Genomic DNA, 55,056 nt, shown 5'->3' with positions numbered 1-55,056 from the left:
CGCCCGGTTACATTCCGAACCCGGAAGCTAAGCCTTTCAGCGCCGATGGTACTGCAGGGGGGACCCTGTGGGAGAGTAGGACGCCGCCGAACAATCATTGTGGGAAAGCCCCGCACCTTATGGTGCGGGGCTTTTCTGCGTTTCCGGGGCGAAACCGGTGGGGTGCCTGCCCCGGTACGAGTACGGCCCCCGTCTCCTCCGGTCCGAGGAGGCGGGGGCCGTTGTGGTGAGGGGGTCAGTCGTCGGTGCCGGCCGCGGCCTTGGTGAGTTCCAGGTCCAGGGCCTCGCGGCGGATGCGCTGGTCGACGTAGAGGAAGACGGAGACGCCCGCGGCGATCGGGTACGTGAGGGAGCTGGTGATGATGCCGCCGACCGCCATGACGGAGAGGTACGTCCACGTCAGCTCGAAGCCGCCGTCGAGGGCGAAGGCGACCGCCGTGAACGGGATCGTCAGGATCATCGTGAAGATCATGATGAGGAGCTGGGCCAGCAGCGTGATGCCGAAGACCCGCCACCAGGAGCCGTCCACGAGCTTCGCCGAGCGCTTCAGCGCCGGGACGATGCCCTGACGCTCCAGCATCAGGGCCGGGGACGCCAGGCCGAAGCGGATCAGCAGCCAGACGATGGCCACGAAGGCCGCCGCACCGCCGAGGAAGGCGAGCGTCGCGCCGCCCGCCCCGCCGAGCAGCAGACCGGGGAGCATCGCCGCGAAGGCGAGCGCTCCGGCACCCAGCGGCAGGGCCAGGGACAGGAGCAGGAGCTGCGGCAGGCGCGGGCTCGCCTCCCGCCAGGCCTCGGAGACGGTCACCGGCCGGCCGAGGACGGCCCGGCTGACCACGATGGTGAGCAGCGCGCTGGTGAAGACCGAGGCGGCCACGGAGACCAGCATCGTCGGGGCCAGCTCGGTGAAGGAGGCCCGGAGGTACTCGGAAGCCGCCTCCAGCTGCTCCGTCGGCGTCGCGTCCGCGTGCAGGGCCGGAACCTCCGCGGAGAGGTATCGCTGCACGAACACCAGGGCGACCTGGGTGACGACGGCCACGGGGACCGTGACGGCCAGCACCGTACGCCAGTAGCGGCGGAGGGTCGTGACCGCGGCGTCGAGGATCTCGCCGACGCCCAGCGGACGCAGGGGGATGACGCCCGGCTTAGGGGCCGCGGGGCCGCCGTAGCCGCGCTGCGGGGGCGGGTTCCCCCAGGCCCGGCCGGGAGACGGCGGCGGGGTCGGGCCGCCCGGAGGCGGCGACCAGCGGCCCGCGGGCGGCTGGTCCTTCGACCACTGGGGGCCGGAGGCGTCCGGCTCCGGCGCGGAGGGCTGCCCGGGGATCGCGGGGCCGTCCTGGCCGTCGGAAGGGGCGGATCCGGGCGTGTTCCGGCCCGGAGTGTCGTTCACGGTCGTCCACCTCGAAGGATTGGGTCGCGGTGCCGGTCGGCGAACCGGCCTGGTCACGGCGGCCGTCCACGGTCGGGCGGCGGGCCGGCTGCCATCGTGTCACGGGGAACCCCACGGCGGACCGGGCAGGAAGCACCGTCCCGAACATGGGCGTTCGCGGCCCGGCGGGGTACGGTTCTGGGCGACCACGGGGGCACGGGGGGTGACAGTCGTTACTGGCGGCGGGGCGCCCGGACACGGGGAGTCAGAGACTTCGTCCGGGACGTTGTCGCAGGTCAGTGAGGTATCTCACCAGCCGCCTTGAGACTGATACGGAAATGGGATGATGTCGATATGAAGGGACGCGTTCTCGTCGTCGACGACGACACCGCACTGGCCGAGATGCTCGGGATCGTGCTCAAGGGTGAAGGGTTCGAGCCGTCGTTCGTCGCGGACGGCGACAAGGCCCTCGCCGCTTTTCGCGAGGCCAAGCCGGACCTGGTGCTGCTCGACCTCATGCTGCCCGGACGGGACGGCATCGAGGTGTGCCGGCTCATCAGGGCCGAGTCCGGCGTGCCCATCGTGATGCTGACGGCCAAGAGCGACACCGTCGACGTCGTCGTGGGCCTGGAATCCGGGGCCGACGACTACATCGTCAAGCCGTTCAAGCCCAAGGAGCTCGTCGCCCGCATCCGGGCACGGCTGCGGCGCTCCGAGGAGCCCGCGCCGGAGCAGCTCACCATCGGTGACCTCGTCATCGACGTGGCCGGGCACTCCGTGAAGCGGGACGGCCAGTCCATCGCGCTCACGCCGCTCGAGTTCGACCTGCTGGTCGCGCTCGCCCGCAAGCCGTGGCAGGTGTTCACCCGCGAGGTGCTCCTGGAACAGGTCTGGGGCTACCGGCACGCGGCCGACACCCGGCTGGTGAACGTCCATGTCCAGCGGCTGCGCTCCAAGGTCGAGAAGGACCCGGAGCGGCCGGAGATCGTGGTGACCGTCCGTGGCGTCGGTTACAAGGCGGGACCGAGCTGATATGAGCAAGGGCAGTACTGCTCCGGAGTCCCCGGCCCCTGGGGGCCGTACCGGGCGGGCTGCCGGACCGGGACGGGGGGGCTCGCGTTCCGGCCGCCTCAGGCGCGGTGGACGGCTTCTCCAGGACGGGACGCCGGGCGGCAGGGTCTTCAGGATCGTCGCCCGGCTGGTGCGCCGTCCGCTGCTGCCGGCGGTACGGCTCTGGCGGCGGAACATCCAGCTGCGGGTCGTCGCCGGCACCCTCCTGATGTCCCTCGGTGTCGTGCTGCTGCTCGGCCTCGTCGTCATCGGGCAGGTCCGCAACGGCCTGCTGGAGACCAAGGAGAAGGCCGCCCAGATCCAGGCCGCCGGCGGGTTCTCCGCCGCGCAGGACCGGGCCGCGACCACCCCGTCGACGCCCGAGCCGGACGGCGTACGCGCCGGATCCTCTGTGAACTGGCGCTCCACGCTCGTCGAGCAGCTCGCCAGCGGCGGGCAGAACGCGTTCAACGTGGTGGCGCTCTCGCTGGACTCCAGCGACTCCGCGAGCCGCGGCGCCCGCGCCTCCGGCGAGGTCGACCCCGCGCGGTCCGTCCCCGTCGACCTGCGGCACCAGGTTGCGCAGGGCAACTCGCCGTTCCAGAAGTTCGGGCGCATCCACTACACCAGCGACAAGGCGTCCGAGCCCGGCCTGGTGATCGGCAAGCGGCTCAACGACGCCGAGGGCAAGCAGTACGAGCTCTACTACCTCTTCCCGCTCACCCAGGAGGAGGACTCCCTCGACCTGGTCAAGGGCACCCTGGCGACCGCCGGACTCTTCGTCGTCGTCCTGCTCGGCGCCATCGCCTGGTTCGTGGTGCGGCAGGTCGTCACCCCCGTACGCATGGCCGCCGGGATCGCCGAGCGGCTCTCCGCCGGACGGCTCCAGGAACGGATGAAGGTCACCGGCGAGGACGACATCGCGCGCCTCGGCGAGGCCTTCAACAAGATGGCCTCCAACCTCCAGCTCAAGATCCAGCAGCTGGAGGAGCTGTCGCGGATGCAGCGGCGCTTCGTCTCCGACGTCTCGCACGAGCTGCGGACCCCGCTGACCACCGTACGGATGGCGGCCGACGTCATCCACGAGGCCCGCGTCGACTTCGACCCCGTCACCGCCCGCTCCGCCGAACTCCTCGGCGACCAGCTCGACCGCTTCGAGTCGCTGCTCTCCGACCTCCTGGAGATCAGCCGCTTCGACGCGGGCGCCGCCGCCCTGGAGGCCGAGCCGATCGACCTGCGGCAGGTGGTGCGCCGGGTCATCGGCGGCGCCGAGCCGCTCGCCGAGCGCAAGGGCACCCGGATCGTCGTCGTCGGCGACGAGCAGCCCGTCGTCGCCGAGGCCGACGCCCGCCGCGTCGAGCGGGTGCTGCGCAACCTGGTCGTCAACGCCGTCGAGCACGGCGAGGGCCGCGACGTCGTCGTCAAGCTGGCCGCGGCCGGCGGGGCCGTCGCCGTCGCCGTACGCGACTACGGCGTCGGACTGAAGCCGGGCGAGGCCACCCGGGTCTTCAACCGCTTCTGGCGGGCCGACCCGGCACGCGCGCGTACCACCGGCGGAACGGGCCTCGGCCTGTCCATCGCGGTCGAGGACGCGCGGCTGCACGGCGGCTGGCTCCAGGCGTGGGGCGAGGCCGGCGGCGGTTCACAGTTCCGGCTCACGCTGCCGCGCACGGCCGACGAGCCGCTGCGGGGATCGCCGATACCGCTGGAGCCGGAGGACTCCCGGCGCAACCGGGAACAGGCCGCAGCGGGCCGGGCGCAGGAGTCGGGGCGTACCGCCTCCGTCCCCGCCCAGCCCGCCGGGGAACGGGCCCCGCTGCCCGGCGTGCCGCCGAGGATCCCGGCGCCGCCGCGCGCGGCCGTCGACCCGGCGGCGCTGCCCGGCAACGGTGCCCGGGTCGTGGCGCGGACGGCGGCCGAGACCGAGCAGGGCGCGGGCACGAGTACGGGCAGGGCGGGGAACGCGGAGCGGGAGGACGGCACACGTGAGCGCTGACGCGCACAAGCGGCTGCGGGCGGGGCGGGGACGGGCCGGACGGGCGCTGGTGCTCGCCGCCTGCGGCGGAGTCCTGGCCACGGGCTGCGCCACCATCCCCGACAGCGGCGAGGTCCAGGAGGTACGCGGAGCCAACCCCGGCGACTCGCAGGTGCGGGTCTACGCGGTCGCCCCCCGGGAGAACGCGGACCCGGACGAGATCGTCGACGGCTTCCTGGAGGCCATGACGAGTGACGACCCCGGGTTCGCCACCGCCCGCAAGTACCTGACGGAGAAGGCCGCCAAGAGCTGGAAGCCGGAGCAGAGCATCACCGTGCTCGCCACCGCGCCCGACCGCCAGAGCGCCTCCCGCAACGCCGACCCCGAGAACCAGGGGCGCGCGTACCCGATCTCCGGCCGGAAGATCGCGACCGTGGACGCCCGGCACGCGTACCAGCCGAACAGTCCCGTGGAGTACGCGCAGGCGATCCACGTCGTGCAGGAGACCGTGCCCGGCGGCAAGGACAAGGAGTGGCGGATCGACGGCCTGCCGCCCGGCCTGGTCCTCGGCGAGGCCGACTTCCTGCGGAACTACCGCTCGGTCAACAAGTACTACTTCGCCTCCGGCGAGGACTGGCTGGTCGCCGACCCCGTCTACATCCGGCAGCGCCAGGACCCCGTCACCCGGATGGACCCGGTGACGCAGACGGTGAAGGCGCTCCTCGAAGGCCCCACGCACTGGCTGCGGCCCGCCGTCGACTCGCCGTTCCCGTCCGGGACGGAGCTGGCCGCGGGCGTCACGACGCTGACGACGGACGACCAGTTCACGCTCAAGGTGCCGCTCAACGCGAAGGCCGACCGGTTCGGCGGCGAGGTGTGCCGGCGGATGGCGGCCCAGATGCTCGTCACGCTGGGCGACCTGACCTCCGTACGGGTCGACCAGGTGGAGCTCCAGGCCGACGGCGGCGGCGCCGTGTGCCGGCTCGGGAAGGGCCAGGCCGAGGAGTTCGAGGCGGTCAGGGCCACGGGGCAGGACGAGACGCCGTACTTCGTCGACGACGACGGCCGGCTGATGGCGCTCGCCCCCGGCGGGAAGGACGGGGTCCCGCCGGCCGCCGTGCCCGGCCCGCTGGGCAAGGGCGCCGTGCCGCTGGGCTCGGCCGCCGTGGCCCGTGGCGAGACGCGGGCGGCCGGGGTGTCCGAGGACGGCACCGCGCTGTACGTCTCCTCGATCACCACCGAGCAGGAGCAGCTGCCGCCCGTCTTCAAGAGCGCGGCCGTGGGCCCGGCGGCGGCGCACGGCGGGCTCTCCCAGCCCAGCTGGGACGGCCGCCGGGGCGACCTGTGGGTCGCCGACCGGGCCAAGGGCCACCAGCGGCTGGTGGTCGTGCCCGACGGCACCGGCAAGTGGTTCGAGGTCCGCACGCCGTGGCTGACCGAGGACACCCGCGTCGAGTCGCTGCGCGTCTCGGCGGACGGGGTGCGGATCGCGCTCCTGATCACCCGTGACGGGCGCACCACCCTCCAGATCGGCCGGATCGAGCGCCAGGACGGCTCGGACGAGCAGGTCGTGTCCGTGGTCGACCTCCAGCCGGCCGCGCCGCGCATGGAGTCGGTCTCGTCCGTCTCCTGGGCGGGCCCGAGCCGGCTCGTCGTCGTCGGCCGGGAGGCCGGCGGCGTCCAGCAGATCCGTTTCCTCCAGACCGACGGCTCCACCTCCGCCAGCTCCGTGCTTCCCGGCCTCAACGGCGTCAGCGCGGTCGCCGCGCCCCACCGGGAGACCGAGCCGCTCGTCGCCGCCTCCGGCAACGACGGCATCGTGCGGCTGCTGCCCGGCGCGAACTGGCAGCCGGTGGTGAAGTCGGGGAGCGTGCCGGTCTTTCCCGGGTAGCCCGGCCCGTAGCGGGGGCCCTCCCGTGGAGGGGCTGTGTGCGGGGCCGCGTGAGGGCTGTTGCGAGGGGGCTGTATCGAGGGGCTGTGCCGAAGGGCTGTCGCCCGTCGGCACAGCCCCTCCGTCGTCGTCCACAGGGGTTTTCCACAGGGGTGGCCCCCCTCGCCCCTTCCCGCCACAGTGGAGCCATGCGGGGCTGGTGGCGCGAGATCTCCGGACTGGTGCTGCCGGGCACCTGTGAAGGCTGCGGGGCCGCTCGGACGGCCCTGTGCGCGGCGTGCGCGGGAGAGCTGGCGGGGGTCGGGGCGGGGGAGGGGGGAGGGGGTGGGAGGGTGCGCCCCCTGCCGGAGCCCGAGGGGCTGCCCCTGGTGCACGCCGCCGTGCCGTACGAGGGCGCGGTGCGGGCGCTTCTGATCGCGCACAAGGAGCGGGGGGCGCTGGGGCTCGCGGGGCCGCTGGGCGGGGCGCTCGCGCGGGCCGTGGAGGGGGCTGTGGGGGCCGTGGGCGGCGTCGGGGGCCGTCCGCTGCTCCTGGTGCCGGTGCCGTCCTCGCGGGGCTCGGTGCGGGCGCGGGGCCACGATCCGACGCGGCGGGTGGCGCTGGCGGCCGCGGCGCGGCTGCGGCGGGCCGGGCGGCCGGCGCGGGTGGTGCCGGTGCTGCGGCAGCGGCGGGCGGTGGCGGACCAGGCGGGGCTCGGGGCGCGCGGGCGCCGGGCGAACCTGGCGGGGGCGCTGGAGGTGGTGCCGGGCGGCGCGCGGCTGCTTGCGGCCGGGCGGGTGGTCCTGGTGGACGACGTGATGACCACCGGGGCGACGCTGGCGGAGGCGGCGCGTGCGCTCGGGGCGGGTGTCCGGGGTGGCGGCGCGGGCCCCGGAGTCGTACATCCCCCGTTCACCTCAACGGCGGCGGAAAGATCCGGAAGGGATTTCGCGCAGCATGAATTCGAACAGCGGGTGGCGGCTGTGATCGCATCATCTCCCGCTTCGTTCGAAATAAACCGGAACTCGCCAAGAACTTGGATCGTTGCAGGTGGTGAGAGGTGAAAGCCTCCGAATGGAGGTAAGTCGCGGCAGCGGGTGCCGACACCCGTCCGAAGGGGCTATGTTCGGTTGTGAGGGCGGGCGAAAGCCCGGTCCCCTCAACGTCTACATGGTTGCGCACAGGACAGGAGTTAAAGGCGAATTAACCTCCCGTCGACGGGGTGGCGATCTTGTCGGCTGGGGAGGAGGAGGTCGAAGTCGCCAAGTCCGAGCTCCGGTGAAACCGTCGGAGCTGGTGCAAAGGGAGATGCCCGCAGGCCTAGGAGCCGGGCGGGCGATCCGGGAACGGAGTTCTGCGTGGACATCGTCGTCAAGGGCCGCAAGACCGAGGTGCCCGAGCGGTTCCGCAAGCACGTGGCCGAGAAGCTGAAGCTGGAGAAGATCCAGAAGCTCGACGGCAAGGTGATCAGCCTCGACGTCGAGGTGTCCAAGGAGCCCAACCCGCGGCAGGCAGACCGGTCCGACCGCGTGGAGATCACCCTCCACTCCCGAGGCCCGGTCATCCGGGCGGAAGCGTCGGCCGGCGACCCGTACGCGGCCCTCGACCTGGCCAGCGACAAGCTGGAGGCCAGGCTCCGCAAGCAGCACGACAAGCGCTACACCCGCAGGGGCAACGGACGGTTGTCCGCGGCCGAGGTCGGTGACGTCGTACCCGGTGCGGCGCAGCTGAACGGGCAGGGAGAGCTCGTGGCCGACGAGGCCGCCGGTGAGGTGCCCACCACGATGATGGGTTCGATCGAGGTCCAGGGCGAAGGTCCGCTCGTGGTCCGCGAGAAGACGCACCGGGCCGCCGCGATGGGACTCGACCAGGCCCTGTACGAGATGGAGCTGGTCGGGCACGACTTCTATCTCTTCGTCGACGCCGAGACCAAGCAGCCGAGCGTCGTCTACCGGCGCCACGCCTACGACTACGGCGTCATCCACCTGGAGAACGACCCGCTCGCCGAGAACAGCGGCGGAGCGGGCGGTGCACTCGGCGGCTGACCCGTCGAACGGCTGATCGGCCGACTGTTTCGGTGCCCCTGGAGCGCCCCTCGCGCCCCCAGGGGCACCCCTGTGCGCCCCTGAGGACACCCCGGGACCGCCCGGGCATGAAATCATGTCGTGCACGCCAACCGGTGCTTCCTGGGCATGGGTTGGAGGACCGGAAACGAATTCAGGCCACGGCCTTCAGGGGGAGGAACGATGGCAGACAGCTTCGGCCCGGTGCTCGGCGGGCACGAGCGCGGTGCGCTCGCCCATGAGGGTGTGCCGGAAGGATCGGATTCGGCCGCCGACGTCTATCGCGGGGAGCCGATCCGGGTCCTCGTCGTGGACGATCACGCACTGTTCCGGCGGGGCCTGGAGATCGTCCTCGCGCAGGAGGAGGACATCCAGGTCGTCGGCGAGGCGGGTGACGGGGCGGAGGCGGTCGACAAGGCGGCGGACCTGCTGCCGGACATCGTCCTGATGGACGTGCGGATGCCCCGGCGCGGCGGCATCGAGGCGTGCACCTCCATCAAGGAGGTCGCCCCCAGCGCGAAGATCATCATGTTGACGATCAGCGACGAGGAGGCGGACCTGTACGACGCGATCAAGGCGGGCGCGACGGGTTACCTGCTCAAGGAGATCTCCACCGACGAGGTCGCGACCGCGATCCGTGCCGTCGCCGACGGGCAGTCCCAGATCAGCCCGTCGATGGCCTCGAAGCTCCTCACCGAGTTCAAGTCGATGATCCAGCGCACCGACGAGCGCCGGCTGGTTCCGGCGCCCCGGCTCACCGACCGTGAGCTGGAGGTCCTGAAGCTGGTCGCGACCGGGATGAACAACCGGGACATCGCCAAGGAGCTGTTCATCTCCGAGAACACGGTGAAGAACCACGTGCGGAACATCCTGGAGAAGCTCCAGCTCCACTCCCGCATGGAGGCCGTGGTGTACGCGATGCGGGAGAAGATCCTGGAGATCCGGTGAGGTGACGCCCGGGTGTCCGGGGCCTAGGCGTTCAGGGCCTTGACCAGGGGCGGGGTCAGCTCCGGCGGGTCCAGGCGCTCGACGCGTACCGTGTCGCAGCCGACCCAGCCGGCGGCCTCGCGGAGGGCCTGGGCGACCGGTTCCACGGCCTTGGGGCCCTCCAGGGACACCTGCTTGGCGACGAGGGTGCGGCCCTCGCGGGCGGGGTCCACGCGGCCGACGAGGCGGCCGCCGGCGAGGACCGGCATCGCGAAGTAGCCGTGCACCCGCTTCGGCTTCGGCACGTAGGCCTCCAGGCGGTGGGTGAAGCCGAAGATCCGCTCGGTGCGCGCCCGCTCCCAGATCAGGGAGTCGAAGGGGGAGAGGAGCGTCGTGCGGTGCCGGCCGCGCGGCGGGGCGGCGAGGGCCGCCGGGTCCGCCCAGGCCGGCTTCCCCCAGCCCTCCACCTCGACCGGCACCAGACCGGAGTCCGCGACCACGGCGTCGAACTGCTCGGCCTTCAGCCGGTGGTAGTCGGCGATGTCCGCGCGCGTGCCGACGCCCAGGGCCTCGCCCGCCTGCCGCACGAGCCGCCGTACGCACTCGGTGTCGTCGAGGTCGTCGTGGCGCAGCGGTTCGGGGATCGCCCGCTCCGCGAGGTCGTACACGCGCTTCCAGCCGCGCCGCTCGGTGACGACGACGTCGCCGTACATCAGCGCCCGCTCGACGGCGATCTTGGTGTCGGACCAGTCCCACCACTCGCCCTTGTTCTTGGCGCCGCCGAGCTCGGTCGCGGTCTGCGGGCCCTCGGACCGCAGCTGGTCGACGACCTTGGCGTAGGCGCCCTCGGGCAGCTCGTGGTACCACTGCGGCCGGGCGCGGTAGGCGCGGCGGCGGAAGGCGAAGAGCGGCCACTCCTCGACGGGCAGGACGCAGGCGGCGTGCGACCAGTACTCGAAGGCGTGGCCGTCGGACCAGTACGCCTCCTCGACCGTGGTCCGGCCGACGGCGCCGAGGCGGGCGTACGGGATGAGCTCGTGGGAGCGGGCGAGGACCGAGATGGTGTCCAGCTGGACCTGGCCGAGGTGACGGAGTACGCCGCGGACGCCGGCCTTGCGGTCGGGGGCGCCGAGGAAGCCCTGGGCGCGCAGGACGATCCTGCGCGCCTCGGTGGCGGAGAGGGCGGCGGTGGGCTTCGGAGCGGGCTTCGGAGAGGTCGGCGGGGCGGTCTTCGGCACGGTCTTCGGCGCGGTCGTCATGGGGAAACCCTAGGCCCCGGGACCGACAGTGCCGGAGGCCTTCGGGGTGGTCGGGCGGGGGGCCACGGCGGGCGGTGCCTCGCGGGGCGGCAGGTACGGGAGGGGGCTGGGCAGGCCGAAGTCGGAGGGGAGCAGGGCGCCGGTCCAGGCGTCCCTGAGGGTGCCGTTGTGGAGGAGGCCGGCGCGCTGGACGCCCTCCGGGGCGAAGCCGACGCGCTCGGCGACCGCGCGGGAGGCGGTGTTGCCGACCTCGGCGCGCCAGAGGAGGCGGACGCAGCCGAGGCCGGTGAAGGCCCAGTGGGCGACGGTCCGCACGACCTCGGTCATGTAGCCGTGGCCGCGGTGGCCGGGGGCGAGCCAGAAGCCGACCTCCCAGACGCCGTTGCCGCGGTTGTGGAGGCCGACGGAGGCGAAGAGCGGGCCGCCCTCCAGCGGCTCGACGGCGAAGGCGTAGTCGGAGTCGTCGCGCCAGCCGTCGGGGACGAGCCGGGTGAGGAAGAAGGTGGCGGCGTCTCGGGGGTACGGGTCCGGGACGGTCGTCCAGCGGCGGATGGCGGGGTCCTGGCAGTGGGTGTACACGATGTCCTCGTCCTCGGGGACGAAGCAGCGCAGCCGGAGACGGTCGCTGGTGAGCGTGATGGGATCCATGCCCGGATTGTGAGGACCGGGCGGGGCGGAAGCGAACACTTTTCGGAAGGCGCGGCACCTTCCGACCACCTTGTGCGTTCTCTTTGCGGGCGGACGTGCGGCGGCGGCCCTGCGGGCCTCCCTCCGCGAGGGTGGTCTCGCTTACGATGGCCGTTGCGGTGGGGACCACCTGCCGTGCCCGCGCTCGTGTCCGTACAAGACCCAGTGCCAGGCCCGACCGGCAAGGAGACCAGCCTCAGTGTCCGTCTTCAACAAGCTCATGCGTGCAGGCGAAGGCAAGATCCTGCGCAAACTGCACCGCATCGCGGACCAGGTCAACTCCATCGAAGAGGACTTCGTCAACCTCTCCGACGCCGACCTGCGGGCCCTCACGGAGGAGTACAAGCAGCGGTACGCCGACGGCGAGAGCCTCGACGACCTGCTTCCGGAGGCGTTCGCCACCGTGCGTGAGGCGGCCAAGCGCGTGCTCGGCCAGCGTCACTACGACGTCCAGATCATGGGCGGTGCCGCGCTGCACCTCGGCTACGTCGCCGAGATGAAGACCGGTGAGGGCAAGACCCTCGTCGGCACGCTCCCGGCGTACCTCAACGCGCTCTCCGGCAAGGGCGTGCACCTGATCACGGTCAACGACTACCTGGCCGAGCGCGACTCCGAGATGATGGGCCGGGTCCACAAGTTCCTGGGTCTCCAGGTCGGCTGCATCCTCGCCAACATGACCCCGGCGCAGCGCCGCGAGCAGTACGCCTGCGACATCACGTACGGCACGAACAACGAGTTCGGCTTCGACTACCTGCGCGACAACATGGCGTGGTCGAAGGACGAGCTCGTGCAGCGCGGCCACAACTACGCGTGCGTCGACGAGGTCGACTCGATCCTGGTCGACGAGGCCCGTACGCCGCTGATCATCTCCGGCCCCGCCGACCAGGCCACCAAGTGGTACGGCGACTTCGCGAAGCTCGTCACCCGGCTCACCAAGGGCGAGCCCGGCAACCCGCTGAAGGGCATCGAGGAGACCGGCGACTACGAGGTCGACGAGAAGAAGCGCACGGTCGCCATCCACGAGGCCGGTGTCGCCAAGGTCGAGGACTGGCTCGGCATCGACAACCTCTACGAGTCGGTGAACACCCCGCTCGTCGGCTACCTGAACAACGCCATCAAGGCGAAGGAACTGTTCAAGAAGGACAAGGACTACGTCGTCATCGACGGCGAGGTCATGATCGTCGACGAGCACACCGGCCGTATCCTCGCCGGCCGCCGCTACAACGAGGGCATGCACCAGGCCATCGAGGCCAAGGAGGGCGTGCAGATCAAGGACGAGAACCAGACGCTCGCCACGATCACCCTCCAGAACTTCTTCCGCCTCTACGACAAGCTCTCCGGCATGACCGGTACGGCCATGACCGAGGCGGCCGAGTTCCACCAGATCTACAAGCTCGGCGTCGTCCCGATCCCGACGAACCGGCCGATGCAGCGCAAGGACCAGTCCGACCTGATCTACCGGACCGAGGTCGCCAAGTTCGCCGCCGTCGTCGACGACATCGTCGAGAAGCACGAGAAGGGCCAGCCGGTCCTCGTCGGCACCACCTCGGTCGAGAAGTCCGAGTACCTCTCGCAGCAGCTGTCCAAGCGCGGTGTGCCGCACGAGGTGCTGAACGCCAAGCACCACGAGCGCGAGGCCAGCATCGTCGCCCAGGCCGGCCGCCGGGGCGCGGTCACCGTCGCCACGAACATGGCCGGCCGTGGTACCGACATCAAGCTGGGCGGCAACCCGGACGACCTGGCCGAGGCGGAGCTGCGGCAGGCGGGTCTGGACCCGGTCGAGCACGTCGAGGAGTGGGCCGCGGCCCTGCCGGGCGCCCTGGAGCGCGCCGAGAAGGCCGTGAAGGCGGAGTTCGAGGAGGTCAAGGAGCTCGGCGGGCTCTACGTCTTGGGCACCGAGCGCCACGAGTCGCGGCGTATCGACAACCAGCTGCGCGGTCGTTCCGGCCGTCAGGGCGACCCGGGCGAGTCCCGCTTCTACCTGTCGCTGGGCGACGACCTGATGCGGCTGTTCAAGGCGCAGATGGTCGAGCGCGTGATGGCGATGGCCAACGTGCCGGACGACGTGCCGATCGAGAACAAGATGGTCACCCGGGCGATCGCCTCCGCGCAGTCGCAGGTCGAGACGCAGAACTTCGAGACGCGCAAGAACGTCCTGAAGTACGACGAGGTGCTGAACCGCCAGCGCGAGGTCATCTACGGCGAGCGCCGGCGCGTCCTGGAGGGCGAGGACCTGCACGAGCAGATCCGCCACTTCATGGACGACACCATCGACGACTACATCCGCCAGGAGACCGCCGAGGGCTTCGCGGAGGAGTGGGACCTGGACCGGCTGTGGGGCGCGTTCAAGCAGCTCTACCCGGTGAAGGTGACGGTCGAGGAGCTGGAGGACGCGGCGGGCGACCGCGCGGGCATCACCGCGGAGTTCATCGCCGAGTCCATCAAGGACGACATCCACGCCCAGTACGAGGCGCGCGAGACGCAGCTCGGCTCGGAGATCATGCGCGAGCTGGAGCGCCGGGTCGTGCTGTCGGTCCTGGACCGCAAGTGGCGCGAGCACCTCTACGAGATGGACTACCTCCAGGAGGGCATCGGCCTGCGGGCGATGGCGCAGAAGGACCCGCTGGTCGAGTACCAGCGCGAGGGCTTCGACATGTTCACCGCCATGATGGAGGGCATCAAGGAGGAGTCCGTCGGCTACCTGTTCAACCTGGAGGTCCAGGTCGAGCAGCAGGTCGAGGAGGTTCCGGTGCAGGCGGGCGCGCCGTCCCTGGACAAGGGCGAGGCCCCCGCCGCGGCAGCGGCTCGTGGCACCGGGGCGGGTGGCCGTCCGGAGATCCGCGCCAAGGGCCTGGACGCCCCGCAGCGGCCGGACCGGCTGCACTTCTCGGCGCCGTCGGTGGACGGTGACGGGGGTGTCGTCGAGGGCGACTTCGCGTCGGACGGCGAGGACGCCGGTGACGGGCTGACGCGGGCGGAGCGCCGCAAGGCGCAGAAGAGCGCGGGCGGGCGTCGCCGCAAGAAGTGACCCGCCGAGTGTGAGTGAAGGGCCCTGCCGGATCCGTCCGGCGGGGCCCTTCGTCATGGCTGGGCGCCGCCGACGAGCCGGCCGAGGCCGTCGAGTTCGACGGCGGCGCACCGCCAGCGGTGGTCGTCGCCGCGTTCCAGACGGAAGGCGAGGGCGCGGACGCGGTGGCCGGCGGCGAGGGAGGCGAAGACCTCCAGGACGGCGTCCCCGGAGTGCGGCTGCGCGGCGCACCGCCGCAGCACGGGCCGGGCCCCGAGCCCGCGCGCCACGGTCCTCGGCGCGAGCCGCACCAGCTGCTCGTACGCCTCCCCGACGGTCAGCCCCAGCATCGAGTGCACGGGCCGCTCCCCGCTGAGCACGGCGACGAGGCGCTCGGCGAACGCCGTGTGCACGGGGAGGGCGCGGCGGTCGGCCCCGATGGCCCGGCGGGGCCGCCCGCCGGGGCCGCCCTGCCCGGGCACGGTGGGGCGCGAGGGGCCGCCGGGGCCGCCGGCGCGGTGGGGGGCGGTGCGCGGGGCGGCGGTCCGGCGGGCGTCGGCCGGGGCCGTGGCGTGGCCGTGGAGGCCGGCCGGGAGCCCACGGGGCTCGGGGACGGCGGTGCGCTGGTGCGGGGCGCGCGCGGGGGCTGCGGGGGCTGCGGGGGTCCGCCTGGAGGGTTCGGCGGGGGTGGTCGGGCGCGGGGTGTCCGCGGGGGTGTCCGCGGGGGTGGTGGTCGTGGTGTGGCGCATGGGATCCCTTCGGAGGGTGACCGGGTGGTACCGGTCGGTAACTTTCCGTGGGGATCTTGTACGGGGTGGGCGGCGGGGGCCGCAAGGGGCGTGCGGGCCGGGACGGACACGCAGGGTGATTCGCCTATCAGGGTGATGCCGGCCTCCGGGTGGACATCCCGGGGTGGTGGGGGCGGACGTATCCTGAGGGCGTTTCCGACTACGAAAGCGGCCAGCCATGCGCGTGTACGTTCCTCTGACCCTTCCCGGTCTCGCACAGGCGCACAAGGCGGGCGAGGTGGGGCCCGGGCCGCTGACCGCCTACGCGGTGACCCCGGCGCTGCGCGAGTGGTACGTCTCGGACGACATCGAGGAGCTGGAGTACGCGGCGCTCAGCCGCGCCGCCGCCGCCTCGCTGCGGCTCGTCGCGGGCGACCCCGAGGCGCCGCGCCGCCGGGTGGTCGTGGCCGTCGACGTCGCCGACAAGGACGCCGTCGTGGACCCGGACCGGGGGCTCGACGCCGGCGCGATCGGCGAGGTGCGGATCGCCGGGCCCGTGGTCCTCGCGAAGGCCGCCGCCGTGCACGCCGACGCCGACGACGCCGAGGCGGACGTGACCGCCGCGGCCGCCGCGCTCGGCGCCGCCGACCAGGGCGACGACGACGCCCAGTTCGTCGTGGACGGGGCCGAGGACCACGAGCTCCTCTGGTTCGGGATCCAGGAGATCCCCTCCCTCCTCGGCTGAGGCCACGGGCTGTACCGTCGCCCCATGGGGAAGCACCACTCGGGGAAGCATCTGGTCTGGGACTGGAACGGCACCCTGCTCGACGACATCGCCGCCGTCATCGGCGCCACCAACGCGGCCTTCGCGGAGCTCGGCCTCGAACCGATCACGCTGGAGCGGTACCGCGAGCTGTACACCGTCCCGGTGCCGAGGTTCTACGAGCGGCTGATGGGCCGGCTGCCCACCGACGCCGAGTGGACCCTGATGGACGGCACCTTCCACCGCCACTACTGGGAGCGCGCGGAGGGCTGCGGGCTGACCTCGGGCGCCGCCGAGCTGCTCGCGGCCCGGCAGGCCGCCGGCGCCACCCAGTCGCTGCTCTCGCTCGCCCCGCACGCCGACCTGCTGCCGCTGGTGCGGCGGTACGGGATCGCGGAGCGGTTCGTCCGGGTCGACGGGCGCCCCGACAGCTCCACGGACGGGAAGTCCGGGCACATGGTGCGCCACCTCCAGGCGCTGGCCGTCCCCGCCGAGCGGATCGTCGTCATCGGTGACGCCGCGGACGACGCGGTGGCCGCGGCGCACGTGGGGGCGCGGGCGGTGCTCTACACCGGCGGGTCGCACAGCCGGGCGTCGCTGGAGCGGGTCGGCGTGCCGGTGGTCGACTCCCTGGAGGAGGCGGTCGCCGTCGCGGAGGAGCTGGCCTGAGCCGTGTGCGGGGCGGCCCGTGCCGTGTGCGGGGCGGCCCGTGCCGGGCCGCCCCGCCGGGCCTCAGCCCTTCGCGCGCAGCACCTTCAGGAACTCGCGCATCCACGTCGGGTGGTCCGGCCAGGCCCGCGAGGAGACGAGCAGGCCGTCGACGACCGCCGCCGAGTCCTGGAAGTCGGCGCCCGCCGCCTGCATGTCCAGCTCCAGGGCCGGGTACGCGGTGACCCTGCGGCCCTCCAGGCCGCCGACCGCCGCCGTGAGCAGCGGGCCGTGGCAGATCTGCGCCACCGGCTTGTCCGCGTCGAAGAAGGACTTCAGGATCTTGCGGAGCTCCGGGTCGTTGCGCAGGTACTCCGGGGCGCGGCCGCCCGGGATCACCACGGCCACGTAGTCGCCCGGGTCGACCTCCGAGAAGGCGAGGTCGGCGGGCCAGGTGTAGCCGGGCTTCTCGGTGTACGTGTCGTAGCCGGGTTCGAAGTCGTGGACCACGAACCGGAGCTGCTTGCGCGCCGGAGCCGCGATGTCGACCTCGTACCCTTCTTCGAGCAGACGCTGGTACGGGTACAACACCTCCAGCGACTCCGCCGCGTCACCCGTCACGATCAAGATCTTGGCCATGGCTCTCCCGGTCTCAGGGACGGTCGGTCCTCGTCGTGCACGCGTCCACGCTGCACCGTTCCGCGCGATCCGCCAAGAGTGCATGTGTCGCTGTCCAGAACGTCAAACTTCCACCCCCGCTTTTGTACACATACGGCTCATGACGGGGCCCGGGGCTTGAGCGATAGGCTTTTCCCGTGATCAGCGCGATACGCCGCGGGGGCAGTGCGGCCCCCGGCTGCCGCCCGGTCCGCTCACGCGGCCGGGCCGCCCGTGCGTTCGCCGATCCCCTCCGTCCGGAATCGCCGCTCACCGTGGCCGGTTTCCATCCGGGCATCTCCCATCCGGGCGTAACGTCGACTTCGATCGGAATCACCGCGTCGAGGCGTTCTGCCCTACCCACCGACGTCACGCAATGGCGCGCGACAGGAGTCAGAGGACATGCAGACCAAGCTGGACGAAGCAAAGGCCGAGCTGCTCGAGAGGGCCGCCCGCGTAGCTGAGCACAGCCCGGTCGGGGGGCGACTTCCGACGGGCCCGGAGGGCGAGCGCCCGGACCGGGACACCATGCTCGACTATCTCCAGCGCTACTACCTGCACACCGCCCCCGAGGACCTCTCCGACCGCGATCCGGACGACGTCTTCGGTGCCGCGCTCTCCCACTACAAGCTGGCGGAGAACCGGCCCCAGGGCACCGCGAACGTCCGCGTGCACACCCCGACGGTCGAGGAGAACGGCTGGACCAGCAGCCACTCCGTCGTCGAGGTCGTCACCGACGACATGCCCTTCCTCGTCGACTCCGTCACCAACGAGCTGTCCCGCCAGGGCCGCGGCATCCACGTCGTGATCCACCCGCAGGTCCTCGTCCGCCGTGACATCACCGGCAAGCTCATCGAGGTCCTGTCGGCCCAGATCCACGGCGAGCTGCCGCACGACGCGCTCGCCGAGTCCTGGATCCACGTCGAGATCGACCGCGAGACCGACAAGGCCGACCTCAAGCAGATCACCACCGACCTGCTCCGGGTCCTCTCCGACGTCCGCGAGACCGTCGAGGACTGGGAGAAGATGCGCGACGCCGCGCTGCGCATCGCCGACGGCCTCGCCGACGAGCCCACCGCCTCCGACCTGCGGCCCACCGAGGTCGAGGAGGCCCAGGAGCTGCTGCGCTGGCTCTCCGACGACCACTTCACCTTCCTCGGCTACCGCGAGTACGAGCTCGTCGACGGCGACGCGCTCGCCGCCGTCCCCGGCACCGGCCTCGGCATCCTGCGCTCCGACCCGCACCACACCGACGGCGAGTCCGGCCACCACGCCCACCCGGTCTCCCCGTCCTTCAGCCGGCTGCCCGCCGACGCCCGCGCCAAGGCCCGCGAGCACAAGCTGCTCATCCTGACGAAGGCCAACAGCCGCGCGACCGTGCACCGCCCCTCGTACCTCGACTACGTCGGCGTGAAGAAGTTCGACGCCGACGGCAACGTCATCGGCGAGCGCCGCTTCCTCGGCCTCTTCTCGTCCGCCGCGTACACCGAGTCCGTGCGCCGCGTGCCCGTCGTCAAGCGCAAGGTCCAGGAGGTGCTGGCCGGCGCCGGTTTCTCCCCGAACAGCCACGACGGCCGCGACCTGCTCCAGATCCTGGAGACCTACCCGCGCGACGAGCTGTTCCAGACCCCGGTCGACCAGCTCCAGTCCATCGTCACCAGCGTCCTGTACCTCCAGGAGCGGCGCCGGCTGCGGCTCTACCTGCGCCAGGACGAGTACGGCCGCTACTACTCGGCCCTCGTCTACCTGCCGCGCGACCGCTACACCACCCGCGTCCGGCTGCGGATCATCGACATCCTCAAGGAGGAGCTGAACGGCACCTCCGTCGACTTCACCGCCTGGAACACGGAGTCGATCCTCTCCCGCCTCCACTTCGTCATCCGGGTCGAGCCCGGTACGGTCCTCACCGCCCTCACCGACGCCGACGTGGACCGCATCGAGGCCCGGCTCGTCGAGGCCGCCCGCTCCTGGTCCGACGGCTTCGGCGAGGCCCTGAACGCCGAGTTCGGCGAGGAGCGCGCCGCCGAGCTGCTGCGCCGCTACGGCAACGCCTTCTCCGAGGGCTACAAGGCCGACCACTCGCCGCGCGCCGCCGTCGCCGACCTGGTCCGCCTGGAGGCTCTCAAGGCCAGCGGCAAGGACTTCGCGCTCTCCCTGTACGAGCCCGTCGCCGCCGGCCCCGGCGAGCGCCGCTTCAAGATCTACAAGACCGGCGACCAGGTCTCCCTCTCCGCGGTCCTGCCGGTCCTCAACCGCCTCGGCGTCGAGGTCACCGACGAGCGTCCGTACGAGCTCCGCTGCGCCGACCGCACCCACGCCTGGATCTACGACTTCGGCCTGCGGATGCCCGCGCCCACCGGCAACGGCGGCGACTACGTCGGCGACGACGCCCGCGAGCGCTTCCAGGAGGCCTTCGCCGCCACCTGGACCGGCGAGGCCGAGAACGACAACTTCAACTCCCTCGTCCTCTCCGCCGGGCTCACCTGGCGCGAGGCGATGGTGCTGCGCGCCTACGCCAAGTACCTCCGGCAGGCGAGCTCGCCGTTCAGCCAGGACTACATGGAGGACACCCTCCGCAACAACGTCCACACCACCCGGCTGCTCGTCTCCCTCTTCGAGGCCCGGATGGCCCCGGAGCGCCAGCGCGCCGGCACCGAGCTCATCGACGGCATCCTGGAGGAGCTCGACGGCGCCCTCGACCAGGTCGCGAGCCTGGACGAGGACCGGATCCTGCGGTCCTTCCTCACCGTCATCAAGGCGACGCTGCGGACCAACTTCTTCCAGAAGTCCTCGGACGGCCGGCCCCACTCCTACGTGTCGATGAAGTTCGACCCGCAGGCCATCCCCGACCTGCCGGCGCCGCGCCCCGCCTTCGAGATCTGGGTCTACTCGCCGCGCGTCGAGGGCGTCCACCTGCGCTTCGGCAAGGTCGCCCGAGGCGGTCTGCGCTGGTCCGACCGCCGCGAGGACTTCCGCACCGAGATCCTCGGCCTGGTCAAGGCGCAGATGGTGAAGAACACCGTCATCGTGCCCGTCGGCGCCAAGGGCGGCTTCGTCGCCAAGCAGCTCCCGGACCCGTCCGTGGACCGCGACGCCTGGCTGGCCGAGGGCATCGCCTCGTACAAGACCTTCATCTCGGCGCTGCTCGACATCACCGACAACCTGGTCGCCGGCGAGGTCGTGCCCCCGCTCGACGTCGTCCGCCACGACGAGGACGACACCTACCTCGTCGTCGCCGCCGACAAGGGCACCGCCACCTTCTCCGACATCGCCAACGGCGTCGCGGAGGAGTACGGCTTCTGGCTCGGCGACGCCTTCGCCTCCGGCGGTTCCGCCGGCTACGACCACAAGGGCATGGGCATCACCGCCCGCGGCGCCTGGGAGTCCGTCAAGCGGCACTTCCGCGAGCTGGGCCACGACACCCAGACCGAGGACTTCACCGTCGTCGGCGTCGGCGACATGTCCGGCGACGTCTTCGGCAACGGCATGCTGCTCTCCGAGCACATCCGCCTGGTCGCCGCCTTCGACCACCGCCACATCTTCGTCGACCCGAACCCGGACGCGGCCACCTCGTACGCCGAGCGCCGCCGCCTCTTCGAGCTGCCCCGCTCCTCCTGGGCCGACTACGACGCCTCGCTGCTCTCCGCGGGCGGCGGCATCCACCCCCGTACCGCGAAGTCCATCCCGGTCAACGCCCACATGCGGGCCGCGCTCGGCATCGAGGACGGCGTCACCAAGCTCACCCCGGCCGAGCTGATGAAGGCGATCCTCCAGTCGCCCGTCGACCTGCTGTGGAACGGCGGCATCGGCACGTACGTGAAGTCGGGCGCCGAGTCCAACGCCGACGTCGGCGACAAGGCCAACGACGCCATCCGCGTCGACGGCCAGGACGTCCGCGCCAAGGTCGTCGGCGAGGGCGGCAACCTCGGCGCCACCCAGCTCGGCCGCATCGAGTTCGCCCGCGTCGGCGGCCCCGAGCGCACCGGCGGCAAGATCAACACCGACGCCATCGACAACAGCGCCGGCGTCGACACCTCCGACCACGAGGTCAACATCAAGATCCTGCTCAACGGGCTCGTCGCCGAGGGCGACATGACCGTCAAGCAGCGCAACAAGATCCTCGCCGAGATGACCGACGAGGTCGGCCGGCTCGTCCTGCGCAACAACTACGCGCAGAACACCGCCCTGGCCAACGCCGTCGCCCAGTCGCCGTCCCTGCTCCACGCCCACCAGCGCTTCATGCGCCGCCTGGGCCGCGACGGGGCGCTCGACCGCTCGCTGGAGTTCCTGCCCAACGACCGGCAGATCCGCGAGCTCCTCAACACCGAGAAGGGCCTCAGCCAGCCCGAGCTCGCCGTCCTCCTCGCCTACACCAAGATCACGGTGGCGGACGAGCTGATCGGCACCGGGCTGCCCGACGACCCGTACCTGGCCGGCCTGCTCCACGCCTACTTCCCGACGCTGCTGCGCGAGAAGTTCGGCGAGGCCGTCGACAACCACGCGCTGCGCCGCGAGATCATCACCACCGTCCTGGTCAACGACACCGTCAACACCGGCGGCTCGACCTTCCTGCACCGCCTCCGCGAGGAGACCGGCGCGTCCCTGGAGGAGATCGTCCGCGCCCAGACCGCGGCCCGGGCCATCTTCCGGCTCGGCGAGGTCTGGGACGCCGTCGAGGCCCTCGACAACACGGTCCCGGCCGAGATCCAGACCCGGATGCGGCTGCACTCCCGCCGGCTCGTCGAGCGCGGCACCCGCTGGCTGCTCAACAACCGGCCGCAGCCGCTCGCGATCGGCGAGACCATCGCGTTCTTCGCCGACCGCGTCGAGCGTGTCTGGCAGCAGCTGCCGCAGCTGCTGCGCGGCTCGGACGCCGAGTGGTACCAGTCGATCCTCGACGAGCTGACCGGCTTCGGCGTCCCGGAGGAGCTGGCCGTGCGCGTCGCGGGCTTCTCGTCCGCCTTCCCGACGCTCGACATCGTCGCCGTCGCCGACCGCATGGAGAAGGACCCGCTGGCCGTCGCCGAGGTCTACTACGACCTGGCCGACCGCCTGCGGATCACCGACCTGATGGACCGGATCATCGAGCTGCCGCGGGCCGACCGCTGGCAGTCCATGGCCCGCGCCTCCATCCGCGAGGACCTCTTCGCCGCCCACGCGGCGCTCACCTCCGACGTCCTGGCCGCCGGGAACGGCACCTCGACGCCCGAGGAGCGCTTCAAGGCGTGGGAGGAGAACAACGCGCCGATCCTGGGCCGGGCCCGGACGACCCTGGAGGAGATCCAGGGCTCGGACACCTTCGACCTGGCGAACCTCTCGGTGGCCATGCGCACCATGCGGACGCTGCTGCGGGCGCACAGCTGACGCCCGCCGGCGCCCGCTGACGCCTGAGGTGGGAAGGCCCCGTCGGACATCCGTCCGGCGGGGCCTTCCGCTATTCCCGTACGGGGGTGACCGTGGCCCGCCACAGGCGGTGGGCGGCGACGGCGGCGGCCGCGAGGAGCAGGCCGTTGCGGAGGACCATCACGGACAGGCCCAGTGGCGTGCCGCTGACGACCTCGGCGTACAGGACGGGGTACGCGAGGGAGCTGAGGGCCGCCGCGGGGAGCAGCAGCAGCGCCACCGGGCGCATCACGGTCCGCCGGGACGTCAGGCAGACGGCGGCGAGGCCGAGCAGCCAGACCAGGTACTGGGGGCTGATCACGCGGCTCGTGACGGTGAGGAGCAGGACGGCGGCGAGGGCCGCGTCGAGCGGGGTCGCCTCGTTCCAGCGGGTGGCGCGCAGCCGCCACAGGACGAGCCAGAGGACGGCGGCGACGGTCAGCAGGAGGAAGAGGTGGCCGAGGGTGGAGACGTACGGGCCGACGTACTCGTAGGCGCCGTAGCGGACCTCCGCCGTCCCCGGCCAGAGCCCCGTCGCGCGGCCGAGGGCGAGCGCGGTGCCGCCCAGGGACTCCACCTGGATGCCCCGGGCGCCCTGACCGCGCAGGAAGCCCAGCGACTCGGAGAAGAAGAGCGCGAGGACCGCGAGGAGGGTGGCGGCGGTGACGGCGGCGGCCGTCCAGGCCTCACGGGTGGTACGCCCCCGGGGCGTGCCGATCAGCGCGAGCGCCGGCCACACCTTGACCAGCGCCCCAAGCCCGGCGAGCGCGCCGCCGAGCCGGTGCCCGCCCGGGGAGCGGCCCTTGAGCAGGAGGAGGGAGAGGACGGCGAGGGCGGTGGCCTGGACGTCGTACCGGGCCAGCGGCAGGTGGAGGAGGAGCGGCAGGCCGCACACCCAGTACCAGGCGCCGTGGGTGAGCCGTGAGCGGTCGGCGACGGCCAGGCCGAGGGTGACGGCGGCGTCGGCGAGCAGGGTCAGGACGACGAACGCCTGCGTGTAGCCGAGCCAGGGCGTCAGCAGGCCCGGCGCCATGACCACGAGGCCGGCGCCGGGCGGGTACTGCCAGGTCGGGTCGCCGGGCGGGAAGGTGCCGTCGGCGAAGAAGCCGTACCAGTGGCGGTAGAGGAGCCGTACCTCGTTGCCGACCCCGCCGACGCCGAGGCTGTCGCTCACGAGCAGCGCCAGCATGCCGACGCGCGTGACCAGCCAGACGACGGCGAGCGCGAGGGCGGGGCCGCGGCCGACGGTGACGAAGGTGGCGGAGGTGAAGGAGTCCGACTCGAAGGGGGAGCGGGTGAGGGAGGGGGGCGCGGGGGCGGAGCCGGGGGTGAGGGCGGAGGTGGGGGCTCGGGGGTGATCGTGGTGATCGGGCGTCGTCACGCTCCGACGATAGGTCTGGTATGCGTCATATGCCTTGTTCGTTCGGCTTGGTGGCGCCCGTCCTGGTGAACTCCTCGTACGCCGCCACCACCTCCTCCGCCGGCCCGTCCATCCGCAGCGTTCCCGCCTCCAGCCAGAGGGCGCGGTCGCAGGTCTCGCGGATGGTGGCGTGGGAGTGGGCGACGAGGAAGACCGTGCCGGCGGCGGCCCGCAGTTCCTCGATCCGGCGCCGGCTGCGGCTCCGGAAGCGGGCGTCGCCGGTGGCGAGGGCCTCGTCGATGAGGAGCACGTCGGGGCTCCGGGCGGCCGCGGAGATCGCGAAGCGGAGGCGGGCGGCCATGCCGGAGGAGTAGGTGCGCAGGGGGCGGGGGAGCGGGTCGTCGTGCCGGGGGTCGCGGAGCCCGGAGAAGTCGACGATCTCGTCGTAGCGGGCCTCGGCCTCCCGTCGGCCCATGCCCAGGGCGAGGCTGCCGAGGATGACGTTCCGCTCGCCGGAGAGGTCGTTCACGAGGGCCGCGTCGACGCCGAGGAGGGCGGGGCGGCCCTGGGTGTGGATCGTGCCGCTCTCGACCGGCTGGAGGCCGGCGATCGCCTTCAGGAGGGTGGACTTCCCCGATCCGTTCGAACCGATCAGGCCAATCGCCTCGCCGCGCCGGGCGACGAGGTCGACGCCCTTGACGGCGTGCACCCGGCGGCGGCCGGTCGGGCCGGCCGGCACGGTGTACGCGACGTGGACGCGGTCGACGACGACGGTGGGGGGTGCCTGCGGTGGGGTGTGTGGGGCGCCTGGGCCTGGGGTGCCTGGGGTGCCTGGGGTGTCAGCCACGGCCGTACGTCTCCTCCGCCTTCCAGAACCAGACGAAGCCGCCGGCGAAGGCGAGCACCGCCCAGCCGGTGGCCAGCGCCCAGACGTGCGGGGGCAGGTGCGCCGAGGTGAAGCTCTCGACGAGGGCGTAGCGGACGAGGTCGATGTAGACGGCCGCCGGATTGCACTGGAGGGCGAGGACCACTCCGTCGGGGAAGCGGCCGCTCTCCGCGAGGGAGGTGATCGACCACATCACGCCGGAGCCGTACATCCAGGTGCGCAGCACGAAGGGCAGCAGCTGGCTGATGTCCGGGGTGCGGGCGGCGAGGCGGGCGAGCGCGAGGGAGGCGCCGGTGGAGAAGAGCGCCTGGAGCGCGACGGCGGGCACCGCGAGCAGCCAGTTCCAGGTCGGGAACTCGCCGAAGCAGAGCAGGATCACGACGAGCGCGGCGAGGGAGAGGAGCAGTTGCTGGAGCTGGAGGAGGGCGAGGGAGAGCGGCAGGCTCGCGCGCGGGAAGTGCAGGGCGCGGACCAGGCCGAGATTGCCGCTGATGGCGCGGGAGCCGGCGGTGAGGGTGTTGGCGGTGAAGGTCCAGACGAAGACGCCGGTGAGGAGGAAGGGGACGTAGTCCGGGATGCCGTGCTGGACGTTCATCAGGACGCCGAAGATCAGGTAGTAGACGGCGGCGTTGAGCAGCGGGGTCATCAGCTGCCAGAGCTGGCCGAGCCTGGCCTGGCTGTACTGGGCGGTCAGCCGGGCGGTGGCGAAGGCGGCGATGAAGTCGCGGCGTGACCAGAGCTGCCGGACGTAGTCGGGGAGGGGCGGGCGGGCGCCGCTGACGGAGAGGCCGTGGCGGCGGGCGAGGGCCCGGAGGTCTTCGGCGGGCGGGTGTTCCTTCAGGGTCGGGGTGGTCGGCGGCGGCAGTGTCTGGGTCACGCGGGGCGCCTTTCGCCGGGGAGGGGTGGAGGCTGACGTCGGGACGGGTTCGTATCGTCGCTACGGGGAGGTTAGGCCGCTCGCGCGTCGGAACGCAACCGTATCGTCGTGACGTCACCGTTGGTTAGGATGCCGTTCATGAGCACCCCCACGCCCCGCAGGGCGCCCGCCGGAGCCGCCGTGCTCCGCGAGGACGTCACCGAGGCCATCCGGACCGCCGTCTTCGAGGAACTCGCCGCCGTCGGCTTCGCCCGGATGTCCATCGAGGGCATCGCGCGGCGCGCGGGCGTCGGGAAGACCGCGGTCTACCGGCGCTGGAAGTCGAAGCTGGAACTCGTCCTCGACCTGGTCGGGGCGGTCGCCGCGCAGGGGCTGCCGGCGCCCGCGACCGGCTCTCTGGAGGGAGACGTACGCGCCCTCCTCACCGTCGCGGCGCACGCGCTGCGCCACCCGATCGCCTCGCAGGTCGTGCCCGAGCTGCTCGTCGAGGCGGCGCGGCAGCCGGAGATCGCCGCGGCGGTGCGGGGGGCGCTGCTCGACGGACAGGAGGGGGTCGTCGCGCAGATCGTCCGCGAGGCCGTCGCCCGCGGCGAGCTCCCCGAGGGCACCGACCCCGCCCGTGCGCTCGACCTCATCGTCGGCCCGCTGTACTGGCGGCTCGTCGTCGTCCGCACGGACCTCCCGAAGGGGTACGTCGACGACCTCACCCACGCGGCCCTGGCGGGGCTGCGGACGCTGGGGGGCGGGACGGGGCGGTGACGGGGCGGTCGGGCTCTTGACGGGCGGGGGCTGAGGGGCGGGGGCGGGGCGGGGCGGTTCGGCTGCGGGTGTTGTGGGTGCGGCTGGCGGCGGGCTGCGGCTGCGGGCCGGTGGGGCGGGCGGGGTGCGCTGCGCGGGGCCTTCACCCACCCCGCCCTTCCCGAAACCGGGGGCGAGCCCCCCGGGCCGGGCGGTCAGGCGTGGGTCAGTGGGGGCATGGGGGTGGCTTCCACCGAGCGGGCCGCGCGGTCCAGGGCGCTGGCCAGGAGGGCGAGGTCCGTGGGGCCGTTGCCGAGCTCGCGGACCGGGCGGCGGGTGGGCGGGTCGCCCATGCGCTCCCACTCCAGGGGGACGACCGTCGGGCGGAGCGTCGCCGTGCGCGGGATCCTGCCCGTGACGCGGCCCGCCTGGAACGGCGTCACGCGGCCGTCGGGGTGGCCGAGCCGGCCCCGGCCCGGTGCCGGGACGTCGGGGCCCGGCGTGCTCGGCGGGGCGTCCAGGACGACGCGGAGGCGGGCGCCGTGCGCCAGGTCCGTGTCGGCGGTCCGGTCCGGCCGGGCGGAGGTCGCGATCAGGTGCACGCCGAGCCGTTCGCCGTGCCGCGCGACCGCTTCGAGGGCCCGGACGACGGATCCGGCGGCCGGTCGCCCGGGTGCGCCGAGGGCGGGGGCGACGAGGGCGTCGTAATCGTCCACGAGCACGACGAGCCGGGGCAGCGGTATCCGGGGCGCGCCGGGGCGCGCCGCGGCCAGGTGGGCCTCCTCGCTCGCGGGGCGGGGCACGCGCGCGCCGGCCGGACCGGGCCGGCCCTCGTCCGTCCGCAGTGTCCGTCCGCTGGCCCGTTCGCCGAGGTCCGCCGCCCCCGACGACCGTCCGCCGAGTCGTCCGCTCGTCGGGGAGGAGAGGTCGCCCGCGCCCGGGTACGCCGCGCGGGGGGCACGGCTCAGGCGGTCGCCGGGGGTGTCGGGGAGGTCTTCCGCGGTGCGGGGGTACTGGTAGGGGGTGCGGGCACCGGGTGCGGTGTCGCCCACCGAGCCGGCGCCGGTGCGCAGGGTGCGGCCGCTGGGGCGGTCCGTGAGGTCGGCGGCGCCCCGGGCGGGGAGCTGCTCGGCGGCGCTCGGGGAGCGCTGGCCGATGAGGGTGCGGGTGCTGCGGAGGTCGGCGATGTCGCCGTCGCCGAGCAGTTCCGCGCGGCGCTTCAGCTCCGCGCCCAGCGCCTGGGCGAACTCCCGCATGCGGACCGGGTCCGAGGCCACCAGGTGCTCGGTGACGTGCGGCAGCTCCGTACAGGCCGTGAGGCCCTCGCCGCGTTCGCCGCCCGCGCCGTCCACCAGCAGGAGGCCGAGCCGGTCCGGGCGGCCGCCGGCCGCGAGGGAGGCGGCGACGGCGCGGAGGAGTTCCGTGCGGCCGCTGCCCACGGGGCCCTCGATGAGCAGGTGCGGGCCCTCCGCCGTGAGGTCGACGGCGAGCGGGCCGCGCGGGCCCGCGCCCAGGATCGCCGTGCCCTCGCCGGCCGACGCCCAGCGGGCCATGAGGGACGCCGGGGTGGCCCGGGCCAGGCCCAGTTCGTCCAGGAGGCGGGAGGAGAGCGGCAGGGCGGCCGTCCGGCCCGGGGCGGTCGCCGCCGCGTCCGTACGCAGGGGGGCCAGCGCGCGGCCGAACCGCTCCGCCCAGGCGACGGAGACCGCGTCCACGACACCGACCGTGCCGTGGCCCGCGACCCGCCCGCCGGAGGTCCGCAGCAGCCGCAGCGCCGTCGCCACGTCACCGCTGAGCAGCGCCGCCGCCCCGCACTCGCGGAAGGCGAGGGAGGCCGCGCACGCCGTCTCGTACGTCGCGGCGAGCGGCGACGCGGGGGAGGCCGAGGGCGCCTCGGCCAGGCAGACGAGGTGGATGCCGGCCGCCGCGCCCGCGCTCGCGAGCCGGGCCACCGTCTCGCGCAGCGCCGCCGTGCCCGGGTCGCCGTCGACGACCACGACCGTCGCCGGACCCGTGTGCGCCGCCGCGGCCTCCGCGACCGCCGCCCGGTCCGCGCTGGCCCAGCCCGGTCCGAGCGGGCCGTCGTCGAGCCGGCGGGTCAGCTCGGCCGTACGGGCCTGCGCCTGCTCGCGGTCGTACGCGAGGAGCAGCCGGCAGTCCTGGCCGTGCGCCGGCCGCGTGTGCGGGAGCCAGCCGAGCCAGCCCCAGGCGCGCCGCCGCTCCTCCAGGGGGCGGTTGCGGTCCGCGCTGACGAGGACGATCTCCAGGTCGCCGGGGGAGTGCAGCGCGGCCAGCTGGGCCACCACGGCGCGGGCCAGGCCGGCGAGCCGGTCCGCCGGGCCCGCCAGGCCCAGGGAGCCGGCCTCGCGCAGGTCCACGGTGACGGGCACCCCGGACAGCTCCGCGCGGTCGGCGGTGCCGAGCCGGACGGTCAGGGCCTCGGGGTGGTCCGGTGTCCGCTCCCACAGCCGGGGGCCGGGGCCGAGCGCCGTGAGCAGCACGGCCGCCGGATCGGGCCAGGTGTCGGGCGCGGCGGTCTCGCCGGGGGCCTCGGAAGGCCAGGGGGACTCGGCGGCCGCCGGGGACGGCCCGGCGCCGGTCGCCGGGTCGGCCTCGCGGCCGCCGGCGAACCGGCGCGCCCACGCGCCGAGCCCGCGCCGGCCGGTCCTGCGGGTGGCCGGTCCCGCCGGGTCGGTGTCGTCGGGGAAGGCCATGCGCACGTGCACGTGCGCGTGCGTCGCGCCGCCGTCGCCGCCCTCGGGCTCCCGCGCCCGCGTGGGACCGGCGTCCGGCCGGCCGCCGCCGGGGGCGGGGGCGGCCGGCGGCGTGCCGGGCGTCCCGGGGATGCGGCCCGCCCACGGGTGCGTGCCGTCGCCGCCGGTGCCGTCCTCGGCGGGCGCGGGCGCGGGCGCGGGTGCCAGGGGCACGCGCAGGTGGCCCTCGCCGTCGGGGGAGGTGGGGAGGGGGCCGGGGTCCGCCGCGGCGTCGTGCGGGGCGGTGAGGCGGAGGGTGGACTCGCCGAGGCGGAGCAGGGCGCCGGGGCGCAGCCGGACGGGGCGGTCGCCGACGGGGGCGCCGTCGAGGGTCGTGCCGTTGGTGGAGCCGAGGTCGGCGACGGTGATCCGGCCGTCGCCCGCGACGGTCACCGTGCAGTGCGCGCGGGACACGTCCGGGTCGTCCAGCGGCACGTCCGCCTCGACGGAGCGGCCGATCCTGATCGGCCCGCCGTGCAGCAGGTGCACCCCGCCCGCGTCGGGGCCCGCGACCACGTGCAGCCGGGCGGCGGGGCCGGCGGTGGCGAGGTCGGTCCGGTCGTCCGGGTCGGGGGCCTGGAGGGCGAGGACCGCGCCGTCCACCAGGGGCGGCTCGCCCAGCACGCAGCGGCGGGCGTCCAGGCGCTCCGCGCCCGCGTACAGCACCGGCGTGCCGGTGCCGCCGGCCGTGTCGGGGCCGGTGACGGCGGCGGCGAGGTTCGAGGCCACGGCGGACAGCGCCGTGCCCGCGGGGGCCGTGACGAGCACGTCGCAGGCGCGCCCGGCGCCGTGGCCGGCGTGCGGCGCGAGGACGGTCAGCCGGATCTGCATCGCCGTCAGCGGTCCCTTCTGCGCGACATGCCCGGCAGGGGACCGCCCCGTTCACCCCCCACCCGGCACGGACGCGTCGCCCGGTACAGGTCGGCACGGCGCGGGGGCTCCCGACCCCACCGATGCGACGTGCTGGAGGCATCCTCGCACCTGCCGCCGACAACCTGCCGCCGGGTCACCCCGAAGTGATCTTGAACGGTCGTCCCCGGTCGTCCGGTGTGACGCGAAAACGCCAGGTCGACCGGGGGCGTGGGGCCGGTGTGGCAACCATCCGGGCCGGGGGAGCGTCTTCTTCCGGACAAGTTCGGACGCCACCCGGGCGGGTGTCCGCGCCGGGATCCGGGTGGGATTCGGGCGCGGGGCGCGGGCGGGGAAGGAAAGCCTTCGGCCATTCGGCGGGTCGGCCCCCGGGCCCTCCGCGACCGTCCGGCGGTTCGAACGCGTCAGCGGAAATCCGCCTGTGGACGACCGGCCGACGACCCGTTCGGCGGCACTAGAGTGGGTCGGACACCCGGACGGGTCACAAGAAGAGAAGCAAGAGGCCTCCGGGGCCCGGCTCGGTCGCACCGAGCGGGACCGGCCACCCAGGACCACGATCAGCCACGATCAGCAGGGAGCGCGTGACGTGCGGCCTATCGGCAGCAAGTACCTGCTCGAGGAGCCGCTCGGCCGCGGCGCCACGGGCACCGTCTGGCGAGCCCGCCAGCGGGAGACGGCGGGCGCCGAGGCGGCCGTGGCCGGCCAGCCCGGTGAGACCGTCGCGATCAAGGTCCTCAAGGAGGAGCTGGCCAACGACGCGGACATCGTGATGCGCTTCCTGCGCGAGCGGTCCGTCCTCCTCCGGCTCACGCACCCGAACATCGTGCGCACCCGCGACCTGGTCGTCGAGGGCGACGTCCTGGCCCTGGTCATGGACCTCGTCGAGGGCCCCGACCTCCACCGCTACCTGCGGGAGAGCGGCCCGCTGACCCCGGTCGCCGCCGCCCTGCTCACCGCGCAGATCGCCGACGCGCTCGCCGCCAGCCACGCCGACGGCGTCGTCCACCGCGACCTCAAGCCGGCCAACGTGCTGCTCGCCGAGCGGGACGGCGCGATGCACCCGATGCTGACCGACTTCGGCATCGCCCGCCTCGCCGACTCCCCGGGCCTGACCCGCACCCACGAGTTCGTCGGCACGCCCGCGTACGTGGCGCCGGAGTCCGCCGAGGGCCGCCCGCAGACCTCCGCCGTCGACATCTACGGCGCGGGCATCCTGCTGTACGAGCTGGTCACCGGCCGTCCGCCGTTCGCCGGCGGCACCGCCCTCGAAGTCCTCCACATGCACCTCAGCGAGGAGCCCCGCCGCCCCTCCACGGTGCCCGCGCCCCTGTGGACGGTCATCGAGCGCTGCCTCAGCAAGAACCCCGACCAGCGGCCCAGCGCCGTCAACCTGGCGCGCGGCCTGCGCACGGTCGCCGCCGGCATCGGCGTGCACTCCTCGCCCGCCCAGATCGAGGCCGCCGAGGGCGTCGGCGCCCTCCTCGCCCCGGACCCCGACCCGGCGCAGGTCCCCGGCACGCCCGGCGCCGCGGACCCCACGCAGGTGCTGCCCGCCGGCTCCGGCGCGCCCGCGGCCTTCGACCCGGCCGCCGCCACGAGCGTCCTGCCCACGAGCGGACCGGCCGGTGCCGCCGACCCGACCGCGGTGCTGCCCGCGGGCGGCCCCGCCGGCGCGGCGGACCCGACCGCCGTCATGCCCGCCATGCCGCCGAACCCGCCGGCGGAGGACCCGCACCCCTGGCAGACGCAGCTCCGCGCGGCCCGCGACCGCAACGAGCAGACCCAGGTGCAGTACCTGGACCCCAGCGAGGACCCGCTGCGCCGCCGCCCCGCGCGCCGCCCGCAGCAGCCGCCGCAGCCCCCGCCGTACCAGCAGGGCCCGCCGCCGCAGCAGTACCAGCAGCAGCCCCAGGGCTACCCGCAGCAGGGCTACCAGCAGCCCCAGCAGCCGCCGCCGTACCAGCAGCAGCGCCCGGCGCCCCAGCGCCCCGCCCCGCAGCCGTACGCGCCGCCGCAGCCCCCGCCCCAGCAGTACGCACCGCCCCAGCAGCCGCAGCAGCCCCAGCGGCCGCAGCCCCAGCCGCCCGCCCCGCGCGAGCCGCGCCCGCCGCGCCAGCGGAGCGCCAACCCGGTGCGGATCCCCGGCCTCGGCTGCCTCAAGGGCTGCCTGATCATGGTGGTCCTCTTCGTGGTGGCCGGCTGGCTCGTCTGGGAGCTCACCCCGCTCCAGGACTGGATCGCCCAGGGCAAGGGCTACTGGGAGGCCATCGGCGACGGCATCTCCACCGTCACCGACTGGATCTCCACCATCGGGGAGACCACCGGCTCCTCCGGCGGATCGGGCGGCACCGGCCAGTAGGGCCGGCGCCGCGGTGAGCGGGGCGGTACGACCGCCGGAAACGCGGTCGTACTGCCGATTTATCGACTTCCGAGGGGTGATTTCCCTCCGGGAGTGACGTCCGGCGGCCAGGGACGCGTAACTTTGACGCGAACCGCAGCCGCTGAGGGAGCAGTCTTGGCACGGAACATCGGCAGTCGCTACACCACCCACCAGATCCTCGGGCGGGGCAGCGCCGGAACGGTGTGGCTCGGCGAGGGCCCGGAAGGGCCCGTCGCCGTCAAACTGCTGCGCGAGGACCTGGCCTCCGACCAGGAGCTCGTCGGCCGCTTCGTGCAGGAGCGCACCGCCCTGCTCGGGCTCGACCACCCGCGCGTGGTCAAGGTCCGCGACCTCGTCGTCGACGGCAACGACCTCGCCCTCGTCATGGACCTGGTCCGCGGCACCGACCTGCGCACGCGCCTCGACCGGGAGCGCCGCCTCGCCCCCGAGGCCGCCGTCGCGATCATCAAGGACGTCGCCGAGGGCCTCGCCGCCGCCCACGCGGCCGGCGTCGTCCACCGGGACGTCAAGCCGGAGAACATCCTCCTCGACATGGAGGGCCCGCTCGGCCCCGGCGGCGCCCACCCCGCCCTCCTCACCGACTTCGGCGTCGCCAAGCTCATCGACACCCCCGGCCGCACCAAGGCGACCCGGATCATCGGCACCCCCGACTACCTCGCCCCCGAGATCGTCGAGGGCCTGCCGCCCCGCGCCGCCGTCGACATCTACGCCCTCGCCACCGTCCTGTACGAGCTCCTCGCCGGCTTCACGCCCTTCGGCGGCGGCCACCCCGGAGCCGTCCTGCGCCGGCACGTCACCGAGACCGTCGTCCCGCTCCCCGGCATCCCCGAGGAGCTGTGGCAGCTGCTCGTCCAGTGCCTCGCCAAGGCCCCCGCCTCCCGGCTGCGCGCCTCCGAGCTGGCCGCCCGCCTCGCCGACGTCCTGCCGCTCCTCAAGGGCATCCCGCCGCTGGACGTGGACGAGCCCGACGCCGAGCCCGCGCCCCCGGAGCCGTACGAGGACCCCGCGTACGCCACCTCCGCCGGCACGCCCGCCGACACCGGCCGCCGCCGGGCCGCCGTCCCGCTGGTGCCCGGTGCCTCCGCCGACTCCCACCGCGACACCCACACCTCCATGCGGGTGCCGGGCCCCGACGAGCTGTCCGGCGGCCCGCACGGCACCGCCCGCGCCCCCCGCCCGGCCGGCGCCCGCAGACCCGGCTCGGCCCGCAACAAGGCCGGCGCCGTCCGCAAGCGCCGGATCGCCCTCGGCATCGCGGCCGCCGTCGCGGCGGCCGCGCTCGGCGCCGGCGGCTACCTCGCGCTCGCCGGCGAGGACGGCACCCCGCCGCAGGACTCCCGCCCGACGTCGCAGCCCGCGCCCTAGCCGGGCACCTTTCGGATCGGGTTGTCCACAGGCCGGGCGGCCGTAGGTTCGGCTCGGGGCCCGGAGCCGTTACGCTGGACGCGTGGCAGTCGTCGATGTATCCGAAGAGCTGAAGTCCCTCTCCTCGACCATGGGGTCGATCGAGGCCGTCCTGGACCTCGACAAGATGAGGGCAGACATCGCCGTGCTCGAAGAGCAGGCCGCGGCCCCGTCCCTCTGGGACGACCCGGAGGCGGCGCAGAAGATCACGAGCAAGCTTTCCCACCTCCAGGCCGAGGTCCGCAAGGCCGAGGCGCTGCGCGGCCGCATCGACGACCTGGGCGTCCTCTTCGAGCTGGCCGAGGCCGAGGACGACGCGGACACCCTCGCCGAGGCGGAGACCGAGCTGGCCTCCGTGCGCAAGGCGCTCGACGAGATGGAGGTCCGCACCCTCCTCTCCGGCGAGTACGACGAGCGCGAGGCGCTGGTCAACATCCGCGCCGAGGCCGGCGGCGTCGACGCCTCCGACTTCGCCGAGCGCCTCCAGCGCATGTACCTGCGCTGGGCCGAGCGCCACGGCTACTCGACCGAGATCTACGAGACCTCGTACGCGGAAGAGGCCGGCATCAAGTCGACGACCTTCGTCGTCAAGGCGCCGTACGCCTACGGCACCCTCTCCGTCGAGCAGGGCACCCACCGCCTGGTGCGCATCTCGCCCTTCGACAACCAGGGCCGCCGCCAGACCTCCTTCGCGGGCGTCGAGATCCTCCCCGTCGTCGAGTCCTCGGACCACGTCGAGATCGAGGAGTCGGACCTCCGCGTCGACGTGTACCGCGCCTCCGGCCCCGGCGGCCAGGGCGTCAACACCACCGACTCGGCCGTGCGCATCACGCACCTCCCGACCGGCATCGTGGTCTCCTGCCAGAACGAGCGCTCGCAGATCCAGAACAAGGCGAGCGCCATGAACGTCCTCCAGGCCAAGCTCCTGGAGCGCCAGCGCCAGGAGGAGCGGGCCAAGATGGACGCCCTCAAGGACAGCGGCAGCTCCTGGGGCAACCAGATGCGGTCGTACGTCCTCCACCCGTACCAGATGGTCAAGGACCTCCGTACGGAGTTCGAGGTCGGCAACCCACAGTCGGTCCTGGACGGCGAGATCGACGGCTTCCTGGAGGCCGGCATCCGCTGGCGCAAGCAGCAGGAGCAGGTGAAGTAACCGCCCCGCAGCGTTCGTTTCCGGGCCCCGCACCTTTCGGTGCGGGGCCCGGCGCGTTCGCCGCTGCAAGCGGTCGGCGGGTGAGTGGGGCGCTTTGTCGACAAGGGAACTGCCGTCGCGAACCCCGTAGTTCAGGGTTTACGTCACAGTTGCATCGTCACATGTCGTCCAACTGGTGATCTTTCGGGCATCGCACGCGCAACGGCCTTGACGCTGCTTCGGAAACTCGGAAGGGTGGCTGGATGGCATGCGCATATCTGGGGCGCGTGTGAACGGGGGCAGGTCCAGTAACCATGACGCTTCCCGTGCCCGGGGCCCCTGGCGCTGCCCCATGACGAGATGAAGCTACTGGGGGTAGCAACCAGATGACCAACAAGACGCGAGTCCGCCTGGCGCGAGTCGCGGCCGGTGCCGTGATCATCGCCGGTGCGTCCCTGACCGCGGCGGGCGCCGCGCAGGCCGTCAACAGCGAGGACGCCGCGACGCTGGAAGTGACCGTCGGCGCGCTCGGCGACAGCGACGGCAACACCACCTTCGGCGACACCGAGGGCGGCGAGAACGGCGACACCGACGGCGGTGACGCCTCCGACGGTGGCGCGTCCACGGACGGCGGCGCCTCCACCGATGGTGGCGCGTCCACCGACGGTGGTGCCTCGACCGATGGTGGTGCCTCCACGGACGGTGGTGCGTCCACCGACGGTGGCGCTTCGACCGATGGTGGTGCCTCGACCGACGGTGGTGCCTCCACGGACGGTGGTGCGTCCACCGACGGTGGCGCTTCGACCGATGGTGGTGCCTCGACCGACGGTGGCGCGTCCACCGACGGCGGTGCCTCGACCGACGGTGGTGCCTCGACCGACGGTGGCGCGTCCACCGACGGCGGTGCCTCGACCGACGGTGGTGCCTCCACGGACGGTGGCGCTTCGACCGACGGTGGCGCTTCGACCGACGGTGGTGCCTCGACCGACGGTGGCGCGTCCACCGATGGTGGTGCCTCGACCGATGGTGGTGCCTCCACGGACGGTGGCGCGTCCACCGACGGTGGCAACTCCTCCAGCGGTTCCGGTTCCAACGGTTCCAGCGGTTCGAACGGCAACGGCTCGAACGGCAACGGCAACGGGGGCAACGACTCCGGCGCCGCCACCACGACCGGTGGTTCCTCCACCGACGGTGGTTCGTCCACCGGCGGTGACACCGGCAACTGCACCGTCGACATCGACGGCGTCGAGTGCGTCGAGACCGGCACGACCGGCTCCAACGGCTCGACCGGCTCCAACAACAACACCGACACCCAGCAGGCCGGCTCCCAGCCGGTCCAGCAGGGCGAGGCCAAGGAGGAGCTCGCCGAGACCGGTGCGGCCGAGACGTCCTTCCTGATCATCGGTGCCGCCACCATGATCGCCGGTGGCATCGGCTTCCGCTTCCTGCCGCGCCTGGTGGCCGGCGGTCGCGGCGCGGCTGCCTGAGCCGCGTAAGCGCTAGTACGACGAAGGGCCGGGGAGGCTTGCTCCCCGGCCCTTCGCCGTTCCGCTTTCCGGCTCGCGCACCGCTCAGACCGTGCGGACCGCCGCCAGCAGCGCCAGCGTGCCCAGCAGGGCGATCACCAGCGTCAGCACCATCGCGGGGGACAGGCCCTGCGGTGCCAGGCGCCCACGATTGGCCCGGCAGACGGGGCAACGACCCTCGGCGACCGGGGCCGCGCAGTTGGCGCACACCAGTCGGTCGTAGGTCATACGCTCTCCTCCTCCCGCACGGGGCTCACACCAGGACAACGTCCGGCACCATCCGGACGTTCCCCCTACCACTGTGCCAGCTCCGCGGGGTTCCGGCGCGCCCCGGCCGCAAACGCCCCCGCCCCGCCCCCGAGGGCGAAAAAGGATAAAGCGCGCAAGCCAGGACCGCGACTGCGCGGGGCTTCCCGGTTCGCGTAAGGTCACGCACACCTACTCCCGGCCGACCGTGGTGCATCCGTGATCCGATTCGACAACGTCTCCAAGTCCTATCCGAAGCAGAACCGCCCCGCGCTCCGGGAAGTCTCCCTGGAGATCGAGAAGGGGGAGTTCGTCTTCCTCGTCGGTTCCTCCGGCTCCGGAAAGTCGACTTTCCTCCGGCTGATCCTGCGGGAGGAGCGCGCCAGCACTGGGCAGGTGCACGTCCTCGGCAAGGACCTCGCCCGGCTCTCCAACTGGAAGGTGCCGCACATGCGGCGCCAGCTCGGCACCGTCTTCCAGGACTTCCGCCTGCTCCCGAACAAGACGGTCGCGCAGAACGTGGCCTTCGCCCAGGAGGTCATCGGCAAGCCGCGCGGCGAGATCCGCAAGGCCGTCCCCCAGGTGCTCGACCTGGTCGGCCTCGGCGGCAAGGAGGACCGCATGCCGGGCGAGCTGTCCGGTGGTGAGCAGCAGCGCGTCGCGATCGCCCGCGCGTTCGTCAACCGCCCGATGCTGCTGATCGCCGACGAGCCGACCGGCAACCTCGACCCGCAGACCTCCGTCGGCATCATGAAGCTGCTCGACCGCATCAACAGGACAGGGACCACCGTCGTCATGGCGACCCACGACCAGAACATCGTCGACCAGATGCGCAAGCGCGTCATCGAGCTGGAGAAGGGCCGTCTCGTCCGCGACCAGGCGCGCGGCGTCTACGGCTACCAGCACTGACGGCGGGGGAACCAGAACACCATGCGCGCTCAGTTCGTGCTCTCCGAGATCGGCGTCGGTCTCCGGCGCAACCTGACGATGACCTTCGCCGTCATCGTCTCCGTGGCCCTGTCGCTGGCCCTCTTCGGCGGTGCCCTGCTCATGCGCGAGCAGGTCAACACGATGAAGGACTACTGGTACGACAAGGTCAACGTCTCGATCTACCTCTGCACCAAGGCCGACGCGACCAACGGTGACAAGTGCGCCAAGGGCGCGGTCACGGCGGAGCAGAAGAAGCAGATCGACGCCGATCTGAAGAAGCTGAGCATCGTCGAGAACGTCTACTACGAGTCGGCCGAGGAAGCCTTCAAGCGCTACCAGGAGCAGTACGGCGACACCGCCATCGCCTCCGTCATCACGCCGGACCAGATGCCGGAGTCGTTCCGGGTGAAGCTGAAGGACCCCGAGAAGTACAAGGTGGTCGCCACCGCCTTCGAGGGGCGCGACGGCATCGAGTCGGTCCAGGACCAGCGCAACATCCTGGAGACGCTCTTCAACATGATGCGCAGCGTCAACTACGCGGCGGTCGCGCTCATGCTCCTGATGCTGGTGATCGCGCTGATGCTGATCATCAACACGGTCCGCGTCTCGGCCTTCAGCCGCCGCCGCGAGACCGGCATCATGCGGCTCGTCGGCGCCTCCAGCTTCTACATCCAGATGCCGTTCATCATGGAGGCCGCCTTCTCGGGCCTCATCGGCGGCGCCTTCGCCTGTGTGCTGCTCGTGGCCGGCCGGTACCTCCTCGTCGACCACGGTCTGAACCTCGCCGAGCAGATGCCGCTGGTGAACTTCATCGGCTGGGACGTGGTTTTCGCCCAGCTGCCGCTGGTGATCGTCATCGGACTGCTGATGCCGTCCGTGGCCGCGTTCATCGCGCTGCGCAAGTACCTGAAGGTGTGAGAAGAGACCCCTGACGGCGGATGGCGTCCTCGGGCCAAAGCCCCTGTGACGCCGCCGCCCTGTCCTAGAGTGGGCGCCATGCCGGCCGGCCGCGCACCCCTCTGTCTCCGGCCCCGCGGTGTCGTCCGCGGGGCCGTTCTCACGCTCGTCTTCGCCGGGGTCCTCGCGACCGGCGCCGCGACCGGCGCGCTGCCCCGGGAGGACGACTCCGGGCGGGAGCCCCGTACCGGCGCCGGGGACCGGGCCGTCTTCGACCGGGCGGCGCTGCACCGCTTCGCCGCCGAGGCCGTCGCCGACGGCAAGTCGGGCAAGCAGGCCGCCGAGGAGTTCGTCAGCCGCAGCGGCGACCGCTGGGGCGCGGTCTACGACCGGCGGGAGTACGCCGAGTTCGAGCGGTCCCTCGACGGCGCCTACACCGGCGTCGGCCTCTCTGCGGACGCGGCGGAGGACGGGGTCCGGGTCGCCCGGGTGCGGTCCGGCGGTCCCGCCGAGCGGGCCGGGGTACGCGTCGGGGACCGGCTGCTCGCGGTCGGCGGGCGTGCCACCGACGGCCGGTCCGCCTCCGAGGTCGTCTCCCTGCTGCGCGGCGACGGCGTGCCCGGCTCCACCGTGGCCCTCCGGATCCGGCGCGGCGGCATGACCTGGACCCAGGTCCTGCGCCGGGAACGGCTCGCGACCGAGCCCGTCACCGTCTCCCGCCCCGACGCCCGGACCGTCGTCATCCGGGTCGCCGCCTTCAGCAAGGGCGTCGGCGCCCGGGTGCGGGAGGCCGTCAGGACCGCCCCGGCCGGCGCGGGCGTCCTGCTCGACCTGCGCGGCAACTCAGGTGGCCTGGTCGACGAGGCCGCCTCCGCCGCCTCCGCCTTCCTCGACGGCGGGCTCGTCGCCACGTACGACGTCGAGGGCGAGCAGCGGGCCGTGTACGCGGAGCGGGGCGGCGACACCGGCCGGCCGCTGGTCGCGCTGGTCGACGGCGGCACGATGAGCGCGGCCGAGCTGCTCACCGGCGCGCTCCAGGACCGGGGGAGGGCGGTCACCGTCGGCTCCCGGACCTTCGGCAAGGGCTCGGTGCAGATGCCGAGCACCCTCCCGGACGGTTCGGTCGCCGAGCTGACCGTGGGCCACTACCGCACCCCCGCCGGGCACGAGGTCGACGGACGCGGCATCGCGCCCGACCTGCCGGCCGGGGAAGGGGCGGAGGAGCGGGCCCGCACGGTATTGAGTGGCCTCGGAGGGGGCTCGTAGTGCGAAAATGACCGCACTATGGCTAAGGGACTCGTCAACGTGCAGGGCAAGCCTGCCAAGAAGGCCCAGGACAAGGGGCCCGAGCGCAAGCTCATCGCGCAGAACAAGAAGGCGCGCCACGACTACCTCATCCTCGACACGTACGAGGCGGGCGTGGCGCTCATGGGCACGGAGGTGAAGTCGCTCCGGATGGGGCGGGCCTCGCTCGTGGACGGCTTCGTCCAGATCGAGGGCCACGAGGCGTGGCTGTACAACATCCACGTGCCCGAGTACATGCAGGGCAGCTGGACCAACCACTCGGCGAAGCGGAAGCGGAAGCTGCTGCTGCACCGGGCGGAGATCGACAAGCTGGAGCAGAAGGCGTCGGAGACCGGTCACACGATCGTGCCGCTCGCGCTGTACTTCCTGGGCGGCCGGGTGAAGTGCGAGATCGCGCTCGCCAAGGGCAAGAAGGAGTTCGACAAGCGGCAGACGCTGCGGGAGAAGCAGGACACCCGCGAGACGGCGCGGGCGATCGCGTCGGCGAAGCGGCGCCAGCGCGCCCAGGAGCGTTAATACGCTGGCAACCGGGCCCGCCGGTCACGTACCATGGGCCACGCACCCCACCGAGGGCGCACGGATTGAAAACACAACATGGGGATGATCGGTTTCGACAGCGGATGTCGAAGCAGGGGAAGCGTGTCGAGGAAGCGGCAATGATCTCGTAAACCACGCGCCGAAACCAATAATCGCCAACACCAAGCGCGATTCCTTCGCCCTCGCTGCCTAAGTAGCGACTTGCGAAGTGTCAGCCCGGGGCTGTTCCCGACCCGGATCCTGGCATCATGAAGGGGACTAAACCTTGATCCCGGTCACGGGGTGAAGAGGGAAATCAAACAGTGACTGAGCCCGTTCCGGACTTGTCTGGGTGATTCGGAGGGCTGAGAAAATCGCACCAGACTGCACACGGAGAAGCCCTGGTTCCGCACCGTTGGACGCGGGTTCGATTCCCGCCATCTCCACTCATCCCATGTGGGCAGAGGCCCGGTGGTCGCGCGAGCGGCCGCCGGGCCTCTGTCGTTCCCCGCCCTCTTGTCGACTTGGTCTGTACCTGCCACTCTGCCGGTGCCGCCCCCCCCAGGACACGGCAACCCCCGGAGGCACGTATGCGTCACAGACCCCTCGCGGTCCTGCTCATGCTCCTCGCCCTCCTCGTCCCCATCACGCCCGCCCAGGCCGCCGCCCCCGTGCAGATCTACGGCGCCTGGCACTGCGGGGACGACTACTGCACCTGGTCCACCGAGCGCGACCTCGCCGAGTTCGACGCCAAGAACCACTGGCTGATCGACCGCGGCGACGGACGGCCCTCCGTCAACCTCGTCGTGCTCAGCTTCGTCGAGCCGCTGAAACTGCTCCGCCGCACCACCGACGCCGGCACCGTGAACGGCGTACCCGCCGGCATGACCAGGGAGATCGTCGAATACTTCACCTCCCGGGGCGTCCGCGTCATGCTCTCCATCGGCGGGATCACCTACACCGACGAGTGGGACGCGGCCCTCGCCGAGGACCCCACCCGGCTCGGCCTCAACGCGGCCGCCGTCGCCGCCGACCTCGGCGTCGGCATCGAGATCGACTACGAGCAGAACACCGACCCGGACCTCGCCGGGCTCCAGTCCTTCATCGACGCCTACCGGTCCGTCCACCCCTACGACGCCACCGGAAGCAGGCCCGCCGCACGCCTCACCATCGACACCGCCGCCGGTGACCGCTGGCTGATCGACATCAACCGCAAGGCGACCGCCGACTGGCTGCGCACCGACGCGCCCGTCCTCGACTACGCCAACGCCATGGTGACCGCCCGCCCCTCCTCGGCGAGCACCCACATCGCGAACTGGCAGGAGCACATCGACGGCAAGTCCCAGTTCGCGCCGCCGGTCCCGCCGCTCGCCCCCGCCAAGTTCACGGCGGGCCTGTACGTCGCCTACGGCCGCAGCCCGCTGCCCGAGTGCACCGACTTCGCGAACTCGCTCCAGAAGGCCACCGGCGACTGGGTGCGCAACGCCGCCCCCAACGGGGCCGGCACCACCTCCGGGCTGCTCGGCTACATGTTCTGGGCCGCCGAGAAGCCCTCCACCCGGGGCCTCGGCACCCAGGAGCCCGACGGCTGCGAGGGCGGGATCGGCGCCGGGGCCACCGCCTACGGCGTGCAGGTCCCGATGGGGCCGCTGCGCCAGAGCTGAACCCGCGACCGGATCACCCCCGGGCGCGGCGGCCGACGCCGGCCGCCGCGCACAGGGCCAGGGCCAGGGCCGCCGCCGTCACCGGCAGGAGGAAGCCGACGACGGGGGACGGGGCGTGGTCCGCGGTCCAGCCGGCGGTGGCCGAGCCGGTGGCGACGCCCGCCAGGAGGGCGGTCACGGCCAGCGTCATGCCCTCGTTGAGCTGGGAGGGCGGGGTGATCCTCTGGACCAGGCCCATGCCCGTGACCATCGTCGGGGCCGTCGCCATGCCCGCCACCAGCAGGCCGGCCGCCAGGGCGAGCAGGGAACCCGTCAGCGCCATCAGCAGCGGGGCCGCCATCAGCAGCGTCATCGCCGCCAGGCAGAGACGCAGGCCGGCGGTGCGGCGGGCCCGGCCGTAGAGCAGGCCGGCCGCGCAGGAGCCCGCCGCCTGGAGGGCGAGCACCGGGCCGGCGGCCGGGCCGTCCACGTACGCCAGCGCCGTCACCTCCATCGAACCGAAGACCGCGCCGGTCGCGAGGAAGACCACGAGCAGGGGGACCATCCCCGGCGCCCGCAGCGGCGAGCCGGCCGTCGTGCGCGGGGCGACCGGCGGCTCGGTCGAGCGCTGGGCGGCGAAGAGCAGGACGCCGGTCAGCAGCAGGACGGCCGCCACCAGCGTCCCCGCCTCGGGGAAGAACGCCGAGCAGGCCACCGCCGCCAGTACCGGGCCCAGCATGAAGCACAGCTCGTCGGCGGCCTGCTCGAAGGAGTTCGCGGTGTGCAGCGCGGCCGCGTCGCCGCGCAGCAGGTGCGCCCAGCGGGCCCGGGACATGCCGCCCGTGTTCGGGGTGGTCGCCGTCAGCGCGATCGCGCAGAACAGCGCCCACGCGGGCGCGTGCCCCCGGACGCACAGCAGCAGCGCCAGCTGGCCCAGGGCGGCGAGGGCCGCGGCGGGGACGGCGACCCGGGCCTGTCCGTGCCGGTCGATCAGCCGGGCGATCCAGGGCGCGGTCAGGGCGCCCGCCGCCAGGCCGGTCGCGGTGACCGCGCCGGCCAGGGCGTAGGAGTCGTACCCGGCCGAGATCATGATCACCGCGCTGATGCCGGACATCCCCGAGGGCAGCCGGGCGATCAGGTTCCCGGCGGTGAACGCGCGCGTGCCGGGGAGGGCGAAGAGCCGCAGGTACGGATTGCGGGGCGGCGCGGCGGGGCGCTCGCGGTAGCGGGGGGCGAGGCCCGGGCCCGCCGGGGTGGGGACGAGGAGCTGAGGGGGCATGGAACCAGGCTCCGGCCCGGCCGCCCGGACCGTCCAACACCCATGGGGTCGCGATTCACGCACCCGTGTTGTTGAATGCGGCGGGTGGCCACACCGTACGACATCGAACCCCGGCTGCTGCGCGCCTTCACCGCCGTCGCCGAGGAGCTCCACTTCACCCGGGCCGCCGGCCGGCTCTTCGTGGCCCAGCAGGCCCTCAGCCGGGACGTCCGGCGCCTGGAGCGGGAGGTGGGCGCCCAGCTGTTCGTACGGACCACCCGGCAGGTCGCGCTCACCCCGGACGGCGAACGGCTCCTGCCGTACGCCCGCCGGGTCCTCGACGCCCACGACGCGCTCCGCGACGCCTTCCGGGCCGGCGCCCGCCCCCTCCTCGTCGACCTGAACTCGCCCGGCCTCGTCCAGGACCGCATCCTGCGCCGGGCCCGCGAACTCGCCCCCGAACAGGAGCTGATGGCCCGCTTCGAGTCCGGGCTCACCGGCGCCGTGCGGGAGATCCTGGCCGGCCGGCTCGACGCCTCCTTCGGCCGCTACGGCGGACTCGCGCCCGGGCTGCGGGCCCGGCTCGACGCGCGGTTCGTGCGGTACGAGCCGATGGCCGTGGTGCTGCCCGAGGACCACGCCCTCGCCGCCCTCCCCGAGGTGCCGCTCGGCCGTCTCGCCGGTGAACGCCTCTACGCCGGTGCCGGGAACGACCGCACCCCCGAGTGGACCGACCTCGCCACCCGGCTCTTCGCCGGCCGCGGCATCCACCTCGCGCCGCCCGCGCCGCTCGCCGTCGGCAAGGAGGAGTTCCAGCGGATCATGGCCAAACACCGCCACCCGGTCCTCGCCGTCGTCGGCTTCCCGCCCATGCCCGGCTGCGTCCTGCGCCCCCTCGTCGACCCCGTGCCGCTCTCGCCCGTCAGCCTCGTCTGGCGCAAGGGCCTGCGCCACCCCGCCCTCGACGCCCTCCACGAGGCCGTCGCCGAACTGGCCCGGCGCGAGCGCTGGCACGACCGCCCGGCCGGCTCCTGGCTCCCGGAGGGAGAACCGGGGCTGCCGGTCGGCCGATGAGATCCGGCGAGTGAGCCGAAGGGGCGCGCCGGGGGAACGACCCCGAGCGCGCGGAGCCCCGTGAGGAACGAGCGGGGCGAGCACGGTCGGGGTCGTGAGCCCGGCTGTAGCGCCCCGGAGGCGAACCGAGCCCCGAAGAGGGGGAGCCGGGGCTGCCGCTCACAGGGTCCGGGGCGGGCGGGTGAGTGCACGGTTCCGTCGGCGTCACCTCACGGCACCGGACTGAAACGCGGTGCTCCTAGCGTTCGTTCCCAGGAGGATCCGGAACCGGATCCGACACCTGGAGGTGCGAGATGGGCGGGCGCTGGATCGACGTCTGGGAGCCGGAGGACGAGACCTTCTGGCGGGAGAAGGGCGAACGGATCGCCCGGCGCAACCTCGCCTTCTCCGTCCTCTCCGAGCACATCGGCTTCTCCGTATGGAGCCTGTGGTCCGTGATGGTCCTCTTCATGGGACCCGAGTACGGGGTCGACCCCGCCGGCAAGTTCTTCCTCATCGCCACCGCGACCTTCGTCGGCGCGCTGATCCGCATCCCGTACACCTTCGTCGTCGCCCGCTTCGGCGGGCGCAACTGGACGGTCTTCAGCGCCCTGTTGCTGCTCCTGCCGACCGGCGTCGCCTACGCGGTGATGGAACCCGGCACGTCCTACTCGACCTTCGTCCTGGTGGCCGCCCTCACCGGCGTCGGCGGCGGCAACTTCGCCTCCTCCATGACCAACATCAACGCCTTCTTCCCGCTCCGGAAGAAGGGCTGGGCGCTCGGCCTCAACGCCGGCGGCGGCAACATCGGCGTCCCCGTCGTCCAGCTCGTCGGCCTCCTCGTCATCGGCACCGCCGGCGCGATGCACCCGAGGATCGTCCTCGGCGTCTACCTGCCGCTCATCGTCGTCGCCGCCGTCTGCTCGGCGCTCTTCATGGACAACCTCACGCCCGTGAAGAACGACACCGGCGCCTTCCGCGAAGCCGTCCGGGCCCGCCACACCTGGATCATGGCCTTCCTGTACATCGGCACCTTCGGCTCCTTCATCGGCTACAGCTTCGCCTTCGGCCTGGTCCTCCAGACGCAGTTCGGCCGCACCCCGCTCCAGGCCGCCTCGCTCACCTTCATCGGCCCCCTCCTCGGCTCCCTCATCCGCCCCCTCGGCGGCTCCCTCGCCGACAAGCACGGCGGCGCCCACATCACCCTCGCCACCTTCGCCGCCATGTCCGCGGCCACCGGCATCGTCATCTGGGCCTCGGTCATCGAGTCCCTCACCGTCTTCCTCGTCGGCTTCATCGCCCTCTTCGTCCTCAGCGGCCTGGGCAACGGCTCCACCTTCAAGATGATCCCGGCGATCTTCCTCGCCCAGGGCCACCGCAAGGGCCTCACCGGCGAGCCCGCGGAGGCGTACGGGCGGCGGCTCTCCGGGGCCTCCATGGGCCTCATCGGGGCCGTCGGCGGCCTCGGCGGCCTCGGCATCAACCTCGCCTTCCGGCAGTCCTTCCAGACCGTCGGCAGCGGCACCGCGGCCTTCGTCGCCTTCCTCGCCTTCTACGCCGCCTGCATCGCCGTCACCTGGGCGGTATACCTTCGGCGCCCGCCCGTCGTCCCCGACACCGCCGAGTCCGCCGAGGAGCCGGAGACCCGGCCCGGATACGCGAAGGTGTGAGCGGCGGTGCAGGGCGCGTACCGTAACGGCCAGGAAATACGCGTGAACCCCGACTGTCACGCGTCCGCGCCACCCTCGGTGCCCATGGACCAGCACGAACACGGACCCCTCGCCGGCTTCACGGTCGGCGTCACCGCCGCCCGGCGCGCGGACGAACTCATCGCCCTGCTGCGCCGGCGCGGCGCGGCCGTCGTGCACGGCCCCGCGCTGCGGATCGTCCCCCTCGCCGACGACACCGAACTCCTCGCCGCCACCAAGGAGATCATCGGCGACACGCCGGACGTCGTCGTCGCCACCACGGCGATCGGCTTCCGCGGGTGGGTCGAGGCGGCGGAGGGATGGGGATACGGCTCCGAGCTCCTCGACGCGCTGCGCGGGGTCGAACTCCTCGCCCGCGGGCCCAAGGTCAAGGGCGCGGTGCGGGCCGCCGGGCTCACCGAGTCCTGGTCGCCCTCGTCCGAGTCGATGGCCGAGGTCCTCGACCGGCTCCTCGCCGAAGGCGTCGACGGGCGGCGGATCGCCGTCCAGCTCCACGGCGAACCCCTCCCCGGGTTCGTCGAGGCGCTCACCGAGGCCGGGGCGACGGTGGTGGGCGTGCCCGTCTACCGCTGGATGCCGCCGGAGGACCTCGGGCCGCTCGACCGGCTCCTCGACGCGGTCCTCTCCGGCTCCGTCGACGCGGTCGCCTTCACCAGCGCGCCGGCCGCCGCCTCGCTCTTCTCGCGGGCCGCGGAGCGGGGGGTGCGGGAGCGGCTCGTGGAGGCGCTGCGGCACGAGGTGCCGGCGATGTGCGTGGGGCCCGTGACGGCGCTGCCGCTGCAGGCCGAGGGCATCCCCACGCACCAGCCCGAACGCTTCCGGCTCGGGCCGCTCGTGCAGCTCCTCTGCACGGAGCTGCCCGCGCGGGCGCGGGTGCTGCCGGTCGCCGGGCACCGCGTCGAGATCCGCGGGCACGCGGTGCTCGTCGACGGCTCGCTCCGGCCCGTGCCGCCGGCCGGCATGGCCCTCCTCGGGCTCCTGGCCCGCCGGCCGGGCTGGGTCGTCTCGCGGGCGGACCTGCTGCGGGCGCTGCCGGGGGCCGGGCGGGACGAGCACGCCGTGGAGACGGCGATGGCACGGCTGCGTGCCTCCCTGGGCACCCCCAAGCTCATCCAGACCGTCGTCAAACGCGGCTACCGCCTGTCGGTCGACCCGACACCGTAGGGCGCGGCGGGTAGGTTGCCCGGATGGATGTCGTGGTGGGGGTCAGGGCGGCGGAGGCGGAGGACGCCAGGGCGCTCGCGGAGGCGTTGGAGCGGAACCGGGGGCACATGCGGGCCACCGAGCCGTACCGGCCCGAGCGGTACTACACCGCCGAGGCGCAGGCCGAGCGGCTGGCCGACGGCGGCCGGCGGTGGTTCGCCGTCGAGGGGGAGCGGATCGTCGGGGCCGCGATCCTGTCGGGGATCGTGCTCGGGCCGTTCCGGAGCGCGTCCCTGGGGTACTGGGTGGACGGGGAGCGCACCGGCCGCGGCATCGCCTCGCTCCTCGTCGCCGAGGTGCTGCGCGCCTCGCGCGACGAACTCGGGCTGCACCGGATCGAGGCGTCCACCCTGCTCGACAACCACGCCTCCCAGCGCGTCCTCGCCAAGGCCGGGTTCGAGCCGATCGGGACCGCGCCCCGATACCTGCACATCGCCGGCGCGTGGCGCGATCACCACCTCTTCCAGCGGATTCTGCACGATCGGCCGCCGCCCCTCGCCTGACACGGCGGCCACCGGTGGCGTACCTTTGACGGCTGCCCAGTGCACGTCAGAAGGGGGCCTTAGTGGCCGCGCAGGAAGCCGTCGACACGGTCAGAGACCGTGAGATCGGCGTCGAGCAGGAACATCTGGACCAGGTCTACCGCCGCCTGGAGGAGAAGATCCACGAGGCGGAGTTCCTGATGAACGACGCCGCGCAGAAGGGGCACGTCGGCACGCCCGGCGCCCTCGCCGAGCGCGACGCCCAGGTCTTCCGCGCCGGGGTCCACCTGAACCGGCTCAACAACGAGTTCGAGGACTTCCTGTTCGGGCGGATCGACCTGCTGGAGGGGAAGGACGGCGTCAAGGGGCCCGACGGGGCGTACACCTCCGTGGAGCCCGCCGACGACGCCATCCGGGCCGACAACACCGCCGACATCGGCGAGACCCTGCACATCGGCCGCATCGGCGTGCTCGACGCCGACTACTCGCCGCTCGTCATCGACTGGCGCGCCCCCGCCGCCGCGCCCTTCTACCGGTCCACGCCCGTGGAGCCGGGCCGGGTCGTCCGCCGCCGGGTCATCCGGTCGAAGGGCCGCAGGGTCCTCGGCGTCGAGGACGACCTCATGCGCCCCGAGCTGAAGGCGAGCCTCGGCGGCGCCGAGCTGCCCGTCATCGGCGACGGCGCGCTGATGGCCGCCCTCGGGCAGGCCCGCAGCCACACCATGCGGGACATCGTGTCGTCGATCCAGGCCGAGCAGGACCTCGTCATCCGGGCTCCCGCCGCCTCCGTCACGTACGTGGAGGGCGGGCCGGGCACCGGCAAGACGGCCGTGGCGCTGCACCGGGCCGCGTACCTGCTCTACCAGGACCGCAGGCGGTACGCCGGCGGCATCCTCATCGTCTCGCCGACGCCGCTGCTCGTCTCGTACACCGAGGGCGTGCTGCCCTCCCTCGGCGAGGAGGGGCAGGTCGCCATCCGGGCCCTCGGCAACCTCGTGGACGGCGCCGAGGCCGACGCGTACGACGAGCCCGCCGTCTCCCGCGTCAAGGGCTCCTCGCGGATGCTCGCCGTGCTCCGCAAGGCGGCCCGCGGCGCCCTGGAGCGGCCCGACTCGCCGAGGCTGCTCCGCGTCGTCGCCTTCGGGCGCCGCATCGAACTGGAGGAGGCCGAGCTGCGGCGGATCCGGCAGAACGTGCTCTCCGGCACCGCCCCCGTCAACCTGCTGCGGCCCCGCGCCCGCCGGCTCCTCCTCGACGCCCTCTACTCCCGCTCGGGCGCGGCCGGTCGGCACAGCGACCCGGAGCTCGCCGCCGAACTGCGCTCCTCCTTCGACGAGGACGTCTCCACCGAGGACTCCTTCCTCGGCTTCCTCGACGCCTGGTGGCCCGAGCTGGCGCCGCGCCAGGTCCTCGACGCCATGGCCGACGAGAAGCGGCTCGGCCGCTGGGCCCGCCGGGTGCTCAACCCGGGCGAGGTCCGCCGGGTCGCCCGCTCGCTGCGCCGCCCGGGCCTCTCCGTCCACGACGTGGCCCTCCTGGACGAGCTGCACACCCTGCTCGGCGCCCCCGCCCGGCCGAAGCGGAAGCGGGAGTACGACCCGCTGGACCAGCTCACCGGCCTGGAGGAGCTGATGCCGGTGCGCGAGGAGACCCAGCGGGAGCGGGCCGAGCGGCTGGCCGCCGAGCGCACCGAGTACGCCCACGTCATCGTCGACGAGGCGCAGGACCTGACGCCCATGCAGTGGCGGATGGTCGGCCGCCGCGGCCGGCACGCCACCTGGACGATCGTCGGCGACCCGGCGCAGTCCTCCTGGTCCGACCCGGACGAGGCGGCCGCCGCCCGCGACGAGGCGCTGGGCTCCCGGCCGCGGCGCCGCTTCGAGCTGACGGTGAACTACCGCAACCCGGCGGAGATCGCCGAGCTGGCCGCCAGGGTCCTCGCCCTGGCGATGCCGGGCAAGGAGTCGCCGAGGGCGGTCCGCTCGACCGGTGTCGAGCCGCGTTTCGTCGCCGTCGGCGCGGGCGACGGCCTGGCCGGAGCCGTACGGTCCGAGGCGGAGCGGCTGCTCGCCGAGGTCGAGGGCACGGTCGGCGTGGTCGTCGCCATGGACCGGCGCGCGGAGGCGGCCCGCTGGCTCGACGGCCTGGGCGACCGGGTGGTCGCGCTGGGCTCGCTGGAGGCGAAGGGCCTGGAGTACGACGCCACCCTCGTCGTCTCCCCGGCCGAGATCGCCGACGAGTCCCCGGCCGGCCTGCGCGTCCTGTACGTGGCCCTCACCCGTTCGACGCAGGCGCTGACGGTGCTCTCGGGCGAGCGGGACCTGCCGGACGAGGCCGGGGTCCCGGACCTCCTGCGGGACTGAGGGCAGGACCCTCCGGAGGTGATTTCCGGTCAACACGCGCCGGGGGAATCACCTTCGGGGAGGGTTTGTTAGCCTGGTCGTGACACCGGCTCGATCCAAGCCCCCGGGCCCAACCTTCGTCCCTCAGAGGGACCACTTGCCGCGAGGCGAGCATGGCGGGTCGGTGTCACTTAGACGTACATACGAAGTTGAGGCCCCGGTCGTCTTCCGATGACCGGGGCCTCTTCTGTTGTCCGCGATACTCTCGTATGGTGGAAACTACTTTCCGAAAACAAAATGACCGCATTACCTGCTACCGGTGGGTAGGTGCGACGATCGGAGGGCGCCGCCAGGGCAACCAGCCGGGGCGGCGTTAGCAACGAAGCTAGGGAAAGCAGAGGAATCCGGCCATGGCAACGGCGCCCAGCGTCTCGTACTCGATGACGGTCCGGCTGGAGGTGCCCGCGAGCGGCACCGCGGTCTCGCAGCTCACGGCGGCGGTCGAGTCCCACGGAGGATCCGTCACCGGCCTCGACGTCACCGCCTCGGGTCACGAGAAGCTCCGGATCGACGTCACCATCGCCGCGACCTCCACCGCGCACGCCGACGAGATCGTCGAGCGGCTGCGGGACATCGAGGGCGTCGTCCTCGGCAAGGTCTCCGACCGTACGTTCCTGATGCACCTCGGCGGCAAGATCGAGATGGCGTCCAAGCACCCCATCCGCAACCGTGACGACCTGTCCATGATCTACACCCCGGGCGTCGCCCGCGTGTGCATGGCGATCGCCGAGAACCCCGAGGACGCCCGCCGCCTCACCATCAAGCGCAACACCGTCGCGGTCGTCACCGACGGCTCCGCCGTCCTCGGCCTCGGCAACATCGGCCCGATGGCCGCCATGCCGGTCATGGAGGGCAAGGCCGCCCTCTTCAAGCGCTTCGCCGACATCGACGCCTGGCCGATCTGCCTGGACACCCAGGACACCGACGAGATCGTGGCGATCGTCAAGGCCATCGCCCCCGGCTTCGCGGGCATCAACCTGGAGGACATCTCCGCGCCGCGCTGCTTCGAGATCGAGGCCCGGCTGCGCGAGGCCCTCGACATCCCGGTCTTCCACGACGACCAGCACGGCACCGCCATCGTCGTCCTCGCCGCCCTCACCAACGCCCTCCGGGTCGTCGGCAAGGGCATCGGCGACGTCAAGGTCGTCATGTCGGGCGCCGGCGCGGCCGGCACGGCCATCCTCAAGCTGCTGATCGCCGCGGGCGTCAAGCACGCGGTCGTCGCCGACATCCACGGCGTCGTGCACGCCGGCCGCGAGGACCTGGTGGCGGCCCCGGCGGACTCCCCGCTGCGCTGGATCGCCGACAACACCAACCCGGAGGGCGTCACCGGCACCCTCAAGCAGGCCGTCGTCGGCGCCGACGTCTTCATCGGCGTCTCGGCCCCGAACCTGCTGGGCGCCGAGGACGTGGCCGCGATGGCCGAGGACTCCATCGTCTTCGCGCTCGCGAACCCCGACCCGGAGGTCGACCCGGCCGCCGCCCGGCAGACCGCCGCCGTGGTCGCCACCGGCCGCTCGGACTTCCCGAACCAGATCAACAACGTGCTGGTCTTCCCCGGCGTCTTCCGCGGTCTGCTCGACGCGCAGTCCCGCACGGTCAACACCGAGATGATGCTGGCGGCCGCCAGCGCCCTCGCGGACGTCGTCACCGAGGACGAGCTGAACCCGAACTACATCATCCCGTCGGTCTTCAACGACAAGGTCGCGGGCGCCGTCGCCGGGGCCGTCAGGAACGCCGCCAAGGCGGCGGCCGCGGGCGCCTGAGCGTGTCGCGATTCGCGGAGTCGTAAACCCGCCTTTAGGGTGGCTTTTCGGCTCCGCACCGTTTGCGGGGAGTCGACGCTACGTCACCACCAGGGGCCTCGGGCGCTTTTCGTGTGACCCCAGAGGGTGCCGGATTGGCGTTCCCGCCGCTGGTGGGGGCAGGATGCTCCCCCGAGGACTTCGTCCAGGGGGGAACCCCCAGGGCGCGAGGGATCCACGAGAGGCAGACCCGAGTCCGGGGACTGTCCGAGGCCCCTGGCAGCATCGGCTTCGATCTCACGCCTCACAGGCAAGAAGAACACGGGAGTAACAACATGAACCGCAGTGAGCTGGTGGCCGCGCTGGCCGACCGCGCCGAGGTGACCCGCAAGGACGCCGACGCCGTGCTGGCCGCCCTCGCCGAGACCGTCGGTGAGGTCGTCGCCAAGGGCGACGAGAAGGTCACCATCCCCGGCTTCCTGACCTTCGAGCGCACCCACCGTGCCGCTCGCACCGCTCGTAACCCGCAGACCGGCGACCCGATCAACATCCCGGCCGGTTACAGCGTGAAGGTCTCCGCGGGCTCGAAGCTCAAGGAAGCCGCCAAGGGCAAGTAAGCGGCCTGTAGGCGCACGAAAAGGGCGGCCACCCCCTCCGGGGTGGCCGCCCTTCCGTATGCCCTTCCCAGGCCCCCTGGAGGGCTCAGACGAGCGCGCTGCCCGGCAGCTCGACCTTGGCGCCGAGCTCCACGAGCTTCTCCATGAAGTTCTCGTAGCCGCGGTTGATCAGGTCGATGCCGTGGACCCGGCTGGTGCCCTGGGCGGCGAGCGCCGCGATCAGGTACGAGAAGCCGCCGCGCAGGTCGGGGATGACCAGGTCGGCGCCCTGGAGCTTCGTCGGGCCGCTGACGACCGCCGAGTGGAGGAAGTTGCGCTGGCCGAAGCGGCAGTCGGAGCCGCCGAGGCACTCGCGGTACAGCTGGATGTGGGCACCCATCTGGTTCAGCGCCGAGGTGAAGCCGAGCCGGGACTCGTACACCGTCTCGTGGACGATGGAGAGGCCGGAGGCCTGCGTCAGGGCGACGACCAGCGGCTGCTGCCAGTCGGTCTGGAAGCCGGGGTGCACGTCGGTCTCCAGGTGGATCGCGTTCAGCGAGCCGCCCGGGTGCCAGAAGCGGATGCCCTCGTCGTCGATCTCGAAGGCGCCGCCGACCTTCCGGTAGGTGTTGAGGAAGGTCATCATCGAGCGCTGCTGGGCGCCGCGCACGTAGATGTTGCCCTCGGTGGCGAGCGCCGCGGACGCCCAGGAGGCCGCCTCCAGGCGGTCCGGGAGCGCCCGGTGGGTGTAGCCGTCGAGCTTGTCGACACCGGTGATCCGGATGGTCCGGTCGGTGTCCATCGAGATGATGGCGCCCATCTTCTGCAGGACGCAGATGAGGTCCTCGATCTCCGGCTCCACGGCCGCGTTCGAGAGCTCGGTGACGCCCTCGGCGAGGACGGCGGTGAGCAGCACCTGCTCGGTCGAGCCGACCGAGGGGTACGGGAGGCGGATCTTGCAGCCGCGAAGGCGCTGCGGGGCCTCCAGGTACTGGCCGTCGGCGCGCTTCTCGATGGTCGCGCCGAACTGGCGGAGCACGTCGAAGTGGAAGTCGATGGGCCGGCCGCCGATGTCGCAGCCGCCGAGGCCCGGGATGAAGGCGTGGCCGAGGCGGTGCAGCAGCGGGCCGCAGAAGAGGATCGGGATGCGCGACGAGCCGGCGTGGGCGTCGATGTCGGCGACGTTGGCGGACTCGACGTGCGTCGGGTCGAGCACCAGCTCGCCGGGCTCCTCGCCGGGGCGGACCGTCACGCCGTGCAGCTGGAGCAGGCCGCGCACGACGCGGACGTCGCGGATGTCCGGCACGTTGCGCAGTCTGCTGGGGCCGCTGCCGAGCAGGGCGGCGACCATCGCCTTGGGCACGAGGTTCTTCGCGCCGCGAACGCGGATCTCGCCCTCCAGCGGGGTTCCGCCGTGGACAAGCAGGACATCGTCTGTGCCGGTCATGAATCTCGCGTTCCGGAGTCGTCGGTCGGGTGGCCAGAGAAAAGGGTAAGGGGCCATTGGACCCTGATCGGGCCGGTCGGGGTGCCTGTCAGATGTAATGAATTCGGCACAACACCCTCCGTTCCCGCGATCTTGCGGAGTGTCACCGTCCGGTTGTCTCGGGCGGGCGGTCCGGGCGGTCCCGTCCCGCCCCTTCCGACCTGCGAGGCTCGCCCCCGCCTTCCCCGCTTTCCCTGGATTCCGCCCGAGAACCCCCGCACGCGCCGAAGATGCGGGATCATGTGTCGCATGACCGAGGTGTCCTCGCTCACAGGACGGCTGCTCGTGGCCACGCCCGCCCTCGCGGACCCGAACTTCGACCGCGCGGTGGTGCTGCTGCTCGACCATGACGACGAGGGCTCGCTCGGCGTCGTCCTCAACCACCCCACCCCCGTCACCGTCGGCGACGTCCTCGCGCCCTGGGCGGGTCTCGCCGGCGAGCCCGGCGTCGTCTTCCAGGGCGGGCCCGTCTCCCTCGACGCGGCCCTCGGCCTCGCCGTCATCCCCGGCGACGAGGGCCCGCTCGGCTGGCGCCGGGTCTTCGGCGCGATCGGCCTCGTCGACCTGGAGGCCCCGCCCGAGCTCCTCGGGCCCGCCCTCGGCGCGCTGCGCATCTTCGCCGGCTACGCGGGCTGGGGCCCCGGCCAGCTGGAGGCCGAACTCACCGAGGGGGCCTGGTACGTCGTCGAGTCCGAGCCCGGCGACGTCTCCTCGCCCACCCCCGAGACCCTCTGGCGCCAGGTGCTGCGCCGTCAGCGCGGCGACCTCGCCATGGTCGCCACCTACCCCGACGACCCGTCGCTCAACTGACGGCCCCGGGGTTCAGTACCCTTGGGTCCCATGAGCACTCTCGAGCCCGAGCGCGGGGCAGGTACGGGAACCCTCGTCGAGCCGACGCCGCAGGTGTCCCACGGTGACGGCGACCACGAGCGCTACGCCCACTACGTCCAGAAGGACAAGATCATGGCGAGTGCCCTCGACGGCACTCCCGTCGTCGCACTCTGCGGGAAGGTCTGGGTGCCCGGGCGCGACCCGAAGAAGTACCCGGTCTGCCCGATGTGCAAGGAGATCTACGAGTCCATGGGCTCGGGCGGGGACAAGGACAAGGACAAGGGCGGCAAGGGGAAGTAACCCCTCCTCCCGGACCGTCGGGGACGGCCCCCGTCGTGCGCGCCAGCGGCGCGCACGCGCGGGGCGGGGGCGCCGGCCCGGCGGGGCGCGGCGGGGGCGCGCGGGGGGCCGCAACGGGGAGG

41 protein-coding genes, 1 rRNA gene and 1 other RNA gene are annotated in these 55,056 nt (G+C 73.0%); 31 read left to right on the top strand and 12 right to left on the bottom strand.

The window, feature by feature from the left end; translation table 11 throughout:
* Positions 1-92, top strand: a 5S ribosomal RNA gene (gene rrf / locus ABZ621_RS34780); the annotation flags it as partial.
* A 143-nt stretch (positions 93-235) separates the two neighbouring features.
* On the opposite strand, the gene ABZ621_RS34775 is transcribed toward rrf, so the two are convergent.
* Complete coding sequence (locus tag ABZ621_RS34775; RefSeq protein WP_360610744.1) at positions 236-1,390, bottom strand: hypothetical protein; 1,155 nt, start codon at positions 1,388-1,390, stop codon at positions 236-238.
* A 333-nt stretch (positions 1,391-1,723) separates the two neighbouring features.
* On the opposite strand from ABZ621_RS34775, the gene mtrA reads away from it, so the two are divergent.
* The 6 genes from mtrA to ABZ621_RS34745 all read left to right on the top strand — a co-directional run bounded on the left by mtrA (position 1,724) and on the right by ABZ621_RS34745 (position 9,275).
* Positions 1,724-2,401: a two-component system response regulator MtrA gene (gene mtrA / locus ABZ621_RS34770; protein ID WP_030498730.1), complete on the top strand. Its 678-nt coding sequence runs from the start codon at positions 1,724-1,726 to the stop codon at positions 2,399-2,401.
* Between the two features lies 1 nt (position 2,402).
* The gene (gene mtrB / locus ABZ621_RS34765) at positions 2,403-4,415 is read left to right on the top strand and encodes an MtrAB system histidine kinase MtrB (protein WP_360610743.1); all 2,013 of its coding nucleotides are present in this window, start codon (positions 2,403-2,405) and stop codon (positions 4,413-4,415) included.
* The gene (locus tag ABZ621_RS34760; protein ID WP_360610742.1) at positions 4,405-6,285 is read left to right on the top strand and encodes an LpqB family beta-propeller domain-containing protein; all 1,881 of its coding nucleotides are present in this window, start codon (positions 4,405-4,407) and stop codon (positions 6,283-6,285) included. The genes mtrB and ABZ621_RS34760 overlap by 11 nt, the downstream gene beginning before the upstream one ends.
* Positions 6,286-6,473: 188 nt before the next feature.
* Entirely contained in the window at positions 6,474-7,328 is an 855-nt protein-coding gene (locus ABZ621_RS34755; RefSeq protein WP_360610741.1) for a ComF family protein, read from the top strand.
* 294 nt (positions 7,329-7,622) lie between these two features.
* Positions 7,623-8,309, top strand: coding sequence for a ribosome-associated translation inhibitor RaiA (gene raiA, locus ABZ621_RS34750; RefSeq protein ID WP_360610739.1), 687 nt, complete (start codon positions 7,623-7,625; stop codon positions 8,307-8,309).
* 201 nt (positions 8,310-8,510) lie between these two features.
* On the top strand, positions 8,511-9,275 hold the full coding sequence (locus ABZ621_RS34745) for a response regulator transcription factor (protein WP_360610737.1): 765 nt from the start codon (positions 8,511-8,513) through the stop codon (positions 9,273-9,275).
* Between the two features lie 23 nt (positions 9,276-9,298).
* Here the strand turns inward: ABZ621_RS34745 and ABZ621_RS34740 are convergent, their stop codons facing one another.
* Both ABZ621_RS34740 and ABZ621_RS34735 read right to left on the bottom strand, forming a co-directional pair.
* Complete coding sequence (locus ABZ621_RS34740) at positions 9,299-10,513, bottom strand: crosslink repair DNA glycosylase YcaQ family protein (RefSeq protein ID WP_360610735.1); 1,215 nt, start codon at positions 10,511-10,513, stop codon at positions 9,299-9,301.
* Positions 10,514-10,522: 9 nt separating this feature from the next.
* On the bottom strand, positions 10,523-11,161 hold the full coding sequence (locus tag ABZ621_RS34735; protein ID WP_360610733.1) for a GNAT family N-acetyltransferase: 639 nt from the start codon (positions 11,159-11,161) through the stop codon (positions 10,523-10,525).
* Between the two features lie 238 nt (positions 11,162-11,399).
* Here ABZ621_RS34735 and secA point away from each other — a divergent pair, with 238 nt between their 5' ends.
* Complete coding sequence (gene secA, locus ABZ621_RS34730; RefSeq protein ID WP_360610731.1) at positions 11,400-14,228, top strand: preprotein translocase subunit SecA; 2,829 nt, start codon at positions 11,400-11,402, stop codon at positions 14,226-14,228.
* A 53-nt stretch (positions 14,229-14,281) separates the two neighbouring features.
* On the opposite strand, the gene ABZ621_RS34725 is transcribed toward secA, so the two are convergent.
* Positions 14,282-14,956: an Rv3235 family protein gene (locus ABZ621_RS34725; RefSeq protein ID WP_360610730.1), complete on the bottom strand. Its 675-nt coding sequence runs from the start codon at positions 14,954-14,956 to the stop codon at positions 14,282-14,284.
* 217 nt (positions 14,957-15,173) lie between these two features.
* On the opposite strand from ABZ621_RS34725, the gene ABZ621_RS34720 reads away from it, so the two are divergent.
* Both ABZ621_RS34720 and ABZ621_RS34715 read left to right on the top strand, forming a co-directional pair.
* Positions 15,174-15,680, top strand: a complete 507-nt coding sequence (locus ABZ621_RS34720; protein WP_189945836.1) for a hypothetical protein — start codon at positions 15,174-15,176, stop codon at positions 15,678-15,680.
* Positions 15,681-15,704: 24 nt separating this feature from the next.
* Positions 15,705-16,367 carry an HAD hydrolase-like protein gene (locus tag ABZ621_RS34715; RefSeq protein ID WP_360610728.1) on the top strand — a complete coding sequence of 221 codons (663 nt, stop codon included), beginning with the start codon at positions 15,705-15,707 and terminating at the stop codon, positions 16,365-16,367.
* Positions 16,368-16,430: 63 nt separating this feature from the next.
* Here the strand turns inward: ABZ621_RS34715 and ABZ621_RS34710 are convergent, their stop codons facing one another.
* Positions 16,431-16,985 (bottom strand): DJ-1/PfpI family protein, encoded by a 555-nt coding sequence (locus tag ABZ621_RS34710; RefSeq protein WP_031008360.1) that lies wholly within the window; start codon positions 16,983-16,985, stop codon positions 16,431-16,433.
* Between the two features lie 420 nt (positions 16,986-17,405).
* On the opposite strand from ABZ621_RS34710, the gene ABZ621_RS34705 reads away from it, so the two are divergent.
* Positions 17,406-22,367 carry an NAD-glutamate dehydrogenase gene (locus ABZ621_RS34705; protein WP_360610725.1) on the top strand — a complete coding sequence of 1,654 codons (4,962 nt, stop codon included), beginning with the start codon at positions 17,406-17,408 and terminating at the stop codon, positions 22,365-22,367.
* 70 nt (positions 22,368-22,437) lie between these two features.
* Here the strand turns inward: ABZ621_RS34705 and ABZ621_RS34700 are convergent, their stop codons facing one another.
* From ABZ621_RS34700 to ABZ621_RS34690, 3 genes are all read right to left on the bottom strand, one after another.
* Positions 22,438-23,766, bottom strand: coding sequence for a glycosyltransferase 87 family protein (locus tag ABZ621_RS34700; RefSeq protein ID WP_360610723.1), 1,329 nt, complete (start codon positions 23,764-23,766; stop codon positions 22,438-22,440).
* A gap of 25 nt (positions 23,767-23,791) precedes the next feature.
* A complete protein-coding gene (locus ABZ621_RS34695) occupies positions 23,792-24,484 on the bottom strand; it encodes an ABC transporter ATP-binding protein (protein ID WP_360610746.1) in 693 nt (230 codons plus the stop codon).
* Between the two features lie 100 nt (positions 24,485-24,584).
* Entirely contained in the window at positions 24,585-25,508 is a 924-nt protein-coding gene (locus ABZ621_RS34690) for an ABC transporter permease (RefSeq protein ID WP_360610721.1), read from the bottom strand.
* 138 nt (positions 25,509-25,646) lie between these two features.
* Here ABZ621_RS34690 and ABZ621_RS34685 point away from each other — a divergent pair, with 138 nt between their 5' ends.
* Positions 25,647-26,267 carry a TetR/AcrR family transcriptional regulator gene (locus ABZ621_RS34685; RefSeq protein WP_360610719.1) on the top strand — a complete coding sequence of 207 codons (621 nt, stop codon included), beginning with the start codon at positions 25,647-25,649 and terminating at the stop codon, positions 26,265-26,267.
* A gap of 194 nt (positions 26,268-26,461) precedes the next feature.
* On the opposite strand, the gene ABZ621_RS34680 is transcribed toward ABZ621_RS34685, so the two are convergent.
* Positions 26,462-29,830: an FHA domain-containing protein gene (locus tag ABZ621_RS34680; RefSeq protein WP_360610717.1), complete on the bottom strand. Its 3,369-nt coding sequence runs from the start codon at positions 29,828-29,830 to the stop codon at positions 26,462-26,464.
* Positions 29,831-30,455: 625 nt separating this feature from the next.
* On the opposite strand from ABZ621_RS34680, the gene ABZ621_RS34675 reads away from it, so the two are divergent.
* The 4 genes from ABZ621_RS34675 to ABZ621_RS34660 all read left to right on the top strand — a co-directional run bounded on the left by ABZ621_RS34675 (position 30,456) and on the right by ABZ621_RS34660 (position 36,293).
* Entirely contained in the window at positions 30,456-32,228 is a 1,773-nt protein-coding gene (locus tag ABZ621_RS34675; RefSeq protein ID WP_360610715.1) for a serine/threonine-protein kinase, read from the top strand.
* A 156-nt stretch (positions 32,229-32,384) separates the two neighbouring features.
* On the top strand, positions 32,385-33,635 hold the full coding sequence (locus ABZ621_RS34670; protein WP_360610713.1) for a serine/threonine-protein kinase: 1,251 nt from the start codon (positions 32,385-32,387) through the stop codon (positions 33,633-33,635).
* Positions 33,636-33,717: 82 nt separating this feature from the next.
* The gene (prfB, locus tag ABZ621_RS34665; protein ID WP_360610711.1) at positions 33,718-34,827 is read left to right on the top strand and encodes a peptide chain release factor 2; all 1,110 of its coding nucleotides are present in this window, start codon (positions 33,718-33,720) and stop codon (positions 34,825-34,827) included.
* Positions 34,828-35,192: 365 nt separating this feature from the next.
* Positions 35,193-36,293 (top strand): hypothetical protein, encoded by a 1,101-nt coding sequence (locus ABZ621_RS34660; protein WP_360610709.1) that lies wholly within the window; start codon positions 35,193-35,195, stop codon positions 36,291-36,293.
* Positions 36,294-36,377: 84 nt separating this feature from the next.
* Here ABZ621_RS34660 and ABZ621_RS34655 read toward each other — a convergent pair whose 3' ends face one another.
* Positions 36,378-36,560: a hypothetical protein gene (locus ABZ621_RS34655; protein ID WP_360610707.1), complete on the bottom strand. Its 183-nt coding sequence runs from the start codon at positions 36,558-36,560 to the stop codon at positions 36,378-36,380.
* Between the two features lie 237 nt (positions 36,561-36,797).
* Here ABZ621_RS34655 and ftsE point away from each other — a divergent pair, with 237 nt between their 5' ends.
* The 6 genes from ftsE to ABZ621_RS34625 all read left to right on the top strand — a co-directional run bounded on the left by ftsE (position 36,798) and on the right by ABZ621_RS34625 (position 41,890).
* The gene (gene ftsE, locus ABZ621_RS34650; protein ID WP_031008389.1) at positions 36,798-37,487 is read left to right on the top strand and encodes a cell division ATP-binding protein FtsE; all 690 of its coding nucleotides are present in this window, start codon (positions 36,798-36,800) and stop codon (positions 37,485-37,487) included.
* 21 nt (positions 37,488-37,508) lie between these two features.
* The gene (gene ftsX, locus ABZ621_RS34645) at positions 37,509-38,426 is read left to right on the top strand and encodes a permease-like cell division protein FtsX (RefSeq protein WP_360610705.1); all 918 of its coding nucleotides are present in this window, start codon (positions 37,509-37,511) and stop codon (positions 38,424-38,426) included.
* Between the two features lie 78 nt (positions 38,427-38,504).
* Positions 38,505-39,671 carry a S41 family peptidase gene (locus ABZ621_RS34640; RefSeq protein ID WP_360610703.1) on the top strand — a complete coding sequence of 389 codons (1,167 nt, stop codon included), beginning with the start codon at positions 38,505-38,507 and terminating at the stop codon, positions 39,669-39,671.
* An 18-nt stretch (positions 39,672-39,689) separates the two neighbouring features.
* Positions 39,690-40,226, top strand: a complete 537-nt coding sequence (gene smpB / locus ABZ621_RS34635) for an SsrA-binding protein SmpB (protein WP_360610701.1) — start codon at positions 39,690-39,692, stop codon at positions 40,224-40,226.
* Between the two features lie 80 nt (positions 40,227-40,306).
* Positions 40,307-40,675: a transfer-messenger RNA gene (gene ssrA / locus ABZ621_RS34630) on the top strand.
* A gap of 141 nt (positions 40,676-40,816) precedes the next feature.
* On the top strand, positions 40,817-41,890 hold the full coding sequence (locus ABZ621_RS34625) for a hypothetical protein (RefSeq protein ID WP_360610699.1): 1,074 nt from the start codon (positions 40,817-40,819) through the stop codon (positions 41,888-41,890).
* Between the two features lie 13 nt (positions 41,891-41,903).
* Here ABZ621_RS34625 and ABZ621_RS34620 read toward each other — a convergent pair whose 3' ends face one another.
* On the bottom strand, positions 41,904-43,148 hold the full coding sequence (locus ABZ621_RS34620; protein ID WP_360610697.1) for an MFS transporter: 1,245 nt from the start codon (positions 43,146-43,148) through the stop codon (positions 41,904-41,906).
* Between the two features lie 84 nt (positions 43,149-43,232).
* On the opposite strand from ABZ621_RS34620, the gene ABZ621_RS34615 reads away from it, so the two are divergent.
* The 7 genes from ABZ621_RS34615 (at position 43,233) to ABZ621_RS34585 (ending at position 52,338) form a co-directional block, all read left to right on the top strand.
* Complete coding sequence (locus ABZ621_RS34615) at positions 43,233-44,201, top strand: LysR family transcriptional regulator (protein WP_360610695.1); 969 nt, start codon at positions 43,233-43,235, stop codon at positions 44,199-44,201.
* Between the two features lie 293 nt (positions 44,202-44,494).
* Positions 44,495-45,850, top strand: a complete 1,356-nt coding sequence (locus ABZ621_RS34610; protein WP_360610693.1) for a nitrate/nitrite transporter — start codon at positions 44,495-44,497, stop codon at positions 45,848-45,850.
* Between the two features lie 84 nt (positions 45,851-45,934).
* The gene (locus ABZ621_RS34605) at positions 45,935-47,053 is read left to right on the top strand and encodes a uroporphyrinogen-III synthase (protein ID WP_360610691.1); all 1,119 of its coding nucleotides are present in this window, start codon (positions 45,935-45,937) and stop codon (positions 47,051-47,053) included.
* A 23-nt stretch (positions 47,054-47,076) separates the two neighbouring features.
* Positions 47,077-47,595: a GNAT family protein gene (locus ABZ621_RS34600; RefSeq protein WP_360610689.1), complete on the top strand. Its 519-nt coding sequence runs from the start codon at positions 47,077-47,079 to the stop codon at positions 47,593-47,595.
* 62 nt (positions 47,596-47,657) lie between these two features.
* Positions 47,658-49,937 carry a UvrD-helicase domain-containing protein gene (locus ABZ621_RS34595; protein WP_360610687.1) on the top strand — a complete coding sequence of 760 codons (2,280 nt, stop codon included), beginning with the start codon at positions 47,658-47,660 and terminating at the stop codon, positions 49,935-49,937.
* A gap of 389 nt (positions 49,938-50,326) precedes the next feature.
* The gene (locus ABZ621_RS34590; protein ID WP_360610686.1) at positions 50,327-51,742 is read left to right on the top strand and encodes an NAD-dependent malic enzyme; all 1,416 of its coding nucleotides are present in this window, start codon (positions 50,327-50,329) and stop codon (positions 51,740-51,742) included.
* A 314-nt stretch (positions 51,743-52,056) separates the two neighbouring features.
* Positions 52,057-52,338: an HU family DNA-binding protein gene (locus ABZ621_RS34585; protein ID WP_017237029.1), complete on the top strand. Its 282-nt coding sequence runs from the start codon at positions 52,057-52,059 to the stop codon at positions 52,336-52,338.
* Between the two features lie 85 nt (positions 52,339-52,423).
* Here ABZ621_RS34585 and murA read toward each other — a convergent pair whose 3' ends face one another.
* The gene (gene murA, locus ABZ621_RS34580; RefSeq protein WP_360610684.1) at positions 52,424-53,764 is read right to left on the bottom strand and encodes a UDP-N-acetylglucosamine 1-carboxyvinyltransferase; all 1,341 of its coding nucleotides are present in this window, start codon (positions 53,762-53,764) and stop codon (positions 52,424-52,426) included.
* 288 nt (positions 53,765-54,052) lie between these two features.
* On the opposite strand from murA, the gene ABZ621_RS34575 reads away from it, so the two are divergent.
* Together ABZ621_RS34575 and ABZ621_RS34570 are read left to right on the top strand one after the other, a co-directional pair.
* A complete protein-coding gene (locus ABZ621_RS34575) occupies positions 54,053-54,613 on the top strand; it encodes a YqgE/AlgH family protein (RefSeq protein WP_360610682.1) in 561 nt (186 codons plus the stop codon).
* Between the two features lie 30 nt (positions 54,614-54,643).
* Entirely contained in the window at positions 54,644-54,934 is a 291-nt protein-coding gene (locus ABZ621_RS34570; protein WP_037879418.1) for a DUF3039 domain-containing protein, read from the top strand.
* Positions 54,935-55,056 lie beyond the last annotated feature (122 nt).

This window comes from Streptomyces sp. NPDC007863 (assembly GCF_040633895.1).
Taxonomy (GTDB): domain Bacteria; phylum Actinomycetota; class Actinomycetes; order Streptomycetales; family Streptomycetaceae; genus Streptomyces.
This window is presented reverse-complemented; position numbering and strand designations above follow the sequence as displayed.

Excerpts from the sequence above, each read along its gene's own strand:
- mtrA (WP_030498730.1), top strand. The coding sequence starts at position 1,724 with ATGAAGGGACGCGTTCTCGTCGTCGACGACGACACCGCACTGGCCGAG.
- mtrB (WP_360610743.1), top strand. The coding sequence starts at position 2,403 with ATGAGCAAGGGCAGTACTGCTCCGGAGTCCCCGGCCCCTGGGGGCCGT.
- ABZ621_RS34755 (WP_360610741.1), top strand. The coding sequence starts at position 6,474 with ATGCGGGGCTGGTGGCGCGAGATCTCCGGACTGGTGCTGCCGGGCACC.
- ABZ621_RS34745 (WP_360610737.1), top strand. The coding sequence starts at position 8,511 with ATGGCAGACAGCTTCGGCCCGGTGCTCGGCGGGCACGAGCGCGGTGCG.
- ABZ621_RS34740 (WP_360610735.1), bottom strand. The coding sequence starts at position 10,513 with ATGACGACCGCGCCGAAGACCGTGCCGAAGACCGCCCCGCCGACCTCT.
- ABZ621_RS34735 (WP_360610733.1), bottom strand. The coding sequence starts at position 11,161 with ATGGATCCCATCACGCTCACCAGCGACCGTCTCCGGCTGCGCTGCTTC.
- ABZ621_RS34725 (WP_360610730.1), bottom strand. The coding sequence starts at position 14,956 with ATGCGCCACACCACGACCACCACCCCCGCGGACACCCCCGCGGACACC.
- ABZ621_RS34720 (WP_189945836.1), top strand. The coding sequence starts at position 15,174 with ATGCGCGTGTACGTTCCTCTGACCCTTCCCGGTCTCGCACAGGCGCAC.
- ABZ621_RS34715 (WP_360610728.1), top strand. The coding sequence starts at position 15,705 with ATGGGGAAGCACCACTCGGGGAAGCATCTGGTCTGGGACTGGAACGGC.
- ABZ621_RS34710 (WP_031008360.1), bottom strand. The coding sequence starts at position 16,985 with ATGGCCAAGATCTTGATCGTGACGGGTGACGCGGCGGAGTCGCTGGAG.
- ABZ621_RS34705 (WP_360610725.1), top strand. The coding sequence starts at position 17,406 with ATGCAGACCAAGCTGGACGAAGCAAAGGCCGAGCTGCTCGAGAGGGCC.
- ABZ621_RS34685 (WP_360610719.1), top strand. The coding sequence starts at position 25,647 with ATGAGCACCCCCACGCCCCGCAGGGCGCCCGCCGGAGCCGCCGTGCTC.
- ABZ621_RS34680 (WP_360610717.1), bottom strand. The coding sequence starts at position 29,830 with ATGCAGATCCGGCTGACCGTCCTCGCGCCGCACGCCGGCCACGGCGCC.
- ABZ621_RS34660 (WP_360610709.1), top strand. The coding sequence starts at position 35,193 with ATGACCAACAAGACGCGAGTCCGCCTGGCGCGAGTCGCGGCCGGTGCC.
- ABZ621_RS34655 (WP_360610707.1), bottom strand. The coding sequence starts at position 36,560 with ATGACCTACGACCGACTGGTGTGCGCCAACTGCGCGGCCCCGGTCGCC.
- ftsX (WP_360610705.1), top strand. The coding sequence starts at position 37,509 with ATGCGCGCTCAGTTCGTGCTCTCCGAGATCGGCGTCGGTCTCCGGCGC.
- ABZ621_RS34640 (WP_360610703.1), top strand. The coding sequence starts at position 38,505 with ATGCCGGCCGGCCGCGCACCCCTCTGTCTCCGGCCCCGCGGTGTCGTC.
- smpB (WP_360610701.1), top strand. The coding sequence starts at position 39,690 with ATGGCTAAGGGACTCGTCAACGTGCAGGGCAAGCCTGCCAAGAAGGCC.
- ABZ621_RS34625 (WP_360610699.1), top strand. The coding sequence starts at position 40,817 with ATGCGTCACAGACCCCTCGCGGTCCTGCTCATGCTCCTCGCCCTCCTC.
- ABZ621_RS34620 (WP_360610697.1), bottom strand. The coding sequence starts at position 43,148 with ATGCCCCCTCAGCTCCTCGTCCCCACCCCGGCGGGCCCGGGCCTCGCC.
- ABZ621_RS34610 (WP_360610693.1), top strand. The coding sequence starts at position 44,495 with ATGGGCGGGCGCTGGATCGACGTCTGGGAGCCGGAGGACGAGACCTTC.
- ABZ621_RS34605 (WP_360610691.1), top strand. The coding sequence starts at position 45,935 with ATGGACCAGCACGAACACGGACCCCTCGCCGGCTTCACGGTCGGCGTC.
- ABZ621_RS34600 (WP_360610689.1), top strand. The coding sequence starts at position 47,077 with ATGGATGTCGTGGTGGGGGTCAGGGCGGCGGAGGCGGAGGACGCCAGG.
- ABZ621_RS34590 (WP_360610686.1), top strand. The coding sequence starts at position 50,327 with ATGGCAACGGCGCCCAGCGTCTCGTACTCGATGACGGTCCGGCTGGAG.
- ABZ621_RS34585 (WP_017237029.1), top strand. The coding sequence starts at position 52,057 with ATGAACCGCAGTGAGCTGGTGGCCGCGCTGGCCGACCGCGCCGAGGTG.
- murA (WP_360610684.1), bottom strand. The coding sequence starts at position 53,764 with ATGACCGGCACAGACGATGTCCTGCTTGTCCACGGCGGAACCCCGCTG.
- ABZ621_RS34575 (WP_360610682.1), top strand. The coding sequence starts at position 54,053 with ATGACCGAGGTGTCCTCGCTCACAGGACGGCTGCTCGTGGCCACGCCC.
- ABZ621_RS34570 (WP_037879418.1), top strand. The coding sequence starts at position 54,644 with ATGAGCACTCTCGAGCCCGAGCGCGGGGCAGGTACGGGAACCCTCGTC.